Source organism: Pseudomonas sp. LS-2, assembly GCF_003605735.1.
Lineage (GTDB): Bacteria > Pseudomonadota > Gammaproteobacteria > Pseudomonadales > Pseudomonadaceae > Aquipseudomonas.
Genome location: NZ_QXTJ01000039.1, coordinates 886583 through 944253, shown reverse-complemented (window position 1 = coordinate 944253; position 57671 = coordinate 886583). Strand labels below are relative to the sequence as shown.

At 59.4% G+C, this 57671-nt stretch carries 50 protein-coding genes and 4 pseudogenes (2 of these 54 running past the window's edge); 27 read left to right on the top strand and 27 right to left on the bottom strand.

Features of this window, described 5'->3' with window-relative positions:
- The 8 genes and pseudogenes from exbB to D3M70_RS25535 form a co-directional block, all read left to right on the top strand.
- Positions 1-949, top strand: partial view of a tonB-system energizer ExbB gene (gene exbB / locus D3M70_RS25560; protein WP_120128370.1) — the 3' portion only. 44 nt of this gene lie to the left of the window's left edge; the window shows 949 of its 993 coding nt (coding positions 45-993); the start codon falls outside the window, past its left edge; it ends in the stop codon at positions 947-949.
- 3 nt (positions 950-952) lie between these two features.
- Positions 953-1245 (top strand): annotated as a pseudogene (gene exbD, locus D3M70_RS25555) (TonB system transport protein ExbD); the annotation flags it as partial.
- A 1-nt stretch (position 1246) separates the two neighbouring features.
- Positions 1247-1334 (top strand): annotated as a pseudogene (locus tag D3M70_RS33700) (TonB system transport protein ExbD); the annotation flags it as partial.
- Positions 1331-1493, top strand: a pseudogene (locus D3M70_RS33695) (energy transducer TonB); the annotation flags it as partial. The pseudogenes D3M70_RS33700 and D3M70_RS33695, both read left to right, overlap by 4 nt.
- A gap of 1 nt (position 1494) precedes the next feature.
- Positions 1495-2037 (top strand): energy transducer TonB (locus D3M70_RS25550; RefSeq protein WP_256659971.1); only part of this gene is annotated, 543 nt, incomplete at its 5' end.
- A 91-nt stretch (positions 2038-2128) separates the two neighbouring features.
- On the top strand, positions 2129-3058 hold the full coding sequence (locus tag D3M70_RS25545) for a hydrogen peroxide-inducible genes activator (RefSeq protein WP_120128369.1): 930 nt from the start codon (positions 2129-2131) through the stop codon (positions 3056-3058).
- A gap of 8 nt (positions 3059-3066) precedes the next feature.
- Positions 3067-5142, top strand: coding sequence for an ATP-dependent DNA helicase RecG (recG, locus tag D3M70_RS25540; RefSeq protein ID WP_120128368.1), 2076 nt, complete (start codon positions 3067-3069; stop codon positions 5140-5142).
- A gap of 85 nt (positions 5143-5227) precedes the next feature.
- Complete coding sequence (locus D3M70_RS25535) at positions 5228-6622, top strand: aminoacyl-tRNA deacylase and HDOD domain-containing protein (protein WP_120128367.1); 1395 nt, start codon at positions 5228-5230, stop codon at positions 6620-6622.
- Positions 6623-6748: 126 nt separating this feature from the next.
- On the opposite strand, the gene D3M70_RS25530 is transcribed toward D3M70_RS25535, so the two are convergent.
- The 4 genes from D3M70_RS25530 to D3M70_RS25515 form a co-directional block, all read right to left on the bottom strand.
- Complete coding sequence (locus D3M70_RS25530; RefSeq protein ID WP_120128366.1) at positions 6749-7126, bottom strand: SCP2 sterol-binding domain-containing protein; 378 nt, start codon at positions 7124-7126, stop codon at positions 6749-6751.
- Between the two features lie 212 nt (positions 7127-7338).
- Positions 7339-7614 (bottom strand): HU family DNA-binding protein, encoded by a 276-nt coding sequence (locus tag D3M70_RS25525; protein WP_037017594.1) that lies wholly within the window; start codon positions 7612-7614, stop codon positions 7339-7341.
- 189 nt (positions 7615-7803) lie between these two features.
- Positions 7804-8952: an NAD(P)/FAD-dependent oxidoreductase gene (locus D3M70_RS25520; RefSeq protein ID WP_120128365.1), complete on the bottom strand. Its 1149-nt coding sequence runs from the start codon at positions 8950-8952 to the stop codon at positions 7804-7806.
- A 33-nt stretch (positions 8953-8985) separates the two neighbouring features.
- Entirely contained in the window at positions 8986-9153 is a 168-nt protein-coding gene (locus tag D3M70_RS25515) for a rubredoxin (RefSeq protein WP_081564703.1), read from the bottom strand.
- 202 nt (positions 9154-9355) lie between these two features.
- On the opposite strand from D3M70_RS25515, the gene D3M70_RS25510 reads away from it, so the two are divergent.
- The gene (locus D3M70_RS25510; RefSeq protein ID WP_120128364.1) at positions 9356-9919 is read left to right on the top strand and encodes a chorismate lyase; all 564 of its coding nucleotides are present in this window, start codon (positions 9356-9358) and stop codon (positions 9917-9919) included.
- Positions 9920-9931: 12 nt separating this feature from the next.
- Positions 9932-10822, top strand: coding sequence for a 4-hydroxybenzoate octaprenyltransferase (ubiA, locus tag D3M70_RS25505; RefSeq protein WP_120128363.1), 891 nt, complete (start codon positions 9932-9934; stop codon positions 10820-10822).
- Between the two features lie 33 nt (positions 10823-10855).
- On the opposite strand, the gene D3M70_RS25500 is transcribed toward ubiA, so the two are convergent.
- Complete coding sequence (locus D3M70_RS25500) at positions 10856-11236, bottom strand: hypothetical protein (RefSeq protein ID WP_120128362.1); 381 nt, start codon at positions 11234-11236, stop codon at positions 10856-10858.
- A 171-nt stretch (positions 11237-11407) separates the two neighbouring features.
- Here D3M70_RS25500 and phoB point away from each other — a divergent pair, with 171 nt between their 5' ends.
- The 3 genes from phoB to D3M70_RS25485 all read left to right on the top strand — a co-directional run bounded on the left by phoB (position 11408) and on the right by D3M70_RS25485 (position 14886).
- On the top strand, positions 11408-12097 hold the full coding sequence (gene phoB / locus D3M70_RS25495) for a phosphate regulon transcriptional regulator PhoB (protein ID WP_062379821.1): 690 nt from the start codon (positions 11408-11410) through the stop codon (positions 12095-12097).
- Positions 12098-12145: 48 nt separating this feature from the next.
- On the top strand, positions 12146-13447 hold the full coding sequence (gene phoR / locus D3M70_RS25490) for a phosphate regulon sensor histidine kinase PhoR (protein ID WP_120128361.1): 1302 nt from the start codon (positions 12146-12148) through the stop codon (positions 13445-13447).
- Positions 13448-13545: 98 nt separating this feature from the next.
- Positions 13546-14886 (top strand): hemolysin family protein, encoded by a 1341-nt coding sequence (locus D3M70_RS25485; RefSeq protein WP_120128360.1) that lies wholly within the window; start codon positions 13546-13548, stop codon positions 14884-14886.
- A gap of 140 nt (positions 14887-15026) precedes the next feature.
- On the opposite strand, the gene D3M70_RS25480 is transcribed toward D3M70_RS25485, so the two are convergent.
- The 9 genes and pseudogenes from D3M70_RS25480 to D3M70_RS25445 all read right to left on the bottom strand — a co-directional run bounded on the left by D3M70_RS25480 (position 15027) and on the right by D3M70_RS25445 (position 25555).
- Positions 15027-15935, bottom strand: a complete 909-nt coding sequence (locus D3M70_RS25480; RefSeq protein WP_120128359.1) for a peptidoglycan DD-metalloendopeptidase family protein — start codon at positions 15933-15935, stop codon at positions 15027-15029.
- A 290-nt stretch (positions 15936-16225) separates the two neighbouring features.
- Complete coding sequence (locus tag D3M70_RS25475; protein WP_120128358.1) at positions 16226-17116, bottom strand: response regulator; 891 nt, start codon at positions 17114-17116, stop codon at positions 16226-16228.
- Positions 17117-17298: 182 nt separating this feature from the next.
- Positions 17299-18057, bottom strand: coding sequence for a phosphate signaling complex protein PhoU (gene phoU / locus D3M70_RS25470; RefSeq protein ID WP_120128357.1), 759 nt, complete (start codon positions 18055-18057; stop codon positions 17299-17301).
- 54 nt (positions 18058-18111) lie between these two features.
- Positions 18112-18945 (bottom strand): phosphate ABC transporter ATP-binding protein PstB, encoded by an 834-nt coding sequence (gene pstB / locus D3M70_RS25465; protein WP_120128356.1) that lies wholly within the window; start codon positions 18943-18945, stop codon positions 18112-18114.
- A gap of 71 nt (positions 18946-19016) precedes the next feature.
- A complete protein-coding gene (gene pstA / locus D3M70_RS25460; protein WP_120128355.1) occupies positions 19017-20687 on the bottom strand; it encodes a phosphate ABC transporter permease PstA in 1671 nt (556 codons plus the stop codon).
- A gap of 15 nt (positions 20688-20702) precedes the next feature.
- Positions 20703-21040: pseudogene (locus D3M70_RS33690) on the bottom strand (ABC transporter permease subunit); the annotation flags it as partial.
- 1 nt (position 21041) lies between these two features.
- A partial coding sequence (locus tag D3M70_RS34335) for a phosphate ABC transporter permease (RefSeq protein WP_375233026.1) occupies positions 21042-22938 on the bottom strand: 1897 nt, incomplete at its 3' end.
- A gap of 198 nt (positions 22939-23136) precedes the next feature.
- On the bottom strand, positions 23137-24108 hold the full coding sequence (locus D3M70_RS25450; protein ID WP_120128354.1) for a phosphate ABC transporter substrate-binding protein PstS family protein: 972 nt from the start codon (positions 24106-24108) through the stop codon (positions 23137-23139).
- 154 nt (positions 24109-24262) lie between these two features.
- Positions 24263-25555 (bottom strand): MFS transporter, encoded by a 1293-nt coding sequence (locus D3M70_RS25445; protein WP_120128353.1) that lies wholly within the window; start codon positions 25553-25555, stop codon positions 24263-24265.
- Positions 25556-25934: 379 nt separating this feature from the next.
- On the opposite strand from D3M70_RS25445, the gene D3M70_RS25440 reads away from it, so the two are divergent.
- Positions 25935-26336 (top strand): acyl-CoA thioesterase, encoded by a 402-nt coding sequence (locus tag D3M70_RS25440; protein WP_037016781.1) that lies wholly within the window; start codon positions 25935-25937, stop codon positions 26334-26336.
- A gap of 98 nt (positions 26337-26434) precedes the next feature.
- Positions 26435-27346 carry a D-hexose-6-phosphate mutarotase gene (locus D3M70_RS25435; protein WP_120128352.1) on the top strand — a complete coding sequence of 304 codons (912 nt, stop codon included), beginning with the start codon at positions 26435-26437 and terminating at the stop codon, positions 27344-27346.
- 104 nt (positions 27347-27450) lie between these two features.
- Here the strand turns inward: D3M70_RS25435 and D3M70_RS25430 are convergent, their stop codons facing one another.
- The 5 genes from D3M70_RS25430 to D3M70_RS25410 all read right to left on the bottom strand — a co-directional run bounded on the left by D3M70_RS25430 (position 27451) and on the right by D3M70_RS25410 (position 31231).
- Positions 27451-27987, bottom strand: a complete 537-nt coding sequence (locus D3M70_RS25430) for a DUF3299 domain-containing protein (RefSeq protein WP_165869876.1) — start codon at positions 27985-27987, stop codon at positions 27451-27453.
- Positions 27988-28067: 80 nt separating this feature from the next.
- Entirely contained in the window at positions 28068-28313 is a 246-nt protein-coding gene (locus tag D3M70_RS25425) for a GlsB/YeaQ/YmgE family stress response membrane protein (protein WP_120128350.1), read from the bottom strand.
- Positions 28314-28526: 213 nt separating this feature from the next.
- Complete coding sequence (locus D3M70_RS25420; protein ID WP_120128349.1) at positions 28527-29609, bottom strand: 5-(carboxyamino)imidazole ribonucleotide synthase; 1083 nt, start codon at positions 29607-29609, stop codon at positions 28527-28529.
- 7 nt (positions 29610-29616) lie between these two features.
- Positions 29617-30108, bottom strand: a complete 492-nt coding sequence (gene purE, locus D3M70_RS25415; RefSeq protein WP_074754780.1) for a 5-(carboxyamino)imidazole ribonucleotide mutase — start codon at positions 30106-30108, stop codon at positions 29617-29619.
- Between the two features lie 211 nt (positions 30109-30319).
- Positions 30320-31231, bottom strand: a complete 912-nt coding sequence (locus tag D3M70_RS25410) for a LysR substrate-binding domain-containing protein (protein WP_120128348.1) — start codon at positions 31229-31231, stop codon at positions 30320-30322.
- A 303-nt stretch (positions 31232-31534) separates the two neighbouring features.
- On the opposite strand from D3M70_RS25410, the gene D3M70_RS25405 reads away from it, so the two are divergent.
- From D3M70_RS25405 to D3M70_RS25380, 6 genes are all read left to right on the top strand, one after another.
- Positions 31535-32959, top strand: coding sequence for an aspartate ammonia-lyase (locus tag D3M70_RS25405; RefSeq protein ID WP_120128347.1), 1425 nt, complete (start codon positions 31535-31537; stop codon positions 32957-32959).
- Positions 32960-33209: 250 nt separating this feature from the next.
- Complete coding sequence (locus D3M70_RS25400) at positions 33210-34664, top strand: sodium:alanine symporter family protein (protein ID WP_120128346.1); 1455 nt, start codon at positions 33210-33212, stop codon at positions 34662-34664.
- 30 nt (positions 34665-34694) lie between these two features.
- Entirely contained in the window at positions 34695-35699 is a 1005-nt protein-coding gene (locus D3M70_RS25395; RefSeq protein ID WP_120128345.1) for an asparaginase, read from the top strand.
- Between the two features lie 185 nt (positions 35700-35884).
- A complete protein-coding gene (locus D3M70_RS25390) occupies positions 35885-36877 on the top strand; it encodes an AraC family transcriptional regulator (RefSeq protein WP_120128344.1) in 993 nt (330 codons plus the stop codon).
- A gap of 168 nt (positions 36878-37045) precedes the next feature.
- Complete coding sequence (locus D3M70_RS25385) at positions 37046-38074, top strand: histone deacetylase family protein (RefSeq protein WP_120128343.1); 1029 nt, start codon at positions 37046-37048, stop codon at positions 38072-38074.
- Between the two features lie 29 nt (positions 38075-38103).
- Positions 38104-39216 carry a polyamine ABC transporter substrate-binding protein gene (locus tag D3M70_RS25380; RefSeq protein ID WP_120128342.1) on the top strand — a complete coding sequence of 371 codons (1113 nt, stop codon included), beginning with the start codon at positions 38104-38106 and terminating at the stop codon, positions 39214-39216.
- Between the two features lie 112 nt (positions 39217-39328).
- Here D3M70_RS25380 and D3M70_RS25375 read toward each other — a convergent pair whose 3' ends face one another.
- Positions 39329-40210 (bottom strand): bestrophin family protein, encoded by an 882-nt coding sequence (locus D3M70_RS25375; protein WP_120128341.1) that lies wholly within the window; start codon positions 40208-40210, stop codon positions 39329-39331.
- A gap of 240 nt (positions 40211-40450) precedes the next feature.
- On the opposite strand from D3M70_RS25375, the gene tkt reads away from it, so the two are divergent.
- A complete protein-coding gene (tkt, locus tag D3M70_RS25370; RefSeq protein WP_120128340.1) occupies positions 40451-42544 on the top strand; it encodes a transketolase in 2094 nt (697 codons plus the stop codon).
- A 112-nt stretch (positions 42545-42656) separates the two neighbouring features.
- Here the strand turns inward: tkt and D3M70_RS25365 are convergent, their stop codons facing one another.
- Both D3M70_RS25365 and D3M70_RS25360 read right to left on the bottom strand, forming a co-directional pair.
- Complete coding sequence (locus D3M70_RS25365) at positions 42657-43868, bottom strand: YeeE/YedE family protein (protein ID WP_120128339.1); 1212 nt, start codon at positions 43866-43868, stop codon at positions 42657-42659.
- 179 nt (positions 43869-44047) lie between these two features.
- The gene (locus D3M70_RS25360; RefSeq protein WP_120128338.1) at positions 44048-45595 is read right to left on the bottom strand and encodes a PLP-dependent aminotransferase family protein; all 1548 of its coding nucleotides are present in this window, start codon (positions 45593-45595) and stop codon (positions 44048-44050) included.
- A gap of 205 nt (positions 45596-45800) precedes the next feature.
- On the opposite strand from D3M70_RS25360, the gene D3M70_RS25355 reads away from it, so the two are divergent.
- Positions 45801-46247, top strand: coding sequence for a GNAT family N-acetyltransferase (locus D3M70_RS25355; protein WP_120128337.1), 447 nt, complete (start codon positions 45801-45803; stop codon positions 46245-46247).
- Between the two features lie 15 nt (positions 46248-46262).
- Entirely contained in the window at positions 46263-46940 is a 678-nt protein-coding gene (locus D3M70_RS25350) for a GNAT family N-acetyltransferase (protein WP_120128336.1), read from the top strand.
- 148 nt (positions 46941-47088) lie between these two features.
- On the opposite strand, the gene oadA is transcribed toward D3M70_RS25350, so the two are convergent.
- The gene (gene oadA, locus D3M70_RS25345) at positions 47089-48897 is read right to left on the bottom strand and encodes a sodium-extruding oxaloacetate decarboxylase subunit alpha (RefSeq protein WP_120128335.1); all 1809 of its coding nucleotides are present in this window, start codon (positions 48895-48897) and stop codon (positions 47089-47091) included.
- A gap of 11 nt (positions 48898-48908) precedes the next feature.
- Positions 48909-50324 (bottom strand): acetyl-CoA carboxylase biotin carboxylase subunit, encoded by a 1416-nt coding sequence (locus tag D3M70_RS25340; protein WP_120128432.1) that lies wholly within the window; start codon positions 50322-50324, stop codon positions 48909-48911.
- Positions 50325-50522: 198 nt separating this feature from the next.
- Here D3M70_RS25340 and D3M70_RS25335 point away from each other — a divergent pair, with 198 nt between their 5' ends.
- Positions 50523-51473, top strand: a complete 951-nt coding sequence (locus D3M70_RS25335; RefSeq protein ID WP_120128334.1) for a LysR family transcriptional regulator — start codon at positions 50523-50525, stop codon at positions 51471-51473.
- Here D3M70_RS25335 and D3M70_RS25330 read toward each other — a convergent pair.
- The 3 genes from D3M70_RS25330 to D3M70_RS25320 form a co-directional block, all read right to left on the bottom strand.
- On the bottom strand, positions 51427-51657 hold the full coding sequence (locus tag D3M70_RS25330; protein ID WP_120128333.1) for a PA3496 family putative envelope integrity protein: 231 nt from the start codon (positions 51655-51657) through the stop codon (positions 51427-51429). The two genes, D3M70_RS25335 and D3M70_RS25330, sit on opposite strands and share 47 nt — an antisense overlap.
- 195 nt (positions 51658-51852) lie before the next feature.
- Positions 51853-52719, bottom strand: coding sequence for a transcriptional regulator HexR (gene hexR / locus D3M70_RS25325; protein WP_120128332.1), 867 nt, complete (start codon positions 52717-52719; stop codon positions 51853-51855).
- A 144-nt stretch (positions 52720-52863) separates the two neighbouring features.
- Positions 52864-54903 (bottom strand): bifunctional diguanylate cyclase/phosphodiesterase, encoded by a 2040-nt coding sequence (locus D3M70_RS25320; RefSeq protein WP_120128331.1) that lies wholly within the window; start codon positions 54901-54903, stop codon positions 52864-52866.
- Positions 54904-55183: 280 nt separating this feature from the next.
- On the opposite strand from D3M70_RS25320, the gene uvrD reads away from it, so the two are divergent.
- On the top strand, positions 55184-57367 hold the full coding sequence (gene uvrD / locus D3M70_RS25315; RefSeq protein WP_120128330.1) for a DNA helicase II: 2184 nt from the start codon (positions 55184-55186) through the stop codon (positions 57365-57367).
- Positions 57368-57652: 285 nt separating this feature from the next.
- Positions 57653-57671, top strand: the start of a protein-coding gene (locus D3M70_RS25310; RefSeq protein ID WP_120128329.1) for a Tim44 domain-containing protein. Its footprint extends 833 nt past the window's final position; 19 of the gene's 852 nt are visible here — the first part of the coding sequence; its start codon is at positions 57653-57655; its stop codon lies off the right edge, out of view.

Here is a 57671-nt window from a genome sequence, read left to right as displayed (position 1 = left end):
TTTGCCACGTGCAGGGCGTGCTATCTCCGCCGTCCTATTCAGCTTGATGCTGACCCCGATTGCGTTCGCCGATTCGAGCGCTCCCGCGCAAACCCCTCCGGTACAATCCGCAGCGCCTGCCCAAGCGCCGACTCCTGCTGCTCCTGCTGTGGACACCGCAGCAGCGCCAGCTGTTCAGGACCCTGCCGCACCCGCACCGGTTGACTCCGTCGAGGCCATCGCCGAAGACAATACGCTGGGCATGTCCCACGACCTGTCGCCGTGGGGTATGTACAAGAACGCTGACATCGTCGTCAAAGCCGTCATGATCGGCCTTGCTATCGCGTCCATCATCACCTGGACCATCTGGATCGCCAAAGGCTTCGAGCTGCTTGGCGCCAAGCGCCGCCTCAAAGGCGAAATCGCAGCCCTCAAGCGTGCACGCACGCTGGACGAAGCCAGCGCCGGTGCCAAGAAAGAAGGCACGCTGGCCAATCTGCTGGTACATGATGCACTCGAAGAAATGCATCTGTCGGTCAACAGTCGCGAACGCGAAGGCATCAAGGAACGCGTCAGCTTCCGTCTGGAGCGCCTGGTTGCCGCCTGCGGTCGCAACATGAGCATGGGTACCGGCGTTCTCGCCACCATCGGCTCCACCGCCCCCTTCGTCGGTCTGTTCGGAACCGTGTGGGGCATCATGAACAGCTTCATCGGCATCGCCAAGACTCAGACGACCAACCTGGCGGTCGTTGCACCCGGTATCGCCGAAGCGCTGCTGGCAACGGCGCTGGGTCTGGTTGCCGCGATTCCTGCTGTCGTGATCTATAACGTTTTCGCCCGCTCTATCGCCGGCTACAAAGCGCAAGTGTCCGATGCATCGGCTCAAGTTCTGTTGCTCGTCAGCCGCGACCTGGATCACCAGCCCGCCGCTGACCGCAGTCAACAGCCGCACATGGTAAAAATGGGGTAAACCATGGGCCTGCATCTTAATGAAGGTGGCGACGATCTCGCCGAGAACCACGAAATCAACGTGACACCGTTCATCGACGTCATGTTGGTGCTGCTGATCATTTTCATGGTGGCGGCGCCATTGGCGACGGTGGACATCAAGGTCGATCTGCCCGCCTCTACGGCGAAACCGGCGCCCCGACCCGAGAAGCCGATCTTCCTGAGCGTCAAGGCTGACCAAAGCCTGTACCTGGGTGACGACAAGGTTGCGCGCGAACAGATCGGTGCGGTACTGGACGCCAAGACCAAGGGCAAGAANCGACCTGATGGAAGTCATGAACGTTCTGCGTGGCGCCGGTTATCTGAAGGTCGGTCTGGTAGGTCTCGAGACGGTTGGTAAGAAATGATCAATAGGCGCCAAAAACTGACGCGCTATAGCGGTAGTCTGTTGTTGGTGCTGGCGATCCATGCCGTTGCGATCGTGGTCGCACTGCGCTGGCCCGCATCGCAGGCCATCGAGCTGCCACCGGCAGCAATGATGATCGAGCTGGCGCCACTCCCCGAGCNCAGCCCCCTGCGCTGGAAGAGCAACTGCCGATTCCGCCTATCGCCGAAGCACCAAAACCGGAAATCGCCATTCCGAAACCGGTCAAGCCAAAGCCAAAGCCACAGCCTCCCAAGCCTGTGAAGAAGGTCGAGCCGCCGAAGGAAGAGAAGCCTGCCGAGGAAAAACCGGTAGACACTCCGCCATCCAACGCCAAACCTGAGAAATCGGCCGCACCGGAACAGGCTCCGCCGACGCCACCGAGCACTGCACTGCCAAGCTGGCAGGGTGATCTGTTGCGCCATCTGAGCAAGTTCAAGCGCTACCCGGAAGACGCGCGTCGTCGTGGCATGCAGGGCATCAATCGCTTGCGCTTTGTCGTCGATGGCGAAGGTCGCGTGCTGTCCTACGAAATTGCGGGGGGGTCAGGCAGCGCGGCACTGGATCGGGCCACGCTGGAAATGATTCGTCGCGCCCAGCCATTGCCTAAACCGCCGGCCGAATTGCTCAACAATGGCACGCTGGAAGTGGTCGCACCCTTCGTTTATTCCCTGGATAAGCGTTGAAACCTTGATTTTGCGACATCGGAGGGTCTGATAACGTGCGTCTATCGATTGCACCCGCTATGCTGGGGCCGCAACTTCATGGACGCACGCTATGACCCTCACAGAATTGCGCTATATCGTTACCCTCGCTCAAGAGCAGCATTTCGGCCATGCGGCCGAGCGCTGCCATGTCAGTCAGCCGACCCTGTCGGTTGGCGTAAAGAAGCTGGAAGATGAACTCGGTGTGCTGATATTCGAGCGCAGCAAGAGTGCGGTACGTCTTACGCCGGTTGGCGAGGGCATCGTGGCTCAGGCGCAGAAGGTGCTCGAGCAGGCTCAAGGCATTCGTGAACTGGCCCAAACCGGCAAGAATCAGCTGACTGCCCCTCTTAAAGTCGGTGCCATCTATACCGTTGGTCCCTACCTGTTCCCGCACCTGATCCCACAACTGCATCGGGTCGCCCCGCAAATGCCGTTGTACATCGAAGAAAACTTCACCCACGTGCTGCGCGACAAGCTGCGCAACGGGGAGCTCGACGCGATCATCATCGCCCTGCCGTTCAACGAAGCCGACGTACTGACCATGTCCCTGTACGACGAACCGTTCTACGTACTGATGCCGGCAGATCATCCGTGGACCCAGAAAGCCACCATCGATGCCTCGGCGCTCAACGACAAGAGCCTGCTGCTGTTGGGTGAGGGTCACTGCTTCCGCGATCAGGTCCTGGAAGCCTGCCCTACCCTGGTCAAGGGCGGCGACAGCGCCAAGCACACCACGGTCGAATCCAGCTCGCTGGAAACCATCCGGCATATGGTCGCTTCGGGTCTGGGTGTTTCGATTCTTCCAATGTCTGCAGTGGACAGCCATCACTACGCCCCAGGTGTGATCGAGGTTCGCCCGCTCTCTGCCCCGGTGCCTTTCCGAACGGTCGCGATCGCCTGGCGCGCAAGCTTCCCGAGACCGAAGGCCATCGAGATTCTCGCGGACTCGGTCCGTCTGTGCTCCGTCGCGCGTCCTAAAGCTCAGGCACAAGCGAGTTAAGTGGCGGTATGACTGAGCTGTCCCACGTCTCGGTCACGGCGCTCAAGGGCGTCGGCGAGGCCATGGCTGAAAAATTGGCGAAAGTCGGCCTGGAGAATATTCAGGACGTGCTGTTCCATCTGCCGCTGCGTTATCAGGATCGCACTCGCGTCGTGCCCATTGGCGCATTGCGGCCTGGACAGGACGCGGTGATTGAGGGTGTGGTCAGCGGGGCCGACGTGGTGATGGGCAAGCGTCGAAGCCTGCTGGTGCGCCTGGGAGACGGCACAGGTGTCCTGAGCCTGCGTTTCTACCACTTCAGCAACGCACAGAAAGACGGCCTCAAACGTGGGACTCATGTGCGTTGTTATGGCGAAGCGCGGCCTGGGGCCTCAGGGCTGGAGATCTATCATCCTGAATACCGTGCGATCACTGGCGAAGACCACGTCGCGGTGGAGCAGACGCTGACCCCGATCTATCCGACCACCGAAGGCTTGACTCAGCAGCGCTTGCGCCAGTTGTGCCAGCAGAGCCTTGGCATGCTCGGTCCGCGGAGCCTGCCCGACTGGCTGCCCGACGAACTGGCGCGTGACTACCAACTGGCGCCACTGGCGGATGCCATCCACTACCTTCACAATCCGCCCGCTGATGCCGATGTCGAAGAGCTCGCTCTCGGCCATCACTGGGCGCAGCACCGATTAGCGTTCGAAGAGCTACTGACTCATCAGCTGTCTCAGCAGCGCTTGCGTGAAAGCCTGCGTTCTCAACGGGCACCCGCTTTGCCGGTGGCCAAGCGATTGCCAAAGCAGTTTCTCGCCAATCTGGGGTTTCCCCCAACCGGTGCACAGCAGCGAGTCGGCAAGGAAATCGCCTACGACCTCAGCCAACAGGAGCCGATGCTTCGGCTGATTCAGGGCGATGTTGGCGCGGGCAAGACAGTCGTCGCAGCACTTGCCGCGCTGCAAGCGCTTGAGGCGGGTTATCAGGTAGCGCTGATGGCGCCAACCGAGATTCTCGCCGAGCAGCACTTCATCAACTTCACCCGCTGGCTATCGCCGCTAGGCATCGACACCGCCTGGCTCGCAGGCAAGCTCAAAGGCAAGGCACGCGCAGCGTCACTGGAGCAAATCGCCAACGGCGCGCCGATGGTTGTCGGCACCCACGCGCTGTTTCAGGATGAAGTGCAGTTCAAGAATCTGGCACTGGTGATCATCGATGAACAGCACCGCTTTGGCGTCCAGCAGCGTCTGGCGTTGCGCAAGAAAGGCGTTGGCGGCCTGATGTGCCCACACCAGTTGATCATGACCGCAACACCGATTCCCCGAACGCTGGCAATGAGCGCCTACGCGGACCTCGATACGTCCATCCTCGACGAACTGCCTCCGGGCCGTACACCCGTCAACACCGTACTGGTGGCCGACAGCCGTCGTATCGAGGTGGTCGAACGTGTGCGCAACGCCTGTGCGGAGGGGCGTCAGGCGTATTGGGTCTGCACGCTGATCGAAGAATCCGAAGAGCTGACCTGTCAGGCGGCCGAAACCACCTTCGAAGAACTGACCAGTACCTTGGGGGAACTGAAGGTTGGCCTGATCCACGGGCGGATGAAGCCTGTGGAAAAAGCCGCGGTCATGGCTGAGTTCAAGCTGGGAAATCTTCAGTTGCTCGTGGCAACCACCGTGATTGAGGTCGGTGTTGACGTACCGAACGCGAGCCTGATGATCATCGAAAACCCCGAACGGCTCGGTCTGGCACAACTTCACCAGTTACGCGGTCGAGTGGGACGCGGCAGTGCAGCGAGTCATTGCGTGCTGTTGTACCATCCCCCGTTGTCTCAGATCGGCAAACAGCGACTCGGAATCATGCGTGAAACCAACGACGGCTTCGTGATCGCAGAGAAGGATCTTGAACTTCGCGGGCCCGGCGAGATGCTGGGAACCCGTCAAACGGGACTGCTGCAATTCAAGGTTGCCGACTTGATGCGCGACGCAGATCTGCTGCCCGCCGTCCGCGATGCAGCCCAAGCGTTACTGGAGCGCTGGCCCCAACACGTGAGCCCGCTACTGGAACGTTGGCTGCGCCACGGCCAGCAGTACGGTCAAGTGTGAAGCAGTCAGCAATCAGGACGTGTCTCACCTATATAACAACTAAGCTGGTTATACTTCAGCAATTGTAGGAATCTGGATACAGGCCATGACAGAAGTTGCCCACATCGACGCAACCCAACACGCCCCGTCTGTCATCCGGCAGTTGCTTGGCAAAGCTGCCATCAACTACCGCGAAGTCATGGACGACGAAACGCTAGTCACTGCGCAGAAGGTCCAGGCCATTCTGGTCCATGATTCCGTTGGGGCGTTACTCATCCTGTTTCCGCAAAGCCATCTGCTGGACCTTAACCGGATTACCGAGCTGACCGGACGCAAGCTGACAGCCGTGTCGCAAGAGCATCTGGATCAGATGCTCGGCAAAAACAATCTGCACACCCTCCCCGCCTTGCCAGCGCTGACCAGTTCGCCGTGCCTGTATGAAGAACGCATTCTGCAGGAGCCGACTGTACTGATCGATTCCGGCGAGCCGGGCCTGCTTCTGGAAATCAGCAGCGAGGATTTCAAGACCCTGCTGAGCAAAGCCAGCGCCGCGACCTTTGGTGAGCCGGTGACGTCTGTCCAGCCGAACCTCACACGCCCTGACGACGACCGCGATGAAATCACCAAGGCGGTCCAGAATTTCACGGCACGCCGTATTCAGCAGCGACTGGAAGCAACAGTGGAGATTCCGCCGCTGGCCGACACTGCACAGAAGATCATCAAGCTGCGCGTCGATCCCGATGCCACGATCGATGACATTACAGGCGTCGTGGAAACCGATCCTGCGCTCGCTGCGCAAGTGGTGAGCTGGGCCGCATCGCCGTATTACGGCTCAGCGGGCAAGATTCGCTCGGTCGAAGATGCCATCGTCCGCGTACTGGGCTTCGATCTGGTCATCAACCTCGCATTGGGTCTGGCGTTGGGCAAGACACTGGAACTGCCCAAGGATCACCCGCAACACGCGACGCCCTACTGGCAGCAATCGATCTACACCGCCGCCGTCATCGAAGGCCTGACCCGCGCCATGCCGCGCGCCAAGCGTCCGGAAAGCGGGCTGACCTATCTGGCGGGTCTGCTGCATAACTTCGGTTATCTGTTGCTGGCTCACGTATTCCCCCCGCACTTCTCGTTGATCTGCCGTCAGATCGAGGTCAACCCGCACCTGCACCACAGCTTCGTAGAGCAGCATCTGCTGGGCATTACTCGCGAGCAGATCGGCTCGTGGCTGATGCGCAACTGGGACATGCCTGAGGAGCTGGCCACTGCCCTGCGCTTCCAGCACGACCCTCAGTACGCTGGCGAACACTACGAATACGCCAACCTCGTGTGTCTGGCGGTGCGTTTGCTGCGCAAGGAAGGGATCGGCTCCGGCCCGATGGAAAGCATTCCAGACGAGTTGTTCGAGCGTCTTGAACTGCCACGGGAAAAGGCTCAGGACGTCGTGCAGAAGGTCCTGGAAGCCGAAGTGCTGTTGCGCGAACTGGCTTCGCAGTTTCATTGATTGGTCCTGAAAAGCAGGTGCTCGGCGCATGTCGCGCTGCACCTGTAGTCCGGCTTTCCGGCGGTGACGATCTTGGTAACGTCACCGCCGCCAAGCCGGAGGGCTACAACGATTTGCTCATGATCGTTACCCTTTCTTCTTCCGCGGCTTCAAATACTTCGTCAAACCTTGAAACCACATCACAAGCCCGGTATTGCCGGTGACTTGAATGTTCTTGTCCTGAATCCCCTGCATGAACGCCAGTTGCTTGTTCTTCGCCTGCATCGTCGCGAAGCCGTATGCGGCATCCTTGAACGAGATCGCGAACGCCGGGGAAGCCACTGCCCCGCCACGGCTGTTGATGCGCTGATCACGGACCACGAAATGCCGCGCGACCTTGCCGTCGGACGTCTGCAGCTGGAATGTCAGGTCCTTGCCGTTGAGCTGTTGCTGAAAAGCGGGATTGTTGCGACTGGCGCGGGCCATCAGAAGGCCCATCATCCAGAGAAGAAAACGAAACTTCATGTAAGACGCCTCATGCGATCAGGTGCGGATAAGCAGATGACCGCAGTGTAGCGATCTTGCAGCCACGATGAGCAAGCAGAACCCGACGGTCGCAAAGTGGCGGCGCAGACAGCCTGCACGTACAAAAGCGCGGGCGAAAAAAATGGGCATCCAACTTCTGTGGCATGCCCATTTCTGTGCTGTTCGCCTTCCGCAAGGCGTCCAGCGCTCTATTACGGATTAACGCTGTCTTTCAGGAATTTACCCGGCTTGAATGCCACAGTGTTGCTGGCCTTGATTTTCACCGGCTCGCCGGTCTGTGGGTTTTTACCCGTGCGCGCGCCGCGATGGCGTTGCAGAAAGGTCCCGAAACCGACGAGGGTCACACTGTCCTTTTTATGAAGGGCGTTAGTGATTTCGTCCAGGACGGCATTGAGGACGCGATTGGCTTGTTCTTTGGTGAGATCTGCTTTTTCAGCAATAGCGGCTGCGAGTTCTGGTTTACGCATATGAAGCCTCTTTTACGGTTTTTTGTTTTTATGTCCCGTGCTGCCCCTGAGAGGCAGCGAGCAGGTGCCGCGACGGCTCTACGTAGCGGCAGACCGGAATGAGGATGGCATGCCGCCGAGACCCGCGCCAGTACGTGAGCCACGTTTGTTTCAACAAAAATGCGCGTTATCCGACAGAACGACCGTTATTTATGCCAGCAGCGCAGGAAGCACCTTGTTCAGCGCCAGCTTCTCCATGACGGCAGCCCCTGTCAGTGCATATCCCAGCAGATTTCCATCGGCATCGTGGCAGAGCGCCTTGATGTCCGCACCCTGTCCCTCAACGCTCCAGACACCTTCCCGGCCCTTGGGCACGGGCGAGACCACCAGCGGACAGATCGGGGTTTTTACCGTCACGGGCATCGGCCCGTACTTGACGGGTGTCGGCGTCCCGGCCAAGGTTTGCGCCAGGGCCCGCGCACAGCTCATCAGCGGCATTACGTACAGCAGATTCAGGCCATCGACCTCGGCACAATCGCCCAAGGCAAAGATGTTGGCGTGAGAGGTCTTGAGGTGACGATCCACCACCACACCACGCCCGATCTCGAGACCCGCGGCAGCAGCCAGATCCACGCGAGGCCGTAGCCCGATGGCGGACACCACCAGGTCGCAATGCAGCACTTCACCATCGGACAGGTGCGCTTCGAGGCCGTCTTCGACTCGAGAGACGCGGGTCAGCACCGGGCCCAGATGAAACCGTGCACCCAGACTCTCTAGTCCGGCCTGAACCGCCGTCGCCGCCGCAGGATGCAGCAGCGTCGGCATGACCTGTTCGCACGGTGCGACCAGATCCACCTCGAAGCCGCCCAGGATGAGATCGTTGGCGAACTCGCATCCAATCAGGCCGACGCCCAGAATCAGCACGCGACGCTTGCCGGCGGCCGCCGCACGAAAGCGCGCGTAGTCTTCGAGATCGTTGATCGGGAAGACCGATTCGCTCGCGTCACCGTCCACAGGCACCCGCACGGTTTCTGCGCCCCAGGCCAGGATCAGGTCTCGGTAGTACACCGATTCCTCCCCGATCCAGAGGCGCTTGTGACCAGCGTCGATACCACTGACGCGAGTGTGGGTGCGCACTTCAGCATTCAGTTGCTCGGCCATCGTGCCGGGCTCCGCCATGCTCAGGCCGTCGGCTTCCTTGTTCTTGCCAAAGCCGGTGGAGAGCATGGGCTTGGAGTAGGAACGCCCGTCATCGGCGGTGATCAGCAACAGCGGCGTTTCGCTGTCGAGCTTGCGAAACTCACGAGCCAGGTTGTAGCCCGCAAGGCCGGTTCCAATGATCACCACGGGTGCGTTCATGCTTCTCTCCAGAGTCAGTCAGGTAGGCAGGGATCAGGCGATTTCGATCATTTCGAAGTCCATCTTGCCGACCCCGCAGTCTGGACAGAGCCAGTCTTCGGGCACATCTTCCCAGCGGGTGCCCGGAACAATGCCGTCATCCGGCCAACCATCGGCTTCGTTGTAAATCAGGCCACAGACTATGCATTGCCATTTTTTCATTGGTCGTTCTCTCGGTTCTCAGGCTAAACGTGCCCAGACGCTCCAGCTGCTGTCTCGCGTTTTTCGAATGGGTCAGGGCGTTTTACTGATCGCAAGGCGATGACGCAAGTTTCATCGTCACCGATGCCATGGCCCGATCATCGGCCAGGAACCTCAATCATGCTAAGCTCGCCGCCTCGATTGCTGCCAATATCTGCGTACTGTGACCCAGCAAACTCCTGCATTTCCAACCCCTGAATGGCTGTTGCGCGATCAACTGATCGAAGCACCCGAGGCTGCCGTCCTCGAATGGTTGTTCCATGAAGACTCGCTGACCCGCCGCCTGACTCGTCTCTCCCGCGACGGCTTCAGCGTCACGCCCTTGTCCGAAGGCTGGCAGCGCTTGCGGATCGACGAGTGTGTGGCGTTGCAACTGCCCGAAGGCAGTGAAGGCTGGGTGCGCGAGGTGTATCTGCTCGGGCGCGGCGAAAAGTGGGTCTTCGCTCGCAGCGTTGCCGGCCGAGCGGCGCTGGAGAACGACGGCCTGCACATGGACGAACTGGGTACTCGATCCTTGGGCGAGCTGTTGTTCAGCGACCGTGCATTTGCACGCGGACCCTTGCAGATCTGCCAATACCCGGCGCAATGGTTACCGGATGCCGATACGGCTCACGGACTGTGGGGACGCCGCTCGTGCTTCAGCCACGGCACCTTGAGCATCCTGGTGGCCGAAGTATTTCTGCCGACTGTCTGGCGCGCCGTCGATCAAGCCACCGACTCCCAATAAGGAGCGTCACTGATGTACCTGTCGCTGCTCAAGTCCCTCAACCGTCTGCACCCTCGCATCTGGGATTTCATTCAACTGACCCGGATCGACAAACCAATCGGCATTTATCTGCTGCTATGGCCGACGCTGTGGGCGCTGTGGATTGCGGGCAAAGGCTCGCCGTCACTGGCCAATGTGCTGATATTCGTGATCGGGGTGTTCCTGATGCGTGCCGCAGGCTGCGTGATCAATGACTTCGCTGATCGCAAGGTCGACGGCCACGTCAAGCGCACCGAGCAGCGCCCATTGGTGAGCGGCAAGGTCAGCTCCAAAGAAGCGCTGGTGCTGTTTGCAGTGTTGGTAGGGCTGAGCTTCGCGCTGGTGCTGCTGACCAACTCGACAACCGTATGGCTGTCGTTCGGCGGACTGGCGCTCGCGGCAACCTATCCGTTCATGAAGCGCTACACCTATTATCCGCAAGTGGTCTTGGGCGCCGCGTTTTCGTGGGGCATGCCGATGGCGTTCACTGCCGAGACCGGCGACCTGCCCGCTGCCGCGTGGCTGCTGTACATCGCCAACCTGCTCTGGACAGTGGGTTACGACACGTATTATGCGATGACCGACCGGGAAGACGACTTGAAGATCGGCGTGAAATCCACCGCTGTGCTATTCGGCGATGCCGATCGGGTGATCATCCTGACACTGCAGGGCCTGGCCCTGTTCTGCCTGATGCTGGCCGGATCACGCTTCGAGCTGGGACTGTATTTCTTCCTCGGCCTGCTGGTCGCGGCCGGATGCTTCGCCTGGGAGTTCTGGTCGACTCGCAACAAGGAACCGCAGGCCTGCTTCAAGGCATTTCTTCACAACCACTGGGCAGGATTGGCGATCTTCGTCGGGATCGTGCTGGATTACGCGCTGCGCTGATCCTCAGAGGGCCAGCGCGGCGGCAGGTTCAGATCATGGTTTTGCGACGTGCCAGACGTCCTTGACGCCATCGCCAGTCTTGTCGCCTGGGGCCTTGTCCTTGATGAAGGTGTACAGCGCCTTGCCTTTGTAGACCCACTGCGACACGCCGTCGTCACGCTTGATGATGGTCCAGTCGCCTTCGGCCTTGTCATCGGTGGCGGCGGTCATCGGCGGCCAGTTCTTGGCGCAGTCATCGTTGCACACCGACTTGCCGGCCGAGGTGTCCTTGTCGAAGGTGTAAAGGGTCATGCCTTTCTTATCAACCAGAATGCCGTCCTTGACGTCGGCCTGATGATGAGCGAATGCCAGCCCGGATGACACCAGCGCGGCGGCAGCCAAAAGACCGGTAAAAACAGCAGAAAATTTAGCCATAAGATGAAGCCCCTTTTTGTATTGGTTACATGGACATTCGTTGTAGGACAAGACCACAAGCTTAGCGCTAGACCGGGCAATGCGCCTCGTTCGAACTAACCTGTCACACGACTGCAATAATTCCGTTATCTAATGCGCCCCAAGACAGTTAAATGACATGAGGTTCGAGGCATGGTTGGCAGGAGCATTCTGATCGTCGACGACGAAGCGCCGATCCGCGAAATGATTGCGGTCGCACTGGAAATGGCCGGCTATGACTGCATGGAGGCAGAGAACTCTCAGCAAGCCCACGCTGTCATCGTCGACCGCAAACCCGATTTGATCCTGCTCGACTGGATGCTGCCCGGCACATCCGGCATCGAACTGGCGCGCCGTCTGAAGCGGGACGAGCTGACCGGGGACATCCCGATCATCATGCTCACCGCCAAGGGCGAAGAGGACAACAAGATCCAGGGTCTCGAAGTCGGCGCCGACGATTACATCACCAAGCCATTCTCTCCTCGTGAACTGGTCGCGCGCCTCAAAGCCGTTCTGCGCCGCGCAGGCCCGAACGACGGCGAATCACCCATCGAAGTCGGCGGCCTGTTGCTCGACCCGATCAGTCACCGGGTGACCATCGACGGCAAACCCGCCGAAATGGGCCCGACCGAATACCGCCTGCTGCAGTTCTTCATGACTCACCAGGAGCGTGCCTACACCCGCGGGCAATTGCTCGATCAGGTCTGGGGCGGCAACGTTTACGTCGAAGAGCGTACCGTCGACGTACACATCCGTCGGCTGCGCAAAGCCCTCGGCGATGCCTATGAAAATCTGGTACAAACCGTCCGCGGTACTGGTTACCGTTTTTCCACCAAAAGCTGAAAAAGCTTTTGGTAGCGACTCGGATCGCTGAAGACAAGGACGCGTTAATTGAATCAAAACTGGCATGGCACCCTGATCCGCCACCTGCTGCTATTGGTCACGGCCTCGCTGCTGGCCGGGCTGATCAGCGGGCACTATGGCTGGTGTCTGGCAATCGGGCTGGGGCTCTACCTGGCCTGGACCCTCAAGCAGCTGCTGCGCCTGCATGACTGGCTGCGTCATCACAAACCCGATGAGCCACCACCCGACGGCTATGGCCTGTGGGGCGAAGTGTTCGACAGCATTTATCACCTGCAACGCCGCGATCAGCGGGTGCGCGGGCGGCTGCAAGCGGTTATCGACCGGGTTCAGGAATCCACTGCCGCGCTCAAAGACGCGGTCATCATGCTCGACAGCGAAGGCAATCTGGAATGGTGGAACCGCGCCGCCGAAACCCTGCTAGGCCTTAAAACGCCACAGGACAGTGGCCAGCCCGTGACCAATCTGGTGCGTCATCCGCGTTTCAAGGAATACTTCGAGCAGGGCAATTACGCCGAACCCTTGGAGATTCCATCGCCAGGCAACGACCGCTTACGCATCCAGATGCTGATCACGCGTTACGGCAACAACGAGCATCTGATGCTGGTGCGCGACGTGACGCGTCTTCATCTGCTTGAACAGATGCGCAAGGATTTCGTGGCCAACGTGTCCCACGAGCTGCGTACGCCATTGACCGTAATCTGCGGTTATCTGGAAACGTTGCTCGATAACGTCGAGGAAGTGAATCCGCGCTGGGTCCGCGCACTGCAACAAATGCAGCAGCAAGGTGGGCGCATGCAGACGCTGCTCAATGACCTGCTGTTATTGGCCAAGCTCGAAGCCACCGATTACCCGTCCGACAACCAGCCCGTTGCAGTACCCGCCTTGCTGCAAAGCATAAAGAACGACGCGCAGGCGCTGTCTGGCGCCAAGAATCAGGAGATCACCCTGGACCTGGAAAGCGACTGGAGCCTGAAGGGCAGCGAAGCAGAATTGCGCAGCGCGTTCTCCAACCTGATCTTCAACGCCGTGAAATACACCCCGGCCGAGGGCAAGATCCGCATCCGCTGGTGGGCCGACGGTCGCGGCGCGCACTTGAGCGTGCAGGATTCCGGAATTGGTATCGACACCAAACACATCCCGCGTCTGACCGAGCGCTTCTACCGGGTGGACTCCAGTCGCGCGTCCAACACGGGGGGCACCGGGCTGGGCCTGGCGATCGTCAAGCATGTGCTGTTGCGCCATCGCGGTACGATGGAGATCAACAGCGTGTTGGGCAAAGGCAGCGTATTCATCTGCAACTTCGCTCCAATCCAGATGACCAAGGCCTAGCCATAGCGGCAGATAGCCGCTAAATTGCATCGCTTATGCCCTCCAATTGTGAGGGCTTATTTCATCCTTCTTCAAAACGGAACCTGCAAAACCCCATCATGGACCCTTCCCCTGGTATCAGCCTGGCTTCAATTTTCGCCGACTTCGGCATGATTCTCTTTGCAATGATTCTGGTACTGCTCAACGGTTTTTTCGTTGCGGCAGAGTTCGCCATGGTCAAGCTGCGCTCCACTCGGGTGGAGGCCATCGCCGAGAAAAACGGCTGGCGCGGCCGCATCCTGCGCACGGTGCATAGCCAGCTCGATGCCTATCTCTCGGCGTGCCAGCTGGGCATCACCCTCGCCTCGCTGGGCCTTGGCTGGGTCGGCGAACCCGCCTTCGCGCATCTATTGGCGCCACTGCTCGAGGCGATGGGAGTAGGCTCACCTGAAGTGATCAAGGGGGTTTCGTTCTTCTCCGCCTTCTTCATGATTTCCTATCTGCACATTGTGGTCGGCGAGTTGGCCCCCAAATCCTGGGCCATTCGCAAACCCGAGCTGCTGTCGCTGTGGACGGCCGTTCCGCTGTACCTGTTCTACTGGGTCATGTACCCGGCGATCTATCTGCTCAACGCCAGCGCCAACGGCATTCTGCGCATCGCCGGCCAAGGCGAGCCCGGCCCGCATCATGAGCACCATTACAGCCGTGAAGAACTCAAACTGATCCTGCACTCCAGCCGTGGCCAGGACCCGAGCGACCAAGGCATGCGCGTGCTGGCCTCGGCAGTGGAAATGGGCGAACTGGAAGTGGTCGACTGGGCCAACTCCCGGGAAGACATGGTGACGCTGGACTGCAACGCGCCGCTCAAGGAAATCCTCGCGCTGTTTCGTCGCCACAAATTCAGCCGATATCCGGTCTATGACGCCCAACGCAACGAGTTCGTCGGCCTGTTGCACATCAAGGATCTGTTGCTGGAACTCGCAGCGCTGGATCACATTCCCGAGTCGTTCAACCTGGACGAGTTGACCCGCCCATTGGAGCGCGTCTCCAAGCACATGCCTCTGTCACGCCTGCTGGAGCAGTTCCGTCAGGGCGGCGCGCATTTCGCGGTGGTCGAGGAAGCCGACGGCAAGGTCATCGGTTACCTGACCATGGAAGACGTGCTGGAAGTGCTGGTAGGTGACATTCAGGACGAACACCGCAAGGCCGAGCGCGGCATCCTCGCTTACCAACCGGGCAAGCTGCTGGTGCGCGGCGATACGCCGTTGTTCAAGGTCGAGCGTCTGCTGGGCATCGATCTGGACCACGTTGAAGCCGAGACCCTGGCTGGCCTGATCTACGACAGCCTCAAGCGTGTGCCTGAGGAAGAAGAAGTGATGGAGATCGAAGGCCTGCGCATCATCATCAAGAAGATGAAAGGCCCGAAGATCGTGCTGGCCAAGGTTCTGAAGCTGGATTGATGTCCTTCTGAACGCACACAAACTCGTGTAGGAGCGCGCTTGCCGCGAAAGGTTGTGTCAGGCAATGAATATGTCTGAAATCGACCGTTATCGCGGGCAAGCGCGCTCCTACATTGGCCCGCATCAACCGACAGAAATGATCAATTCCCGCCAATCGCAAAGTTCGGCAGGTTCTGTACCGGCTGAGCGAACTCATACGGGATCGATTCCAGCGCCAGCCCCACGTTGCGCTGCACCACGAAGTGCAGGTGGGGGCCAGTGCTGTTGCCGGTGTTACCCGAACGCCCCAGCGGCGTGCCTACCGTCACTCGCTCGCCGTCTTTCACACTGACCGATCCCTGCTTGAGGTGCAGATAGACGCCCATGGTGCCGTCATCATGCAAGATGCGCACAAAATTGCCCGACGGGTTAGCGCCACGGCCCGACTGCCCGTTCTCGGTCTTGATGACGGTACCGCCACGGGCCGCAATGATTTGCGTGCCTTCAGGCATGGCGATGTCGATGGCATAGCGGCTCTTGGCGCCAACATGACTATAGGAGCCGTTAGGCCCTTGGCTGATTCGAAAAGGCCCACCCACCCAGGGCAACGGATAGCGATAGGCGAAACCGCCCGCCGAGACGCTGCGCTGCGGATCGCCGACAATCGAGCGCAGGCTTGGCTTATAGGCCATGGCTTTGCCGGGGACTTGGGGGCTGAGTGCGAGCAATCGTTCGTTACTGCGCGCAGGAATCGTGCGACGGATCACCTGATCGGCAACGCCCACCACGTTTTTCACGCCCGACAAACGCAGTTCGATTTCCACTGGCGCGTAAAGATCGTTACGCACATAAAGGCTATCAGTGCCCTTGGCTTTCTTGACGTTGAGTCGCACCTGACTGTCGATGCGCTCGACCATGCGCTCTCGCAGTTTCATGACCTGCGCGCCGGGGACTGGTTGATCGGTAAACGAAACCACTCCGTTGGCATCGGTAAATCGGTAGATGGTGGCGGCTGCGGCCGATTGCGCAGCCAACGCCAAAACACACATCACCAGAAAGCGCTCTAACATCTGGATAGGCCTGGCTTAGGGGACGATGGGGGCCAGCCTAACAGCGAAACCGATCAAAAAGGACTCATCCGTATCAATCGGCAATAGACGAAGCGTCAAGGAAATCGCGTCAGGTCCAGGCGCGAAGGGATTTGCAATTTCTATGCTTCAGGGAGTGCGGTTCGTCAGCCAAACAAGAACCTGAGTGTAGGAGCGCGCTTGCCCGCGATTGCAGTGTGTCAGCGGATGAATATGCCTCAGATACACCGCCATCGCGGGCAAGCGCGCTCCTACAGAAGATTACCGCTACCTTACGCACCCGGCACGAAGTGCTTCTGCGCTGTACCACGGGCAATCAGGCGCGACAGGTAGTCGAGCTTCTGGGTGTCCTGGTCGACAAAGCGGAAGGTCAGTTGCAGCCAGTCACTGTCTGGTTTCTGCTCGAAAGCAGCAATAGCGTGCAAATAGCCATTGAGCCGCGCGACTTCAGCGTTCTCCCCCTGCTCGAGGTCTAGCACCGCGCTGTCGAGGATCTGAGGCAGTGCTTCGCTGCGACGCACCACCAGCAAAGCTTCCTTGAGCGTCAACGCTTTGATGACACACTGCTGAATACCGCTGGAAAGACGCAACTGCCCTTGACCACGGCCGGTCGGCTCGGCAGGCGCTACCGGCTTGGCCATCGGCTTGATCAGGGGTTGTGCAGGTGCTGTTGGCGAAGCACTGACCACTTCCGGGCGATTGCCGGTCAATGCGCCCAGCGAGTCGTTGGCGAAGGCCGCATTTGCCCGTGCCGGGGCGCCGGTCATCAGGGCCTCCAGTTTGCCGACCTTGTGCAGCGCTTTCTTGACCTTGGTCAGCAGTTGCTCGTTGGTGAACGGTTTGCCGATGAAATCGGAAACACCGGCGTGAATCGCCTGAATGACGTTTTCCTTGTCTCCACGGCTGGTCACCATGATGAACGGCATGTTTTTCAGGCTTTCTTGCTGACGGCACCAGGTCAGCAGCTCAAGGCCGGACATCTCGGGCATTTCCCAATCGCACAGCACAAGGTCGAAGACCTCTTTGGTCAGCAGCACCTGGGCTTTGCGACCGTTGACCGCATCTTCGAGGGTGACACCGGGGAAGGCGTTGCGCAGCCCCTTCTTGACCAGGTCGCGGATGAACGGCGCGTCATCCACCACCAAAACACTGACTTTACTCATCGACGCTCCTGATGGCGTGTTCACCGCAAATGGCGAGCATATCGCTGGCTGGTGGCCAACTGCCAAATTGTTTGACGACACCGGGACATTTATTCGCGGGTGACTGAAAAATAGGCGGCTTGAAACAAATGATTGCCCAAAAAAAAGCCCGGCGTTCGCCAGGCGTTTTTTCTCAGGCAATCTTACTTATCGTCAGGCGCGTCCGGAACATTAGGTATTTCGGCGGCACGGCCCTTAACTTCTTCCTGCATGCGCTTGAGACCCAGGTGGCGCACATCGGTGCCGCGCACAAGGTAAATCACCAGCTCAGAGATGTTGCGAGCGTGGTCGCCGATGCGCTCCAGCGAGCGGAGCACCCAAATCACATTGAGCACGCGGGAGATCGAACGCGGGTCTTCCATCATGTACGTGACCAGTTCACGCAGCGCGGTCTTGTATTCGCGGTCGATGGTCTTGTCGTACTGGGCAACCGACAGCGCCAGATCGGCGTCGAAACGGGCGAATGAGTCCAGGGCGTCACGCACCATGCTGCGCACCTGATCGCCAATATGGCGCACTTCAACGTAGCCGCGCGGCGACTCGCCTTCCTCGCACAACTGGATGGCGCGACGGGCGATCTTGGTGGACTCATCACCGATGCGCTCCAGGTCGATCACCGACTTGGAGATGCTGATGATCAGACGCAGGTCAGAAGCAGCAGGCTGACGACGAGCCAGAATGCGCAGGCATTCTTCGTCGATATTGCGCTCCATCTGGTTGATGCGGTCGTCGACTTCACGAACGCGCTGGGCCAGGCCCGAGTCGGCTTCGATCAGCGAAGTGACCGCGTCGTTGACCTGCTTCTCGACCAGACCACCCATTTCCAGCAGGTGGCTGCGAACTTCTTCCAGTTCAGCGTTGAACTGCTGGGAGATGTGATGTGTATGGCTGTCTTTGATCATGCTGAGTGTCCGTCCGATTGATTGCGCGGTGGTTCAGGGCTGACGAAACACGTGCTAGCCGTAACGACCGGTTATGTAGTCTTCAGTCTGTTTTTTGGTCGGATTGGTGAACAACGTATCGGTGTCCCCGAACTCGACCACCTTGCCCATGTACAGAAACGCGGTGTAATCCGATACGCGCGCAGCCTGCTGCATGTTGTGGGTAACGATCACAATGGTGTATTTGGATTTCAGTTCGTAGATCAGCTCTTCGACTTTTAACGTCGAAATCGGGTCGAGCGCGGAGCACGGCTCATCGAGCAGCAGTACTTCCGGTTCGACGGCGATAGTGCGGGCGATCACCAGACGTTGCTGTTGACCACCGGAAAGTCCGAGCGCGGACTCGTGCAGGCGGTCTTTGACCTCATCCCACAGTGCCGCGCCTCGCAATGCCCACTCGACGGCCTCGTCCAGTGTGCGTTTTTTGTTGATGCCCTGAATCCGCAGGCCGTAGACCACATTCTCGTAGATGGTCTTGGGGAAAGGATTGGGCTTCTGGAACACCATGCCCACCCGACGACGCAGCTCGGCGACGTCCTCACCCTTGGTGTAGATGTCATGCCCGTAAAGCTTGATCTCACCCTGTACGCGGCAGCCGTCCACCAGATCGTTCATCCGGTTGAAGGTGCGCAGCAAGGTCGACTTGCCACAGCCCGAGGGGCCGATGAACGAGGTCACGCGCTGCTTTGGGATATTCATCTGAATGTCGTACAGCGCCTGTTTCTCGCCGTAAAACAGGTTCAGGCCCGGCACCTCCAGCGCAACGGCTTCGGTGTCGAGATCCAGTACCTGGCGCTTGCGACCCAGTTTCGACATGTTGATGCCGTGGGTGTGGGGTTCTTGCTGCATGGGTAACTCCCTGCGCTTTCAATTCATTTCGTCGCGTCGTCGACCAGAAACAGGAACGACGCCGTTCTCAATCAGCTGTCCAGCGCTTTGTACTTCTCGCGCAGGCGGTTTCGGATAGTCACCGCGGACAGGTTCAACAGGGCGATCACCAGCACCAGCAACAGTGCCGTGGCGTACACCAGCGGACGCGCGGCTTCGACGTTGGGGCTCTGGAAGCCGACGTCGTAGATATGGAAGCCCAGGTGCATGATCTTCTGATCAAGGTGCAGATAGGGATAATTGCCATCCACCGGCAGCGACGGCGCCAGCTTGACCACACCCACGAGCATCAACGGCGCTACTTCGCCGGCTGCGCGGGCGACCGCCAGAATAAGCCCGGTCATCATCGCCGGGCTCGCCATGGGCAAAACGATCTTCCACAGGGTTTCGGCCTTGGTCGCGCCGAGGGCCAGAGAGCCTTCGCGCAACGTCAGCGGGATACGCGCCAGGCCCTCCTCGGTTGCCACGATCACCACCGGCACCGCCAGCAGCGCAAGGGTCAGCGAAGCCCACATCAAGCCGGGGGTGCCGAAAGTCGGCGTGGGCAACGACTCGGGGAAGAACAGCCGGTCGATTGAGCCACCCAGTACATAAACGAAGAAACCCAGGCCAAACACGCCGTAGACGATGGCCGGAACGCCCGCGAGGTTGTTCACGGCTATTCGGATCAGACGCGTCACCGGCCCCTGACGGGCGTACTCACGCAGGTAGACGGCTGCCAGGACCCCAAAGGGAGTCACGATCACCGCCATGATCAGGGTCATCATCACCGTGCCGAAAATGGCCGGGAAAATGCCGCCTTCGGTGTTGGCTTCACGCGGGTCATCGCTGAGAAATTCCCAGAGCTTCTTGAAGTAGAAACCCAGCTTGGTCCCTACGCCCATGGCGTTTGGCTGATACGCGTGAACCACCTTGCCCAGACTGATCTCGACCTCTTTGCCATTCGCATCACGAGCGGTCAGGCTGTCGCGATTGAAATCAGCGTGCAGCGCGTCCAGGCGCGATTCGATTTCTGTGTAGCGCGCATCGTACTCAGCGCGTTCGGCGGCCATGTCCGCTTGCGCCTCGGCGTCAAGCTTGCCATTGAGCTCAAGCTTGCGCGCCTGCAGGCGCAGACGTTCGATACCGTGGTTGATCGCGCCGATCTCGGTTTTCTCAAGCCCGTCGAGTTCGTCAGAGATCTTCTGCACGCGCTCGATACGCTGTTGCAGCTGCGGCCAGGCCGCTTCGCCCTCGGCGACGATCTTGCCGTTCTCTTTGACGTTGACCAGGTATCCGTAGAAATTGCCCCACTCACGGCGTTCGATCGTCATCAACTCGGCAGGCTTGCTCTGCTCGGTCAACCATTCGCCCACGATCCAGCTGAAGTCGCTGGGGTTGATGTCGCGATTGCCGATCTTGAACAGGTCGCGGGTCATGAATTCAGTGCCTTGATCCGGCACAGGCAGGCCGGCACCCTTGAGGCGGGCGCGGGGGACCTGTTCGGACTGCACCAGCTCGCCGACCAGCACATGCTTTACCTGACCTGGAACATCGTACTGAGCGGAAATCACATCGGCTGGCCAGAAATGGCCGAGGCCGCGCACGGCAATGACCGCCAACAACCCGATGGTCATGATGACGGCAATGGATACCGCACCGGCACTCATCCAGACGCCGGGGGCGCCGCTTTTGACCCAGCTCTTGAGGGAGGTCTTTTTCATCTGTTTCTACCTGCCCTAGAGAGATGAATACTTCTTGCGCAGGCGCTGACGAATCAGCTCCGCCAAGGTGTTCATGACAAACGTGAAAATCAACAACACCAGCGCGGCCAGGAACAACACCCTGTAATGACTGCCGCCGACTTCGGACTCAGGCATTTCCACGGCAACGTTGGCCGCCAGGGTGCGCATGCCCTCGAACAGGTTCATGTCCATGATCGGCGTGTTCCCGGTGGCCATCAGCACGATCATGGTTTCGCCAACGGCACGGCCCATGCCGATCATCAGCGCTGAAAAGATGCCGGGGCTGGCCGTCAGGATCACCACGCGGGTCAAGGTCTGCCACGGCGTAGCGCNCTTCTGCAATCGAATAGATGTTGGGGATGACCGCAAACCCCATCGCCAGACCGACCACCAGAGCGTTGCGCTGATCGTAGGTGATGCCCATGTCATTGGTGATCCAGGAGCGCATGTCGCCATCGAAGAACCAATTCTCCATGTGCGAACTCATGCCCAGCGAAACCCAGCCCACCAGCAGAATGACCGGAATCAGGATGGCGCTTTCCCAGCCGTCCGGCACGCGAAGGCGAATCGAATCAGGCAAACGCGTCCACATAAACCCCGCCAGCAGAATCCCTATAGGGGTGAAAATCAGCAGACTGAAGATGCCCGGCAGGTGTCCTTCCAGATACGGCGCCAGGAACAGACCGGCGAAGAAGCCGAGAATCACCGTTGGCATCGCTTCCATCAATTCAATCACCGGCTTGACCTTGCGGCGCATGCCCGGCGCCATGAAGTAAGCGGTATAGATGGCTGCGGCCACGGCCAGCGGTGCGGCGAGCAACATTGCGTAGAACGCGGCCTTGAGGGTGCCGTAGGTCAACGGGGCCAGGCTCAGCTTGGGCTCGAAATCACTGTTCGATGCCGTGGACTGCCAGATGTACTTGGGCTCGTCGTAGTTTTCGTACCAGACCTTGTCCCATAACGCGCTCCAGGAGACTTCCGGATGCGGGTTACTCAGACTCAAGGCCAGCAACTTGCCGCGGTCTTCGACAATGATCCGATCAGCGCGAGGCGACATCCCCATCACGGCAGGGCCGCTGGCGACCGGGTCGATCAGCAGCGTGCGATGGGCAGTGCTGTGGAACACCCCCAGCCTGCCGGCGGTGTCCATGGCGATGAAGCCCTTGCGACGCTGTTCGGCGGTGATTTGGGAGATCGGCGCACCGCCCATCTTGAAGTCGCGGATGTGCTGCAAACGCATCTCGCCATCGACGTCACGGGCCATGAACCACTGTGCAATGTTGCCTTTCGAGCTGCCAATCATCAGCGAGATACCGCCCACCAACTGAGTGCTGGCAGTGGTTTCGGCGTTGGCGTCTTCGAGCAGCTTGTAGCGGCCGTTGAGCGTACGGTCGCGCAGGTTGAATACGTCGGCCTGAGCACGACCATTAATGACGTAAAGCCATTGCTGCCGCGGGTCGACATAGATCGCCTTTACCGTCTCCGACAGCTGCGGCAAATCGATACGGCTTTCTTCGTTGGTGGCCTCGCCGGTCATCATGTTTTCTGCCTGGGTAAGCGACAGAACATGCAATTGGGTGCCGGTCGCACCCGCGAGGATTAGCGTGGAGTCGCTGGCATTGAGGTTGACGTGCTCCAGCGGCCGCCCTTCTTCATCAAGCTCTAGAGGCGTTTCGCCGTAGGGGTAAGTGATGGTCGGAGTAATGGTCTTCTTGTTGCCCGGGTAGCTGATTGGATAAGCGTGCTTGAACACCAATACCTGACCGTTGGACAGTCCCATGGCAACAAGCGGCTTGCCCGGCTGATCCTGGCCCACCGACGTGACATGAGCGCCTGCTGGCACCGGCAGGACCACGCGGGACAACTCGCTGCCGTCGCTGATATGGAAGAACAATGCCTCGCCCTTGTCGGAAACGCGCATGCCGATCTGATTCTGCTCCTCGATGACGAGCACCATCGGCTTGCCAGCGTCTTGCATCCAGGCGGGCGCTTGCGCGGTTTGGGCGGTCAGCTTTGCGCCCTGAAACAGCGGCAGGACGACGTAAGCGAGATAAAAGAAGATCAACGTGATTGCAGCCAGCACGGCAAGACCGCCCACCAACACGTACCAGCGCGTCAGACGATCCTTGAGCGCACGAATACGACGCTTGCGTTGCAACTCGGGCGTATTGAAATCAATGCGCTCGGGAGGGGATTTTTCGGTCATTGATGAATTGGCCAAATCATTCATGCGCACACCCTAGTCGCTCTGTATGACAGATACATGACAGCGTAGTGACGCAAAAAAGCCCGTCGCCCCGGCATCGTGGCAACGGACTACTCATTGTTTCGCGAGCCTCGGTCCATAAGGCCTTTTTGTCTGCCGGCGGGGCGACTCTTCACCCCGCGTCCGGGTAATTCCTGGCAGCGCTTATGCTCGCTACCGTTTTTATAGCCCCAGATCAGCCAAAGCCTTGCTGACGACCTTGGCTGGTAGAGGAATGTACCCGTCTTTCATGACAACTTCCTGACCTTGTTTGGACAGAATCAGTTTGACGAATTCGGCTTCCAGGGGGTTCAGCGGTTTGTTAGGCGCTTTGTTGACGTACACATAAAGGAACCGGGCCAGCGGGTAAGTGCCGTTAAGCGCGTTAGCCTCGTTGTCTTCGACGAACTCACCACCTTCCTTTTTCGCCAGTGGCACCGTGCGTACGCTGGACGTTTTATAACCAATGCCCGAATACCCAATGCCGTTCAGCGAACTGCTGATGGAGCTGACGACCGAGGCAGACCCCGGCTGCTCGTTGACGTTAGGTTTGAAGTCACCCTTGCACAGCGCTTCTTCCTTGAAATAGCCATAGGTGCCGGAAACCGAATTGCGCCCGAACAACTGAACAGACTTGCCGGCCAGATCGCCCGTCACACCGACGTCGCCCCAGGTTCTGGCATCGGCCTTGGCGCCGCACAGACGGGTCGCCGAGAAAATCGCGTCCACTTGCTGCAAGGTCAGGCCCTTGATCGGATTATCCTTGTGCACGAACACCGCCAGCGCATCGACCGCCACCGGAATCGCCGTCGGCTTGTAGCCGTACTTCTGCTCGAAAGCCGACAACTCGCCATCCTTCATCTTGCGGCTCATCGGGCCAAGCGTTGCTGTGCCTTCGGTCAATGCCGGTGGCGCAGTCGAGGAACCGGCAGCCTGAATCTGGATGTTCACGGTTGGGTATTCTTTTTTGTAGGCCTCGGCCCACATGGTCATCAGGTTGGCCAAGGTATCCGAACCGACACTGGACAGGTTGCCCGAAACCCCAGAGGTTTTGACGTAGGGCTTGATCGCGGGATCAACCGCAGCAACGACATTGGCAGTGGCAACGCCGGCGGCGACAAAGGTGAGTGCAGTCATCAAACGCTTGAGTGTCATGCCTTGCTCCTGGCGAGGTCGAGAGAGGTGGCCGGGGTCGATGATGGCCATGTGACTACTCTATGACTGAAACATGACAAATAAATGAAAGGCCGCCACCCTTTTGGGGGTGGCGGCCTCTTTTTTTTGCCGATTGTCTGCTACAGGTGCTTGATCAGGCCACTTTCTTATTCAGCAGATACACGCCAATCACCATCCCCAGCGCACACAAGATCGCCACGTACCAGGCCGGCCCCATCGGGTTCGCCTTGAGCATCAGCGTGACGACCATTGGCGTCAGGCCGCCGAAGATCGCGTAGGCTAGGTTGTAGGAGAACGACAGCCCCGAGAACCGCACCACGGGCGGGAAGGCCTTGACCATTACGAAGGGGACGGCGCCGATGGTGCCGACAAACAGACCAGTTATGGCATACAGCGGATAGAGCAGATCCGGGTGATCGCCGACGGTGTGATAGAAAGTCCATGAGCTGATCAACAAGCCCAGCGACCCCACCAGGAAGACCAGCCCTGCGCCGAATCGATCCGCCAGCGCGCCAGCGCCGATGCAGCCGAGGCTCAGAAGGATGATCGCCAGGCTGTTCGCTTTCAGCGTAACGGCAGGCGCGAAACCGTAGGTGGTCTGCAGCAGGGTCGGGGTCATCAAAATGACCACGACAACGCCCGCCGACAACAACCAGGTCAGGGCCATCGACAACACGACTGCCCCGCGATGGTCACGCAATACAGCCTTGAGTGGCACCTCTTCGGCGAGTTCCTTGCGAAGCTGCAGTTCGGCGAAGACCGGCGTCTCGTGAAGCCAGCGGCGCAGGTAGACCGACATCAGGCCAAACACACCGCCCAGCAGGAAAGGAATCCGCCAGGCGTAGTCCGAAACCTCGGCCGGGGTGTAAAGGCTGTTGATCCAGGTGGCGACCAGCGAACCCAGCAAGATACCCGCGGTCAGACCCGACGTGAGGGTACCGCAGGCGTAACCGACGTTACGTGCGGGAACGTGTTCGGAAACGAATACCCACGCCCCCGGCACTTCCCCACCAATTGCGGCGCCCTGAATGACCCGCATCAGCAGCAACAAAAGCGGCGCCCAGATGCCGATCTGCGCATAGGTTGGCAGCAGGCCCATGATGAGCGTCGGCACCGCCATCAGGAAAATGCTCAGCGTGAACATTTTCTTGCGCCCCAGCAGATCGCCGAAATGCGCCATGACGATGCCGCCCAGTGGGCGCGCCAGATATCCGGCAGCAAAAATGCCAAACGTTTGCATCAAGCGCAGCCATTCGGGCATATCCACCGGGAAAAACAGCTTGCCGACGACCGCGGCAAAGAACACGAAGATGATGAAATCGTAGAATTCCAGCGCACCGCCCAATGCGGACAGCGACAGGGTTTTGTAATCGTTACGGGTCAGTGGGCGCGAAGGATGCGCCGCACTTGAAGACACAGAGGACATGACAATGGCTTCTCTTTTGAGGCTCTCTCGGGACGAAAAATCAATAACGGGACAGCCGGGGGTAACGGCTGTGCACGCGATTTATCGACTCGAAGAGGTAATCGGGCATCAAAATTGCGTGCCAATGACGGCGTAGTGCGCCAGATCGGTCCGGCAAGATAACAAATTGCAGGCCGATGCACATGGATTGCAACGAGAACCGGGCAAAGTGCAAACCCGGCGGTCGTCTGGTGACGCGCTGCTCTATATACTTGCGGGCCGCGACTCAACCGGTCTTTCAGGGAAATTGTGCGAAGCCATTTACCCAAGTCGTCTTCGCAGAGTTTCCCTTTCAAACGTAATGAAGACTATGAGAGTCATGGGTCAGAGGGACCCCGGCATGATTGAGCTCGAACAAGAAGATCCGATTCCACAAGGTGATCTGGCATTGCAGATCACCGCATTACCCCGCGAAACCAATGGCTTTGGCGATATTTTCGGCGGCTGGCTGGTTTCCCAGATGGACCTGGCCGGCACCGCCATGGCCAGCAAGGTGGCGGGCGGGCGCGTGGCGACCGTTGCGATCGATCGCATGGCGTTCCTGGTCCCGGTCGCCGTCGGCGCGCAATTGTCCTTTTATACCCAGACCCTGGAAATCGGCCGCAGCTCGATCCAGATGATGGTTGAGGTATGGAGCGACGATCCACTGTCCAGCGAATGGCGCAAAGTCACCGAAGCCGTGTTCGTCTTCGTCGCCATCGACGGCAGCGGTCGCACCCGCTCGGTCCCTGCCAGACGCTGACGCTACAGCGCCCGCTTCATTGCACTTGGCACCGGGCAGTAAACTCATCAAGCTTGGCACAGTCTGATTCAGTCACTGTCCTTTGAGTGAGTACCCCTATGCCTACGCCACAAGTCGATTCCATCCAGCTCGGTGAGCTCAATTGCTGGCGTATTCGCCACGGCCAGGCCGAGCTGGTGGTCGCCCAGCAGGGCGCGCACATCATCAGCTATCAGATCGACGGCGATCAGCCGCTGATCTGGTCCAATCCCGGTGCTGTATTCAAGCAGGGCAAAGCGATTCGCGGCGGCATGCCGATCTGCTGGCCATGGTTTGGCAACTTCCAGCGAAATCCGCAAGCCGTGCAGGACATGCGCCAAAGCAGCGAGCCTGCCAACGCTCACGGCGAAGTCCGCGCCATTGACTGGGAGTTGATGGGCATGGGCGAGGATGGCGATGCTTTGATCGTCGAGTTCATTCAACCAAAAGCCGAAGGCCATCTGCCGGGTTGGCCGCACACCGTTGGACTCAAACTGCAGATTCGTATGGATGCGGCGCTGAACGTCAGTCTGGTCAGCTTCAATGCGGGCCCAGAAGACGTGACGTTGAGCCAGGCGCTGCACAGCTACTTCGCTGTCAGCGACATCAAGCAAGTCAGTATCGAGGGCCTGGACGGTGTGACCTACCTCAACACACTGGAAAGCTGGGAACAGCAAAACGTTCAGGTGGGTGACATTACGTTCACTGGCGAGACAGATCGTATCTATCAAGGCACGCCTGATCTGACTTCGATCATTGACCCCGAGTGGAAACGCCGGATTCAGATTCAGACCATCGGCTCGAATTCATCGGTGGTATGGAACCCGTGGATCGAGAAGACCAAGACGTTAGGTGACATGGAGGCCGATGGCTGGCAGAACATGGTGTGTGTTGAGACGGCCAATGTCATGGGCGACATCGTGACGCTCAAGCCGGGTGACATGCACATGATGAGCGTGAGTATCTGGGCTGAGCCGCTGGGCGAGGAGTGATGTAAACCCTGTGGCAGTCCGGCGTGCCGACGGTGGCGTCTTTGAAATCGCTATCACCGGCAAGCCGTGCTGCTACAGAGTCGTATGCAGCGGATACGTCCAGCTTACAAATCCGCCTCAACCACTACCCGCACTTTCGATGCATCCAGCGCATAGGCGGCATCGGCCAGGTCATTGCTGACCTTTTCGACTTTCAACGTTCCGATTACCCACAACGGCGTGTAGATATCGTCGATCTTCAAGCCTTTCGGATAACGAACGAGCACCAATTGATTCGGTGGCGGTGGCGGTACATGAATGCAGGCGCCGGGATAGGGGACGAGGAAGAATAGTGTGCTGTGTCCCTTGGCGTCGGTTTCCAGTGGCACCGGATAACCACCCAAGCGAATGTTCTTGCCGTCCATGGCCGCAACGGTCTTGGTGGAATACATCACTGCAGGCAAACCCTTGCTCTGCTTCAAACCACCCTTGCTGTCGAACGTGCCCTGAGCTTCCGGGGAGTTGTGATCGATCTCGGGCATGGCTTCGAGGGCTTTCTGATCCGACTTGGGCATCAGTTCGAGCCAGTCGGTTTCAGGGATATCAGCGGCGCGTGCGAGTCCGCAGACCAGCAGCAGGGAAACGAGAAGAAGACGACGCATTAAGGTGCTCGGCAGGAGGATTCAAGTGCCGGGCATTCTAGCCCTCCGCGCGGCAATAGCGCAGAGGGCCAGACTCAGTTTCATTTCTTTTTGATCATGCCGTAGATCACCAGCAGGATGATCGCGCCGACCAGGGCGCCCAGGAAACCAGCCCCCTCGCCTGCCTGATAGATACCCAGTGCCTGACCGCCATAAGTCGCGGCCAGCGAACCACAGATACCGAGCAGAATGGTCATGATCCAGCCCATGCTGTCGTCGCCTGGCTTCAGGAAGCGGGCCAGCAGGCCGACGATCAAGCCGATAAAGATGGTTCCGATGATTCCCATGCCATGTCCCTCTGTTTGAATGGATATGCCAAAGCCTAGTCGGCTATTGGCAACACGCTATCTGAGGGGCGCGGAGATGAATGGTTCAACGCAAAAGGCGCCGACTTTGTAGTAGCGCGCGCTTGCCCGCGATAGCTTTCTGTCAGGCAACGATTCATTGCAGACAACACGCTATCGCGACCAAGCTCACGCCTACAGGGACAGCCGACTTGATCAGTTCTTGATCAACGCCTCAACGAGCTTCACCTGACGATCCAGGGTCGCGCGGTCCTTGCTGCGGACGGTGGCGTGACCCACTTTGCGACCGACCTTGAACGCTTTGCCGTAATGATGCAGATGGCAATCGTCGATGGCGACAACCTTGTCCACAGCGGGCACTTCACCGATGAAGTTGAGCATTGCGCTCTCCCCCACTTTCGCTGTAGAGCCCAACGGCAGGCCGGCAACGGCGCGCAGATGGTTCTCGAACTGGCTGCATTCGGCACCTTCGGTGGTCCAATGGCCGGAGTTATGAACGCGCGGAGCGATTTCGTTAGCCTTCAAGCCACCGTCGACTTCGAAGAACTCGAACGCCAGCACGCCAACGTAATCCAGTTGCGTCAGAACCCGGCCAGCGTAATCCTCCGCCAGCGCCTGCAATGGGTGATCGGTGCTGGCGATGGACAGCCGCAGGATGCCACTGTCATGGGTGTTGTGGACCAGCGGATAGAAGCGGGTTTCGCCATCGCGAGCCCGAACGGCGATCAGAGAGACCTCGCCGCTGAACGGCACGAAACCTTCCAGCAGGCACGGCACGCTGCCGAGTTCGGCGAAGGTATCGACCACGTCTTCAGGTTTGCGCAGAACCTTCTGACCCTTGCCGTCGTAACCCAGGGTGCGGGTTTTCAAGACGGCAGGCAGCCCGATGCTGGCAACGGCTGCGTCCAGATCCGCCTGAGACTGGATGTCGGCGAACGCAGGGGTTGGAATACCCAAGTCCTTGAACATGCTCTTCTCGAACCAACGGTCGCGAGCGATGCGCAAGGCTTCGGCGCTCGGATAGACCGGCACGAATTGCGAAAGGAAGGCCACGGTTTCAGCCGGTACGCTTTCGAACTCGAAGGTCACCAGATCGACTTCGTCGGCCAGTTGGCGCAGGTGATCCTGGTCGCCGTAATCGGCACGCAAGTGCTCGCCGAGCGCGGCGGCACAGGCGTCCGGCGCAGGATCGAGAAAAGCGAAATTCATTCCCAGCGGTGTGCCCGCCAGAGCCAACATGCGACCCAGCTGGCCGCCACCGATTACGCCGATCTTCATGAAAACCTCAGGCCTCGCGCGGGTCTGGATTGTCCAGAACGCTGTCTGTCTGCTCAGTGCGGAATTTCTTCAGCACTGCGTGGAATTGTGGGTGTTTGGCGCCCAGAATGCTGGCCGAGAGCAGCGCTGCGTTGATTGCGCCCGCCTTGCCGATGGCCAGAGTCGCGACCGGAATGCCCGCAGGCATCTGCACGATGGACAGCAGCGAGTCGACGCCCGACAGCATTGAGGACTGTACCGGAACGCCCAGCACTGGAAGATGAGTCTTGGCAGCGCACATGCCTGGCAGGTGAGCGGCACCACCGGCACCGGCGATGATCACCTCGATGCCACGGCCTTCGGCCTCTTCAGCGTACTGGAACAGCAGATCGGGCGTACGGTGCGCCGAAACCACTTTGACTTCGTACGGAATGCCGAGCTTTTCCAGCATGTCGGCGGTGTGGCTAAGGGTGGACCAATCGGACTTGGAGCCCATGATCACGCCAACCAGTGCGCTCATCGTCGTGCCTCTCATCGGGCGCCCGCAGGCGCGTCTAAAAACAACAAGCCACGCGGGAAGACCGGCGTGGCTTGTCGTACGAATAATGGCCAGTCGAACCGGCCAAAGGCCGCGCAGTATACCGCAAAGAGTTTCGTTTAACAGAACGCTGACGACCTCCTGTCAGCCAATCGCTTCTCGCTGCAAAGCCCCGTATTTACTGACTCCCAGGTCAGGCAGGCGCCTGCGCGACGCCACCCTCCAGCTTGCGCCACAACAGCCGAACATTGGCCTTGCGTACCAGGGCGCAGCGGTACAGCCGAATCTCCAGCGGCACATGCCATTGCGCACCTCCACAAATCACCAGCTCGCCACGTTCCAGCTCTGCCGCAATACTCAGGCGCGGCACCCAGGCGATGCCCAGCCCCTGGAGTGCCATGCCCTTGAGACTGTCCGCCATTGCCGTTTCGTAAACCGTGGTGAAACGCAGACTGCGCTGGCGCAGCAGCAGGTTGACCGAGCGCCCGAGGAATGCGCCTGCGCTATAGGCCAGCAGTGGAACGCTGAGTTCTCCCTCCAGGTCGAACAACGGCTGTCCGTCCGCATCTGCCGAGCATACCGGGAGCATTTCCGTCATGCCCAGGTGCAGGGAAGGGAAAATTTCTGCGTCCATCTGCAACGCGGCATCCGGGTCGTAGAACGCGAGCATCAGATCGCAGCCCCCTTCACGCAGGGCATGCACCGCGTCGCCCACATTGGTGGCGACCAGCCGCGTGGCGATGTTCAGCCCCTCATTGCGCAGCTGGGCGATCCAGCGAGGGAAGAAACTCAGTGCCAGCGAGTGAGCCGCTGCAATCTGCATGACCTCACCTTGCCCGCTTTCCAGATGATGCAAATGACGCAGCACCTCGCCAAGCTGATCGACCACGGTACGCGCCGTCACCAGAAACAACTGCCCCGCCGCCGTCAGCTCGATAGGGGTTCGGGATCGATTGACCAACGTCAGGCCCAGAGCGGACTCCAGACTGCGAATTCGCCGACTGAACGCCGGTTGCGTCACGAATCGACGCTCCGCCGCCTGCGAGAAACTGCGGGTCGCGGCCAGTGCGCTGAAGTCTTCCAGCCATTTGCTTTCCAGGTTCATGGCGTCCTCCCCGGGACGTGGTTACCGCAGTAACTGTAGGAGCGCGCTTGCCCGCGATTGCGTCGTGTCTGCGGACCACGATGCCACTGACAACCCGCAATCGCTGGCAAGCGCGCTCCTAGAGTGATGGACCGAACTGGCAACTGAAGCTGTTCACACGCTCGTCATAATCCGAACGTCACATCCACATTATGCCGTTTGCGCATAGGCTAGCGCTTAACAGCATTGGTTCGCAATCAGCCACAGGCCTAGTATTAAAGGCGTTCCGGCTTAGTCCGTGCCTTTCTTGAGACTTTCTCTATCATGTCCTCCGCTGCATCATTTCGCATCGAAAAAGACTTGCTTGGCGTTCTCGAAGTACCCGCTGAAGCGTATTACGGCATCCAGACCCTGCGCGCCGTACAGAACTTCCGGCTCTCCGGCGTTCCAATCGCTCACTACCCCAAACTGGTCGTTGGCCTGGCCATGGTCAAACAGGCAGCAGCAGATGCGAACCATCAGCTCGGTCACCTGAGCAGCGAGAAGCACGCAGCGATCAGTGAAGCGTGCGCACGTCTGATTCGCGGCGACTTCCACGAGCAGTTCGTGGTCGACATGATTCAGGGCGGCGCCGGTACGTCCACCAACATGAACGCCAACGAAGTCATCGCCAACATCGCACTCGAAGCGATGGGTCATGGGAAAGGCGAGTACAAGTACCTGCACCCGAACAACGACGTGAACATGGCGCAGTCGACCAACGACGCATACCCGACGGCCATTCGCCTCGGTCTGCTGCTGGGTCACGACGCCCTGCTCGCCAGCCTCGACAGCCTGATTCAGGCGTTCGCCGCCAAGGGCCAGGAATTCAACCACGTTCTGAAAATGGGCCGCACCCAGTTGCAGGACGCTGTGCCGATGACCCTCGGCCAGGAATTCCGCGCCTTTGCCACTACCCTGACCGAAGACCTCAATCGCCTGCGTAGCCTGGCGCCTGAGCTGTTGACCGAAGTGAACCTCGGCGGCACCGCCATCGGTACCGGCATCAACGCAGACCCCGGCTATCAGCATCTGGCAGTAGAGCGTCTGGCGATCATCAGCGGCCAGCCGCTGGTTCCCGCTGCGGACCTGATCGAAGCCACCTCCGACATGGGTGCATTCGTACTGTTCTCCGGCATGCTCAAGCGCACGGCAGTCAAGCTGTCGAAGATCTGCAACGACCTGCGCCTGCTCTCCAGCGGCCCTCGCACCGGTATCAACGAGATCAACCTGCCAGCGCGTCAGCCAGGCAGTTCGATCATGCCCGGCAAAGTGAACCCGGTGATTCCGGAGGCCGTGAACATGTGCGCCTTCGAAATCATGGGCAACGACCTGGCGCTGACCGTTGCGGCGGAAGGCGGCCAACTGCAGTTGAACGTGATGGAGCCGCTGATCGCTTACAAGATCTTCGACTCGATCCGTCTGCTGCAGCGCGCCATGGACATGCTCCGCGAGCACTGCATCGTCGGCATCACCGCCAACGAACAACGCTGCCGCGAACTGGTCGAGCATTCGATCGGCCTGGTGACTGCACTGAACCCGTACATCGGTTACGAGAACGCCACCCGTATCGCCCGTATTGCCCTGGAAACAGGCCGTGGCGTACTGGAACTGGTGCGCGAAGAGGGTCTGCTCGACGACGTGATGCTTGCCGACATTCTGCGCCCGGAAAACATGATCGCTCCACGATTGGTGCCCCTCAAAGCCTGATCGACCGCTCCCGCTTTACCTGCAACACGATCACCAGGCTGAGGGCCTAGACACCCCTCACCCTTTTGAGGGCCGGAAGTAGACGCTTCCAGGCCCTTTTTTTTGCCCGGAATCATTTGATTCCGATCCCGGTCACACACCCATCGGCACACGCCCGCAGAGCGGTAAGCCACCCAAAGCAACAACCGAATAAAGACTCCAATAACGCGCACCGGTATAGTGCGCCCCCTCTAAAAAGCGAGGATCACACATGCTTGAAGTCATCAACGACTTCCTCTCCGGAAAACTGCTGATCGTGCTCATCGTCGGGCTCGGTGGATATTTCACGATTCGCTCGCGTTTCGTTCAGTTACGCCATTTCTTTCACATGTTCGCGGTCTTTCGCGAAAGCCTGCGCAGCAGCTCGGGTCAGTTGAGTTCGTTTCAGGCCTTGATGCTCAGCCTTGCGGGGCGAGTGGGCGCCGGTAACATCGCCGGTGTCGGTATCGCGGTGACGCTGGGCGGACCGGGTGCGGTGTTCTGGATGTGGGTGACCGCTCTGGTCGGCATGGCGAGCAGTTTCTTTGAGTGCTCTCTGGGCCAGCTGTACAAGCGTTGCGATGCCGAAGGGCAATACCGCGGCGGCCCGTCCTATTACATTCAGCATGGCCTGGGCAAACGCTGGCTGGGCATGGTCATGGCGGTGTTGCTGCTGGTGACCTTCGGTTTCGCCTTCAACGGCTTGCAATCCCACGCCGTGACCCATTCTCTGAACAGCGCCTTCGGTGTTTCACCGGGTTATGCCGGTGTAGGTTTGGCCGTGTTGCTTGGCCTGGTGTTCGTGGGAGGCATCAAGCGCATCGCGGCAGTGGCCGACCTGCTGGTGCCGATCAAGACGCTGGTCTACATCGCGGTGACGCTGTACGTGATTGCCGTGCAGTTCGAACATGTTCCACTGATGTTGATGACCATCGTCAAAAGCGCATTTGGTATGGATGAGGTGTTCGGTGGCCTGATTGGCAGCGCGATTGTCATGGGCGTGAAGCGCGGCGTATTCGCCAACGAAGCCGGTCTGGGCAGCGCGCCCAACGTGGCGGCGGTGGCTGAAGTTCAGCACCCGATCGCTCAAGGGGTGGTCCAGGCATTCAGCGTCTTCCTCGACACCTTCGTCATCTGCACCTGCACCGCACTGCTGATTCTACTCTCCGGTTTCTACACTCCCGGCTTCGAAGGCGATGGTATCGCCCTGACCCAGAACTCGCTGGCTGCGGTCGTCGGTGACTGGGGCAAGCTATTCATCAGCGTGGCGTTGGCGTTGTTCGTGTTCACCTCGATTCTCTACAACTACTATCTGGGCGAAAACAGCCTGCGCTTCCTGATCGGCGAAAGCCGCAAGGCGCTGATCGGCTATCGTGCGCTGGTACTGGCGCTGATCCTCTGGGGCGCCGTCGAAGACCTGGGCACCGTGTTTGCTTTCGCCGACATCACCATGACCCTGTTGGCGTTCGTCAATCTGATCGCGCTGGCCATGCTGTTCAAAATTGGACTGCGCATCCTCAATGACTACGATGCACAGCGTAAGGCAGGTATCCAGACGCCGGTGTTTGCCTCCAGTCAGTTCCCCGATCTGGATCTGGACCTCAAGGCCTGGCCGAAACCGGGCCACGAACAGCCTGCCGTGACGTCTGCCACGGCGAACGGAAAAACAGTCGTCGACGCTTCTTAATCATCCGAAAGTCAGTCCAGGGAGACAGGCATGAATCGCGAAAACCACGCACCGGCCCAGCAAGTGATGGTGCTTTATACCGGTGGAACCATCGGTATGCAGGCCAGTGAAAACGGTCTGGCACCGGCTTCCGGATTCGAAGCACGGATGGCCGAGCAACTCGCTGGTCAGCCCGCGCTGGTAGTGCCGCAATGGCAGTTTCGCGAAATGTCTCCTTTGATTGACAGCGCCAACATGACACCCGACTACTGGCAGCGCCTGCGCGAAGCCGTGGTCGACGCCGTCGAAGTGAAGGGCTGCGATGCCGTGCTGATCCTGCACGGCACCGATACTCTGGCTTACAGCGCAGCGGCCATGAGTTTCCAGTTGCTGGGATTGAATGCGCCGGTAGTCTTTACCGGCTCCATGCTGCCTGCGGGCGTCCCGGACAGCGATGCCTGGGAGAACGTCAACGGTGCATTGCAATCACTCGGCAAAGGCCTGCCAGCGGGTGTGCACCTGTACTTCCACGGTGAGCTGCTGCAGCCAACACGTTGCGCCAAGATTCGCAGCTTCGGGCGTAATCCGTTCGCTGCGCTGAATCGTGCGCGTGGGGAGCAGGCGGTGTCCCATTTGCCAGCGGCGCTGGATTATCGCCAACCCAAGCAGTTGGTCAGCGTCGCGGTGTTGCCGTTGTTTCCCGGCATAGGCGCCGCGCAACTGGATGGCCTGATCGACAGCGGCATTCAAGGCCTGATCCTCGAATGCTTCGGCAGCGGCACCGGCCCCAGCGACAATCCGGCCTTTCTCAACAGCCTGCAGCGTGCCCGCGAACAAGGCATCTGTGTGGTCGCGATCACTCAATGCCATGAAGGCGGCGTGGAGCTTGATGTCTACGAAGCCGGCAGCCGCTTGCGCGCAGTTGGCGTCCTGTCCGGCGGCGGCATGACCCGCGAAGCGGCGTTCGGCAAGCTGCACGCGCTGCTGGGGGCGGGGCTGGCGCAGGACGACGTGCGGCGTCTGGTGGAACTGGATGTGTGTGGGGAGTTGCGCTGATCAGCATTGACATACCCTCCGTGTAGGAGCGCGCTTGCCCGCGATGGCGAAGGCCCAGACAACATTGCAATGTCTGGACAAATGTATCGCGGGCAAGCGCGCTCCTACACCACTTCGCGAACATCCACGATCTACGGCACACCTCTTGCTCCCCTTCTCCGATAAAAAACATTCGGAACGGCCTCATGCTTCATTCTCACCTCACCACCCTCAACGCCGTTTCGCTGGTGCTCGAGACGTTTTCGGCCGAAGGCTGGGGCAGCGAAGCGTTGCTGGCCGGGAGTGGGATCACTGAAGCGGATCTGAGTCGGCCGGGTATCCGCATTACCACTTTTCAGGAAATGCAGGTCTGCGCCAATGCGGTAGCGCTGCGCAGGGAGATCGGTTTGCCACTCGGCCGGCGCATGCACGTGTCGTCCTACGGGATTCTCGGTTACGCCCTGCTGACCAGTGCCACTTTCGGTGACGCCTTGCGCCTGGCGCTGGAATACCCGGCGTTGCTCGGCACGTTGTTCGAACTGCAGTTGATCGAGGACGGCGAGCGTATCTGGTTCAGCGCCAGCGACTATCGCGACGACGAGGGCCTGCGGGTCTTCAACGCCGAGTTGTGCATGGCATCGCTGAAGGTGATATGCGACGACTTGCTGGGCAAACCCTTGCCACTGCTTGGCGCCCGCTTCGCCCATGACGCCCCTGATTACCAGGCCAGCTATCGCGAAAGCTTCGCCTGCACCTTGCACTTCAATGCCGAAGACAACGCGTTCGCTTTCGACAAACGCTGGATCGATCAGCCGCTTAACCTCGCCGATCCTGTGACGCACCGCGACATGCGTGAGCGTTGCCGTCGGCAGAACATCGAGTTCACCGGGCGCCAGGCGTGGCTGGGACGAATTCGTTATCTGCTATCAGACCAACTCGATCAGACCCCAAGCCTCAGCGTGCTGGCGCAAAAGATGAACTGCTCGGAGCGCACCCTGCGCCGTCATTTGCAGGCGACCGGCAGCAGCTATCAACAACTGCTCGACGAGATACGCTTCGAGCGAGCCAAGCAATTACTGCAGGACGATCAACTGCCCATTCATCGCATCGCCGAAGAGCTTGGCTTCAGCGAAACCGCCAGCTTTCGTCATGCCTTCATTCGCTGGAGCGGTGTGGCGCCGAGCCAGTTTCGGGTTTGACTACTTGCCTCGGCACTTGCCTCGAAACAGGGCGATCCGCCACATTTAGGGGCGATTTACGGACAGAGTTTATGGCCGAATTAATCCCCTTTTGGCCGTTTCCGTCGTTCTCTGAAAAGCCTTGCGCCACAAGAATGGCAGTCAACTTAGCCCCGGGAGAACAAAAAAATGCTGACGATCTATTCGGACGATCACCATCTTCATCATGGCCGCTGCGAGTTGATCGACGGCAAGCTGATGCCCTGTTTCGAGATGCCATCGCGCGCCGACCATGTGCTGCAACGGGTTACAGACCGTGAGATAGGCGCTGTAGAGAGCCCGCAGGACTTCGGCATTGCACCGATCGAACGCATTCACACCAAGGCGTTTCTGGAATTCTTCAAAGGTGCCTGGGCACGTTGGGCCGAGACCAATCCGGAAGGTGATCTACTTCCCTACACCTGGCCTGCTCGAACCTTGCGCTCGGTCATTCCCACCAGCCTGCACGGGCAACTGGGTTATTACACGTTCGACGCTGGCGCTCCCATCACTGCCGGCACCTGGCAAGCCGCTTACAGCGCAGCCCAGGTTGCACTCACCGCTCAGTCAGCGATCCAGAATGGCGCTCGCAGCGCGTTCGCCCTGTGCCGTCCACCGGGACATCACGCGGCCAGCGATGTCATGGGCGGCTATTGCTACCTGAACAATGCGGCCATCGCGGCCCAGGCCTTTCTCGACCAAGGGCACAAAACGGTCGCGATCCTCGACGTCGATTACCACCACGGCAACGGCACTCAGTCGATTTTCTACGAGCGCAGCGACGTGCTGTTCACCTCAATCCACGGGCACCCTGAAGCGGAGTTCCCGTTCTTCCTCGGCTACGAAGACGAGCTCGGCGAAGGCGCCGGGGAAGGCTTCAACTTCAACTATCCACTGGCAGCCGGAAGCGACTGGACGCAATGGAGCGCGGCGCTGGAAAAGGCTTGCGCAGAGATCGAACGCTTTGGCGCCGACGTCGTGGTGGTGTCGCTTGGCGTCGACACCTACAAGGACGACCCGATCTCGCAATTCAAGCTCGACAGCCCGGATTACCTGCTCATGGGCGAACGCATCGCACGCATGGGCAAGCCCACTCTGTTCGTGATGGAAGGCGGCTACGCCGTCGAGGAAATCGGCATCAATGCCGTGAACGTGCTGGAAGGTTTCGAACGCGTCTGACCCTCTCAATTCGAAGAAGAGCAACCACGATGAACAGACTCAAACGCTTTATCGCGTCAGCCCTCCTCTGCACTTCCGGTGCGGCCATGCTCGGCGGCCTGGTGCACGCCGACGAGCAAAAGACCCTGCGCGTCTATAACTGGTTCGACTACATCACGCCGCAGACCCTGGAAAACTTCAAGAAGGACACCAAGGTCCCGCTGATCTACGACATTTTCGACACCAACGAAGCACTGGAAGCCAAACTGCTGACGGGCAACTCGGGCTACGACGTCGTCGTGCCGTCCAACGTGTTTCTCGCCAAGCAGATCCAGGCCGGCGTGTTTCAGCCGCTGGATAAGTCGAAGCTGACCAACTATTCGCACCTGGACCCCAAGCTGATGAAGCTGCTGGAGGCCAACGATCCGGGCAACAAGTTCGCCGTGCCTTACATGTACGGCACCATCCTGATTGGCTTCAACCCGGACAAGGTCAAGGCGGTGCTTGGCGACAACGCACCTGTGGACAGCTGGGATCTGATTTTCAAGGAGGAAAACATCAGCAAACTGAAACAGTGCGGCGTGACGCTGCTGGATTCGCCTTCCGAGATCCTGCCGCTCGCCCTGAAGTATCTGGGGCTTGATCCAAACAGCAAGAATCCGAAGGATTACGACAAGGCAGAAGCCTTGCTGATGAAGATTCGTCCGTACATCACCTACTTCCACTCCTCCAAGTACATGGCTGACATTGCCAACGGCGATATCTGCGTAGCAGTGGGCTATTCGGGCAGCTTCTCGCAAGCCGCGAACCGCGCCAAGGAGGCCAAGAACGGTGTTGTCGTGGACATGCGCCTGCCGAAGGAAGGTGCGCCGATCTGGTTCGACATGCTGGCGATTCCGAAGGGCGCCAAGGACGTGGAGGATGCCCACACGTTCATCAACTACCTCCTGCAACCGAAGGTGATCGCGCCGATCAGCGACTTCGTCGGGTATCCGAACCCGAACAAGGACGCGACCGAAATGGTCGATCCGGCAATCCGCACTAACCCGAATCTGTACCCGACCGACGAAGCGATGAAGACGCTCTACACGCTGACACCGCTGCCCCGTGATGCCGAGCGGGCGCGGACGCGTGTGTGGACCAAGATCAAGTCGGGCACCTAAAAGCAGCGACAAAGCTGATCGTGCCCACGCTCCGCGTCCATTGTGTGACGCCGAGCGTCACGGACGCCATTACCACGCGGAGCGTGGGAACGATCAGAACGCCGCTTGGGGCTTACCGCTGCTTTTCGGTGGCATCGCGCAGCATCGAATTCAAATTCCCCGAGATGTTTTCGCACAGCGCTTTCATCTGAATCTCATGCTCGGATGCCTTGAACGGGCTTTGCAGGTCGGTGCCGATCTTCTCGATCGCCAGCAACATGAAACCCACGACCGTGGAAGCCAGTGGCGTAAACCAGCCGAGGGTTTCGACAAGCCCGATGGGCACGATGATGCAGAACAGCGTGATGAACAAACGCGGGAACGTCACGTACGGATAAGGCAGCGGCGTATTGGCGATTCGCTCCATGCCACCCTGGCAATTGGAAATCTCCACCAATGTCGCTTCCAGCCGTTCAAGACGAATGCTGTCCAGGCGGCCAGCCTTGTATTCGCCCGCGATGATCGCGGCGGATTCATTGAGGATGTCGTTGGGGAAGTTATTGGTGCGTTTGCGGCGCTCATACTCTTCACGCGGAATCATCGCGGTCACGTCCTCGCCGCAATCCCCGCCCTTCAAATGCGCTGACAAACATTCCACATATGCCACGTGCCGACGCAGCAGTACGGCTTTGACCGGGTTCAGCTCATCCTCGTCGTCGATCAGCGTCAGAACCTGTCGCGCAAAGCTTCGGGAGTTATTGACCAGTGCCCCCCACAACGTGCGCGCCTCCCACCAGCGGTTGTAGGCACTTGAGTTACGGAAACTGGTCAGCACCACCAGCGCCGAACCGAGCAACGTCAGCGGCATCGACGGCAAGGTGATCTTGCGCTCCAGATAGAGCATGAAATCGACCGTGACGATGACGTCCCAGATCAATAGCCAGAACAGCGACCAACCGATGTAGGTGAAGGTTCTGATCATGGCGCGATATTTCTTGATGATCGTTTCCTGCAAAGGCCACCCCCGTTCAAAAGTCAGTGATCGGGTACGGCAACATGCACAAACCCCAAGGGTTCGAATGCAAATGGACCAGATGGTTCGCCAGAACTCCTCCGGATCGACGAGTTGCTGAATCGGTTAATGCTTTGAGACGGCACGCCAGTCAGCTAACAGATTATTCATGGAACGAACCCGCCCTCCCCGTGCTCAACACCTATCTGGAAGCTTCAGCCACACGTTACGAGGAGAAAGTTAATGAGCTCGTCTGCTACCTCTCACTCCACCGAACGACCAGCGCCACAGCACAGCGACCGCGATCAACTGACCATCAACACCATCCGCACCCTGGCGATGGATGCCGTGCAGAAGGCCAACTCTGGCCACCCCGGCACGCCCATGGCGCTTGCGCCGGTCGGCTATACACTGTGGAAAAATTTCCTGCGCTATCACCCTGAACATCCCGACTGGCCAAACCGCGACCGTTTCGTGCTCTCGGTAGGTCATGCATCGATGCTGCTGTACTCACTGCTGCATCTGGCAGGCGTGGTCGAAATCGACGAGCACGGTAAGCGCTCAGGCAAACCAGCGGTGAGCCTGGAAGACATCAAACAGTTTCGCCAACTGAACTCCAAGACCCCCGGTCACCCTGAGTACCGCATGACCACTGGCGTTGAAACCACCACCGGCCCGCTGGGTCAGGGCTGCGCCAACAGCGTGGGCATGGCAATGGCCGAGCGTTGGCTGGGTGAACATTTCAACAAACCAGGCGCGACACTGTTCGATTACAACGTCTATGTATTGTGCGGCGACGGCGACATGATGGAAGGCGTGACGGCCGAAGCGGCTTCCCTTGCCGGTCACCTTAAACTGTCCAACCTTTGCTGGATCTACGACAACAACACCATCAGCATCGAAGGCCACACGGAACTGGCCTACAGCGACGATCCACTCAAGCGCTTCGAAGGCTACGGCTGGAAAACTCTGCATGTGAAAGACGCCAACGACGCCGCGGCGCTGGCCCAGGCGATCCAGACCTTCCAGCAGACCAATGATGCGCCGACCCTGATCGTGGTCGACAGCGTGATCGGCTATGGCTCGCCGAACAAACACAACACCGCATCGGCCCACGGCGAACCGCTGGGTGAAGATGAAATCAAGCTGACCAAGAAAGCCTATAGCTGGGACGAAAACAGCAGCTTTCTGGTGCCGGAAGAAGCCCGCCATCACCTGCGCGACGCGCTGTTGGAGCGAAGCGGCAGTGATTACGACGCCTGGCAGGAGACGTTCGCGCGCTTCGAGAAAGATCAGCCGGCGCTGGCCGATGAACTTCAGAGAATGCGTGCCGGGGAGATGCCAGAGGGATGGCGCAACACGGCGGTCAGCTTCGACGCCGATGCGAAAGGCATCGCTACGCGGGCCTCGGGTGGCAAGGTTCTGAACGGCTTCGCCCAACAGATTCCCTGGCTCATCGGAGGATCAGCAGACCTTTCCCCCTCCACCAAAACCAACCTGACCTTTGAAGGGGCTGGCAGCTTCGAAGCCGACAACTACGGTGGCCGCAATCTGCACTTCGGTATCCGCGAGCACGCCATGGGCTCCATCGCCAACGGCCTGGCGCTGTCCTATATACGCCCGTACACCTCAACGTTTCTGGTGTTCAGCGATTACATGAAACCGCCAATTCGCCTGGCCTCGATCATGGAATTGCCCGTCGTGTTCGTCTTCACCCATGACTCCATCGGCGTCGGTGAAGACGGTCCGACCCACCAGCCTATCGAGCACCTCACGCAGCTTCGTGCCACGCCCGGCTTGCTGACGTTGCGTCCAGGGGACGCCAACGAAACCGCCGAAGCCTGGAAGGTCGCGCTGGCGCAGACTCATCGCCCAAGCTGCCTTGTACTGTCCCGCCAGCCGATGCCAACGCTGGACCGCTCGAAATATGCCAGCGCCGAAAACGTTGCCAAGGGTGCCTATGTGCTGGCCGACGCCATGAAAGACAAAGTGGACGTGATCCTGATCGCTACCGGCAGCGAGGTCGGGATGACCGTCGAAGCGTTCGAGAAACTCAAGGCCGACGGCATTGCTGCACGCGTGGTGTCGATGCCGAGTTGGGAATTGTTCGAGGACCAGGACAAGGCCTATCGCGACAGCGTATTGCCACCGAGCGTGACTGCGCGCCTGGTGGTGGAACAGGCGGGACCTGTCGGCTGGGATCGGTATGTCGGTCAGAGCGGCGCGAAGATCGTGATGAACACGTTCGGCGCCTCGGCACCGATCGACAAGTTGCAGGCAAAGTTCGGATTTACCACTGACAACATCGTCAAGGTGGCGAAGGAACAGCTGAAGTAATACCGCTAAGTTGGACCATCCCTAGTAGCAGTCCGGTTTGCCGGCGGTAGCGATACTGCAAGCGCCACCGCCGGCAAGCCGGACTGCAACAAACCATTTGTTCAGCTTCTGATCAGCAACCGGTCAAGACAACCGGACGGCGCTCGCCTTCGAAGAAGAACGGACGAATACGCACACCCACCGCATTGCCGGCGAATGCCGCGATCAGCCAAAGCCAGCCATGCAGGCTGCCTGAAGCGATGCCGCTGAAATATGCACCGATATTGCAGCCGTAGGCCAGGCGCGAACCGTAACCCAGTAAAAGACCGCCAATCACCGCCGCGACTAGGGAACGCGTCGGGATCTTCAGACTTGGCGAGAAACGTCCGGCAAGCCCCGCCGCCACTGCCGCACCCAGCATGATGCCAATGTCCATTACGGTGGTGATGTCTTCCCACACCGGAGCGGCCAGCGCCTTGGCGTTCGCCGGACTCTGCCAGAACACCCAACTGCCGACATCAACGCCCAGACCGCTCGCCACTTTCGCGCCCCACAAGGCGAACGCCGAGGTGATGCCCCAAGGGCGGCCAGCCAGTGCCAAGGTCGCATAGTTGAGCAAAGCCAGCGCGATGGCGCCCCACACCAGCGGCCACGGGCCGCGCAGGAAACGCCGCAGACCGACATGCTCGCTGCCAACGGCCGCTTCCAGCTCGCCATGGCGACGCTTTTCCAGCTTGATCGTGACCAGAGCGATGATGGCGAACAGTGCCAGGCTCATGATCAGCGCGGGCATCACGCCAAAGACCTTGACGATGGAGGTAGCCGGAAACGACGGCAGCGAGAACCACCAATCGGCGTGATGGGTGGCCACCACCGAACCGATGATGAAGAACAGCAACGTCACGACCATCCGCGCATTACCACCACCAACCGTGAACAGCGTTCCTGATGCGCAACCGCCGCCCATCTGCATGCCGATACCGAAGATAAACGCGCCGAACACGACCGATACACCCGCTGGCGCGACCAGGCCCGTCACCGGATTGCCGAACAAAGTGCCTGCGCCAAGCGCCGGGAAGAACAGGACCACAGCGATCGCCAGCATCACCATCTGCGCACGCAGACCGGCACCACGACGCTCGTTGATGAATACGCGCCACGCTGAGGTGAAGCCGAACGCCGCGTGGTAAAGCGTCAGACCCAGCGCCGCACCGACGATCAGCAGCAGTACTTGTTTGCCGCCCACAGCGGACTGGAGAAAGAGTGCGCCGATGACCAACAGAATGAAGGCAATCAGCGGCGTGCCGAACTTGCGTTCCGGCGTCGCAGAAAGAGGAAGGCTCATGAAGGTATCTCAGGGAATGGTTGCAATGGGCGCGAGTATACCCACGTAAATGCTGAGCATTAAGCGCTGCCGGACAGTGAATCACGTGTAGCAGCAAGGCTCGCCAGCGGTGGCGATCTCACAGCCCCACCGCCGGCAAGCCGGACTGCAACATAGCTCCGGTCGAGAGACCGTTTTGATCAATCTCGCCACACCCGGCGCAACCTCTCCAGGGCCGACGCAATATCCGCCTCCGGCACCGCCGCAAATCCCAGCACCAAGCCGGCCCGGTTCTCCACAGGGGTGCCCGATTCGGGCAGCCAGTACCCGCTCAACGGCGCGACCTCGACCCCCACGCTTTCCGCCTTTGCCACCAGTTCCCGCTCTCGCTCTATGCTGTCAACTTCCACCGACACATGCAGCCCCGCCAGCGGTCTGGGCATCGGACTGCAGCCGCGCAGATCTTCTGGCCACCCGGCGAGTAGCGCATCGCGTCGACTCAATGCCGCGCGACGCATGCGCCGGATATGCCGCTGAAAGTGCCCCGCCGCGATGAACTCGGCCATGACCGCCTGAGTGCCAATCTCCGAGTGACGCATGTCCACGGCCCGTCGCTGACTGAAAGGCTTGACCAGATTGCGCGGCAACACCAGATACCCAAGACGCAACGCCGGAAACGCCACCTTGGCGAACGTCCCGACATACAGAACGCGCCCATGCCGGTCCAGCGCAGCCAACGGCGACAAAGGCGCTCCGCTGTAGCGGTACTCGCCATCGTAATCATCCTCCACGATCCAGCCTTGATTACGCTCGGCCCAGGCCAGCAGATCGAGGCGCCTGGCCAGGCTCATGGTCACGCCCAAGGGGTATTGGTGAGAGGGCGTGACGTAGGCCAGTTTACAACTGCTGTCGCTCGAATCCGGGCAACGCATCCCCTCCGCGTCCACCGGCATTCCATGCAGTTTCGCCCCCGCGACGGCGAACGCGTGGCCGGCCGCACGGTATCCGGGATTTTCAACCGCCACCCCGTCGCCAGCGTTCAACAGCAACTGTGCACAAAGGGTAATTGCCTGTTGAGCGCCACTGGTGATCACAATTTGCTCAGGCACACAGTGCATGTCACGGGAGGTTCTCAAATATGCAGCAATGAGTTCACGGAGCCGCCATTCCCCTGCCGGGTCCCCGTAGCCCAACTGATGCAAACCCGGTTTGCGCCAGAAAGCTGCGTGGAGCTTGCCCCAAACGTCAAAAGGAAAGAGATCGAATGCTGGAATACCGACGCGGAACGCTTTCGGCATACCCGTTTTATGAGCACTCAAATGATGGCGCTCAAGCAGCTCCAACGAAGCACTGTGGATAACTTCACTGGATAAATCATCAGGTTGAATGAGCGATTTTGTGGATAAACCTGTTGATAAGCTTGGTGATAACCCTGTGGACAGTTTTGTGGATACTTTTTTCAGCGCTTTTGGTTTATCCGGAAGTTGGGCAACGTAAGTGCCGTCCCCGATCCGTCCTTCAGTGAAGCCTTCGGCATACAGCTGATCGTAGGCGCGCATTACGCTGTTGCGGGAGATCGACAGGGAAATCGCCAGATCCCGGCTGGCTGGCAAACGCGTGCCACTGAGCAGACGCCCGTCGAGGATTCGCTGGCGCAACGCCTGATAGAGCTGACGACTCAGCCCATGGCGTCGGTCCAGCGCGATTCCGGCGAAGTCGAAGGTCAAGGCAGGCGCGGAAGCAGGCATTCGATTGGCCCTACGAAATTGATCGTTATTGGTTCTTACAACAGACCATTAGGCTGCCTAGGATTGATTCAGTCGCCAAGGAAAATCTCATTCCTGGCTCCGCTTTCTATGGGATGCAGACATCGTCGGCTCGAATCGTTGGATGCCATGCAATCCGGGGCGCTACGATCCGTAATCGTTCGCTCCATGAACCAAGGAGAAACCCGTGTCAAATGTACAGATTCGCCCTGTCACCGCCGAAGATCACGACGCGTGGCTCCCGCTGTGGAAGGCTTACCTGACCTTCTACAAGACCGAATTATCCGATGCAGTGACCGCGAGCACCTGGCAGCGTTTTCTCGACAGCAACGAACCCACCAACGCCGCCCTCGCCTGGGAGGACGGCAAGGCAGTCGGGATGGTGCATTTCATCTTTCATCGCTCGAACTGGAGCATCGATTACGCCTGCTATTTGCAGGATTTGCTGGTCGTCCCTGAGCAACGCGGCACTGGCGTCGGTCGCAAGCTGATCGAGTACGTGTACGTCGCGGCTAAAAACGGTGGCGCCGACAAGGTCCACTGGCTGACTCACGAAACCAATGCCACGGCCATTCAGTTGTATGAGCGCATCGCCGAACGACCGGGCTTCATCCAATTCCGCAAACCGTTGTAAGACTGGAATCCGAACATGTCGAATCTTGAACATTGGCAATCGGCAGCGCTGCCGGACACCCGAACCCTGAACGGACGCTTCATCCGTCTGGAGAAACTCAATGCTGCCCGTCACGCGGACGGTCTTTGGGCAGCGCTTGAGGGCCCCGGCGCCGACCCGAAACTCTGGGATTACCTGGCCGTCGGCCCCTTCACCGAACGCAGCGCCTTCGATGACTACCTGGCGGGCCTGGAAGCCTCGACCGACCCATGGTTCTACACCGTGGTGGATCAAGAGACCGGCGTGCTGGATGGCTTTCTCAGCCTGATGTCCATCGTTCCGAGTCAGGGGCGCGTCGAGATCGGCCACGTGACCTTTGGCGCCTCAATGCAGCGCACACCCAAGAGCACCGAGGCGGTTTACCTGCTCGCACAGGAATCCTTCGCGCTGGGCAACCGTCGCCTGGAATGGAAGTGCAATGCGGACAATGCCCGCTCCATGCGCGCCGCCGAACGCTTCGGTTTCAGCTTCGAGGGCACCTTCCGCCAGCACATGGTGGTCAAGGGCAAGAACCGCAACACAGCCTGGTTCTCGATCCTGGACAGCGAATGGCCTGAGCGACAGAGGGCTTTCGCCGCCTGGCTGGCTGTGGACAACTTCGCTGATGGGAAACAGCTCAAGACGCTGGAGCAAATCCGGATCGCGACAGTTTGATGGCCGAGGCCGGTCTGGATCTGGGCATCTCTGCGCATCACTGAATCGCAGACAAAAAAAGAGGAGCCACGAGAGCTCCCCCAGAGGTTAACCGTCAGCCATCCCCGCGTCTGTGCGCGGGAGGCTGTTTATCTTTGAGGCGTCGCGATCAGCCTTCGATCTCTACCAGAATTTCGCCGGGGTTCACGCGGTCACCCTTGGCGACGTGGATCGCCACCACCTTACCGGCGACAGCTGCCTGAACCTCGGTTTCCATCTTCATCGCCTCGGTGATCAGCACTGCCTGACCGGCCTTGACCATATCGCCTTCCTTGACCAGCACATCGACGATATTGCCTGGCATGGTGGTGCTGACGTGGCCTGGTTTGCTGGCCTGAGCGCGCTTGCCGATGCCGCCGCCGACAAACTCGTTGAGCGGCTCGAACACCACTTCCTCCGGCATGCCGTCGATGGACAGGTAGAAGTGGCGCTTGCCCTCGGCCTTCACCCCGACACCGGTGATATCCACGCGGTAGCTTTCGCCGTGAACGTCGATCACGAATTCAGTCGGAACGCCCTCGCCGCCCGCCTTCGCCACAGTGCCGGGCTCGGGAATTGGCAACAGCGGTTCCGGCGACAGCGTGCCGGCTTCTCGTTCTTCGAGAAACTTGCGACCAATGTCCGGGAACATGGCGTACGTCAGCACGTCTTCTTCGGATTTTGCCAATGCGCCGATTTCACCGCGCAGCTTGGTCATTTCCGGCTTCAACAGGTCGGCTGGACGAACGTCGATCAGTTCTTCGTTGCCGATAGCCTGACGGCGCAGCTTCTCGTCGACCTGTCCCGGCGCCTTGCCGTAACCGCCCGTGAGGTAGAGCTTCACTTCGTTGGTGATGGTCTTGTAGCGCTCGCCGGCCAGTACGTTGAAGAACGCCTGGGTGCCCACGATCTGCGAAGTCGGGGTCACCAGCGGCGGGTAGCCCAGATCCTTGCGTACGCGAGGGATCTCGGCCAGCACTTCGCCCATGCGGTTCAACGCGCCTTGCTCTTTGAGCTGGTTGGCGAGGTTGGAAATCATCCCGCCCGGCACCTGATTGACCTGTACGCGAGTGTCGACCGCAGTAAATTCGCTCTCGAACTGGTGATACTTCTTACGCACGGCGTAGAAGTACAGACCGATTTCTTGCAGCAGTTCCAGATCCAGACCGGTATCGAACTCACTGCCCTTGAGCCCCGCAACCATCGACTCGGTGCCCGGATGGCTGGTGCCCCAGGCAAAGCTGGAGATGGCAGTGTCAATGTGATCGGCGCCGTTCTCGATCGCCTTCATCTGGCACATCGCAGCCAGACCGGCAGTGTCGTGGGAGTGGATGAAAACCGGCAGCGACTGCTCGGATTTCAGTGCCTTGACCAATTCGCCAGTGGCGTACGGCGTCAGCAGACCGGCCATGTCCTTGATCGCAACCGAGTCGCAACCCATGGCTTCCATCTGTTTGGCCTGGGCGACAAACGCCTCGATGGTGTGCACCGGGCTTGTGGTGTATGCGATGGTGCCTTGGGCGTGTTTGCCCGAAGCTTTAACGGCTTCAATGGCCACGCGCAAGTTACGCACGTCGTTCATGGCATCGAAGATACGGAACACGTCGATGCCGTTGACCGCCGCCTTGGCGACGAACGCCTTGACCACGTCGTCACTGTAATGGCGGTAGCCCAGCAGGTTCTGACCGCGCAGCAGCATTTGCAGGCGCGTGTTAGGCAGGGCAGCGCGCAGTTGACGCAGGCGCTCCCACGGGTCTTCTTTCAAAAACCGGACGCACGCGTCGAAGGTTGCGCCGCCCCAACATTCCAGCGACCAGTAGCCGACCTTGTCGAGCTTTTCGCAGATCGGCAGCATGTCCTCGGTGCGCATGCGGGTCGCCAGCAGCGATTGGTGAGCGTCGCGCAGGATGGTGTCAGTTACAAAAATCTTCTTGGACATTGTTGTGTTCCTCACAGGCCTGCGTGGGCGGCAATGGCGGCGGCGATGGCCAGTGCCAGCTCTTCGGGTTTGCGCTTGATCGAGTAGTTGGTCAGTTCCGGATGGCTTTCTACGAAGCTGGTATTGAACTGGCCGCTGCGGAATTCCGGGTTGCGCAGGATTTCCTGGTAGTAAGCGGCGGTGGTCTTCACACCTTGCAGGCGCATGTCATCCAGCGCGCGCAGGCCACGATCCATCGCCTCTTCCCAGGTCAATGCCCAGACAATCAGCTTCAGGCACATCGAGTCGTAGTACGGCGGAATGGTGTAGCCGGTGTAGATCGCGGTGTCGGTACGCACACCCGGCCCGCCGGGCGCGTAATAACGGGTGATCTTGCCGAAACTGGGGAGGAAGTTGTTTTTCGGGTCTTCGGCGTTGATCCGGAACTGCAACGCGAAACCACGGTGAATGATGTCTTCCTGCTTGACCGAAAGCGGCAGGCCGGACGCGATGCGGATCTGCTCGCGGACGATATCGATGCCGGTGATCTCTTCGGTGATGGTGTGCTCGACCTGAACGCGGGTGTTCATCTCCATGAAATACACCTCACCCTCGGCTAGCAGGAATTCCACGGTCCCAGCGTTCTCGTAGCCCACGGCTTTCGCGGCACGCACCGACAGATCGCCGATGTACGCGCGCTGTTCCGGGGTCAGCTGAGGACTTGGGGCGATTTCGATGAGCTTTTGGTTGCGGCGCTGAATCGAGCAGTCACGCTCGAACAGATGCACGACGTTGCCGAAGCTGTCACCGAGGATCTGCGCCTCGATGTGCTTGGGATTGACGATGCATTTTTCGAGGAAGACTTCGGCCTTGCCGAACGCCTTGGTGGCTTCGGATATGACGCGGGGGAAGGCCTGTTCCAGTTCTTCACGGCTGTTGCAGCGACGAATGCCACGACCGCCACCGCCGGAAGTGGCCTTGAGCATCACCGGGTAGCCGATGCGATCGCCTTCGGTGAGCGCCTCGGCGATATCCGCAACGTTGCCTTCGGTGCCAGGCGTGACCGGCACACCGGCCTTGATCATGCTGCGTCGGGCTTCGGTCTTGTCGCCCATGCGACGAATCACTTCAGCGGACGGCCCGATGAATTTGATCCCACGCTCGGCGCAAATCTCAGCCAGATCAGCGTTTTCCGAGAGGAAGCCATAACCGGGATGCAACGCATCGCAACCGGTTTCCACGGCCAGGTTCACCAGTTTGCGCGGGTTCAAGTACCCCTCAAGCGGTTCGGAACCAATGCCGTAGGCTTCATCCGCACGCTTCACGTGGAGCGCATGGCGATCCGCGTCGGAATAGATCGCAACCGAGCGGATGCCCATTTCGGCGCAGGCGCGCACGATACGGACAGCGATTTCTCCACGGTTGGCGATCAGGATTTTTGTTATCACTGGCATTTCCCTCGACCGATGAGCAGACGGACCGGATTCCCGGTCTGTACGTAGCGACACTCCGTTACTGCATGGTGCGGCGCGGCGATGGAGTCACCCTATGACGAATCAGGAATTAACAAAAATGAGTAAAAATTGGGTTAAACATAAGTAAAACCTTATAGTCAGCACTCCAGCCATTTTCGGAGCGACCCATAAGTGCGTAAGTCATTGATGCGTATGACATTGCGTCAACTGCGGATTTTCAATGAGGTCTGCGATCTGCGTTCCTACAGCCGTGCAGCCGAGGAAATGTCGCTCACCCAACCGGCCGTCAGCCTGCAAATTCGCCAGTTGGAAGAACTCATTGGGCAGCCACTTTTCGAATATGTAGGTAAGAAGCTTTACCTCACGGAAGCCGCCGAGGCGCTACAGCTTGCCAGCCGCGACATCTTCGGCCGTCTGGAAAACCTCGATATGCAGCTCTCCGACATGCAGGGCTCGCTGCAGGGCCAGCTGAAACTGGCCATCGAGTCGAGCGCGAAATACTTCGTGCCGCATCTGTTCGCCGCGTTCAAGCGACGCTACCCCGAAGTGATGCTCAATCTGACTGTAGTCAACCGAGCGCAGGTCATTCGCCGACTGTCGGATAACCGCGACGATCTGGTGGTGATGTCGATGGTCCCGCAAGACATGGGACTGGAATTCCTACCGTTCCTGAACAATCCCATCGTGGCGGTGGCGAGACCGGATCATCCGCTGTGTCTGCTGCCTAACCCCGCGCTCAAGGACCTGGAAAACCAGACGCTGGTCATTCGCGAACCGGGGTCTGGAACGCGCAAGGCTTGTGAGGAGTATTTCAAAGAGAAGCGCATCCACTTCGAGCACACGCTGGAGGTCTCCTCAGCGGAGGCTCAAAGAGAGTGCGTGGTGGCAGGCTTGGGCGTTGCCCTGCTGACGCGACATGCACTGAGTCTGGAACTGGCCACCGGCACGCTCAAGGAGCTACCGGTGGCCGAGCTGCCGCTGTATCGGAGTTGGTGCGTCGTACAGGCTAGAGAGAAGCGTCTGTCGCCGGTGGCTCACGCGTTCCTTGCGTTCATTCGTACCGAACGGGCGCAGATCAGCGAGCTGGTCGCGCGCTTTGACGGGCACCTTCCGAAACGCTAGCGCTCTGCCAGAAGTTGGCCGAGGCAGCATCGAGGTAGTCAGACAGCTCCTGATTCAGGCGGCGTTCTTCAGAGTAGGTTTCGATTGCACGCCGGAACGCCATGCGGCGCTGGTCTTCCTGCTGACGACGTGTCTTGACGCTGGAGGGGCTGTGCTGCTGCGAGTCATCGTAGTGCCGAGGCATATCCTGTCTCCCATTGCGTGTGCGGGAGTACAGAGTGGCCTTGAGGCGTGACGATCAGGTGGCGCGGGGGTTACAAATTGGTGAAGTTGTCACATGCACTATAGGAGCGTGCTTGCCGCGAACGCATGACGTCGGCAATAGACGCATGACTGGCCCGCCGTATTGGCGGGCAAGCGCGCTCCTACAATGATCGGTTCAGTCCTCTGTCGACTTAATCGACTTCGGCGACAGACGCAGGCTGCGCAAGCTGCGTTTCACGCTCTTGAGATGGTTGACCAGGCTTGGACCACGCGCCATCGCCACGCCCATGGCCAGCACGTCGATGACCACCAGATGGGCGATGCGTGAGGTCAGCGGAGTGTAAATCTCGGTGTCCTCATGGACGTCGATCGCCAGATTGACCGTGGACAACTCCGCAAGCGGAGTCTGACTCGGGCACAGAGTGATCAGATTTGCGCCGCTCTCACGCACCAGGTTGGCAGTGATCAGCAAGTCCTTGGAGCGCCCGGACTGCGAGATGCACACTGCAACATCGGTCGGCTTCAGCGTCACCGCTGACATCGCCTGCATGTGTGGATCAGAGTACGAAGCTGCGGTCAGTAATAGTCGAAAGAACTTGTGCTGCGCATCCGCCGCTACCGCCCCCGACGCACCAAAACCGTAGAACTCGACGCGATGTGCCGCGGCCATGACCGTGACTGCCGCCTGCAGCGCGTGGGGGTCGAGCTTCTCCCGCACTTCCATCAGCGTGTGCAGCGTGGTGTCGAAAATTTTCAGGCTGTAGTCGGCGACCGAGTCATCTTCATGTATTGCGAACTGACCAAAGCTCGCGCCAGCCGCCAGGCTCTGCGCGAGTTTGAGTTTCAGGTCCTGAAAACCCGTACAGCCGATGGCACGGCAGAAACGCACGATGGTGGGCTCGCTGATGCCGACGCTGTGGGCCAGATCGGCCATGGAACTGTGCATCACGGCCGCCGGATCGAGCAGCACATGGTCTGCTACCTTGAGCTCCGACTTACGCAAGAGATGGCGGGACTGGGCGATGTGCTGCAACAGATTCAATGGACAGGACTCAATTGAAGGATGGGCCGGGCTGTAGCTTTCTTGTAGTTATACTACATGACCTGCAAACCGCACAGCGAAACGATCTTGCTCTTGGCAATCGAGGCGCTTTACCTGCGCGGTTGTCATCGAGTGTAGGACTTTTCACGCATGACTCCAGGCGACGGCTTTACCAACGCGCAGGATGTCTCCCATCGCACTGGCCTCGACAGGCCGGCTGATCAGGTAGCCCTGCACCTCGTCACAATAATGCGCCTTCAGGAAAGCCAGTTGTTCGGCGTTCTCGACCCCCTCTGCAACTACTTTCAGTTCCAGGCTGTGAGCCATCGCGATGATCGCCCGCGTGATCGCCGCGTCTTCGGTGCCTTCGTTCAGGCCGCGAATGAAGGCTTGATCGATCTTCACGTAATCGACCGGAAAGCGCTTGAGGTAACTCAACGACGAATAGCCTGTACCGAAATCGTCGATGGCGAGCTTCACTCCCAGCTCACGCAGTTGCTTGAAGGTGCTGATGATGTGCTCGACGCTGTCCAGTAACTGGCTTTCGGTCAGCTCAAGCTCAAGGTACTCGGGCATCAGTCCAGCTTCGTCGAGAACCTGACGAACCAGGCTCACCAACTTGCCTTGGCGCAACTGATGCACCGACAGATTCACCGAGACGCGGATCGGCCGCAGCCCTTGGCGTTGCCATTCGCGGGATTGCCGGCAGGCCTGGCGCAGCACGAACTCGCCGATGTCGGCAATCAGCCCCGTTTCTTCCGCCAGTCCGATGAACTCGCCGGGAGGAACCATACCGCGCGTTGGATGGCGCCAGCGCACCAATGCTTCTGCCGAGCTAAGACGCCCGCTCGCCAGTTCGAGTTTTGGCTGATAGAACACTTCCAGCTGTCCCTCTTCTATCGCACGGCGCAACTGGATTTCCAGCTGCAGACGCTCCAGGGTCCGGGCCTGCAGGCTCTCTGTGTAGAACTGGAAATTATTGCCCCCCAAGTGCTTGGCGTGTTGCATTGCCATATTGGCCTGAGTGACCAGCGCGGCAATGTCCCTCGCCGAATCCGGCAAGAGGGCGATGCCGACGCAAGCGCTTATCACCAGTTCATGGCCCGAGATGGACAACGGCGAACGCAGTTTGGCCAGCAATCGGGTGGCCACTCGGGCCATCGTTGTCAGGTTGCCATAGGTGTTGAACAGCACGGCGAACTCGTCAGCCGACAGCCGTGCGACGGTATCGGCTTCGGTCAGCTCGGCACTGAGTCGACGCCCGACCTGGCGTAAAAGTTGGTCGGCGACTTCATGGCCGAGGCTGTCGTTAAGCAATTTGAAACGATCCAGATTGATGTGCAGCAGCGCCAGGTTTCGCCCGCCCCGGCGCACATGCTGGTGGGCTTCTCGCAGGCGTTCGTTGAACAATGTCCGATTGGCCAGGCCGGTCAGTTCATCGTAATGCGACAAAAAACGCGTGCGTTCCTCGTACTGCCGGGCCAGCTCTTTATTCAGTTCCTCGCTTTTGGCCTGCGCCTGTTGCAAGTGCTCAATCAGGGCCAGATTCTGGAAGCGGCGAGTCAGGCCGCGCTGGATCAGCCGGTTAACCTGCGCGGCCACCACGATCAGCGCCAGCAACAGGATCAGGCCGAGCCAGCCCCAGCCACGCAATGGAACACTGCCGCCCCAGAACAGGTAAAGAATTGGCGGCAGCAGGCAAGGCACGGTGAACGTCAAAAAGGCGGGAATGCTCGCTGCATAGGCCACGCTGGCCGACAAGGATGCAGCGCCGATGAGCCCGAACACCCAAGCCTGTTGAACGAAGCTTTCGACCGGCACCAGCACCAGGGCTGCGCTGGACAGCGTGAATCCGCTGACGCAGGCGCCGGCAAGAAACATGCGTTTCCAGATCGGTTGCGCCTGTCGCTCAGGCGACGCGGCACGAAACGCCGCCACCTGGAGAACACGCAGGCACACGAGCACCGACAGCCAGCCCACCCAGACGCCGACCAGTACATAGCGTTCCGGGCTCCAGAGCAGCCAGGCACAGAGCAAACCATTGATGAACATGAACAGGGTCGGCAGCAACGACCCCTGATAGAGAAGGCGTGTGCGCTCGACGGCAAGCTGGGTGGCGAACTGCTTGCGGATGACACGGCGTGCCGCCACTGAGTCGGCCGAGGCTTCAGAGCTGGTGGTCATGGCGGTTCTTATAATTAGTGAGCCTTGAACATCAGCGGAGCATACACAAGCCACCGGACAGACCAAACAGTCAGAAAAATAAATTGCATGGACGGTCAGGCCGCCTCCGAACCTGTAGGAGCGCGCTTGCCCATGATCGCGGTGAGTCAGCGACCAGTGATCTCGCCCAGAGGCAACAATCGCGGGCAAACGCGCTCCTACGGACAGCGGAAAGGCATAACTTTACGACCGACCGGCGTTAGAGTTTGCCCGCGCAACCCCGGCACCCTAGAATGCGCCGATGCGCGATGATCTCTCCCTTCTGCTTAATTCCCTCAACGATGCCCAACGTCAGGCCGTAGCCGCCTCTGTAGGTCGTCAGTTGGTCCTGGCCGGCGCTGGTTCCGGCAAAACCCGTGTGCTTGTGCATCGTATCGCCTGGCTTATGCAGGTCGAGAATGCCTCGCCGCACTCGATCCTGTCGGTGACGTTCACCAATAAGGCCGCCGCAGAGATGCGTCATCGCATCGAGCAGTTGATGGGCATCAGCCCGGCGGGCATGTGGGTCGGTACGTTCCACGGCCTGGCGCACCGCTTGCTGCGGGCGCACTGGCAGGAAGCCGGGCTGAGTCAGACATTCCAGATTCTCGACAGCGATGACCAGCAACGCCTGGTCAAGCGAGTGATCCGCGAAATGGGACTGGACGAGCAACGTTGGCCAGCGCGTCAGGCGCAATGGTTCATCAACGGACAGAAGGATGAAGGGCTGCGTCCCAAGCACATCCAGGCGTCCGGCGATTTGTTCCTGAGCACCATGAAGTCCATCTACGAGAACTACGAAGCGGCCTGCCAACGGGCGAGCGTCATCGACTTCTCGGAATTGCTGCTGCGGGCACTGGACCTCTGGCGCGACAACAAAGGCTTGCTCGAGCACTATCAGCGCCGCTTCCGGCACATTCTGGTGGACGAATTCCAGGACACCAACGCTGTGCAGTACGCATGGCTGCAGTTGCTCGCTCGAGGTGGTGACAGCCTAATGGTGGTCGGCGACGACGATCAGTCGATTTACGGCTGGCGCGGCGCGAAGATCGAGAACATCCATCAGTATTCCGATGACTTCCCGGACACCGAAGTTATCCGCCTGGAGCAGAACTACCGCTCCACGGCCAGTATCCTGAAAGCCGCCAACGGTCTGATCGTCAACAACAGTGGCCGTCTGGGCAAAGAACTCTGGACCGACGTCGGTGATGGCGAGCTGATCAGTCTGTACGCAGCGTTCAACGAACACGATGAAGCACGCTACGTGGTGGAAACCATTGAAAGCGCGATCAAGACCGGCATGTCGCGCAGCGATATCGCCATCCTCTACCGCTCCAACGCCCAGTCGCGGGTGCTCGAAGAAGCCTTGCTGCGCGAGCGCATTCCGTACCGCATCTACGGCGGTCAGCGATTCTTCGAGCGCGCCGAGATCAAGAACGCCATGGCGTATCTGCGGCTGCTGGAAGGGCGCGGCAACGACTCGGCGCTGGAACGCGTGATCAACGTGCCGCCGCGGGGTATCGGCGAGAAAACCGTCGAGGCTATTCGCGAGCATGCGCGTCACGCCGACGTGTCGATGTGGGAGGCCATGCGCCTGCTGGTCGCCAACAAGGGCCTGACCGGTCGCGCTGCCGGGGCGCTGGGTGCCTTTATAGAGCTGATCGAAAACCTCTCGGCCAAGGTCATGGAGATGCCCCTGCATCTGATGACCCAGACCGTCATCGAGCAGTCCGGGCTGATCACCTACCACCAGGAAGAAAAAGGCGAGAAAGGCCAGGCCCGGGTAGAAAACCTTGAGGAGCTGGTGAGTGCCGCACGTGCTTTCGAAGCCAGCGAAGATGAAGCGGACCTGACGCCGCTGGCCGCATTCCTCGGTCACGCATCCCTGGAAGCAGGCGATACTCAGGCTGACGAGCACGAGGACAGCATTCAGCTGATGACGCTGCACAGCGCCAAGGGTCTGGAATTCCCGTATGTGTTCCTGGTGGGCATGGAAGAAGGTCTGTTCCCGCACAAGATGAGTCTGGAAGAGCCCGGCCGACTTGAAGAAGAGCGCCGTCTGGCGTACGTCGGTATTACCCGCGCAATGCAGCATCTGGTCCTGACCTATGCAGAAACGCGACGCCTGTACGGCAGCGAGACCTACAACAAGGTTTCGCGCTTCGTGCGCGAGGTTCCGCCGAATCTGATTCAGGAAGTACGCCTGTCCAACAGCGTCACACGCCCTTTCGGCGGTTCCAAGACCATGGCGCCAAGCCGCCTGTTCGATGGCGAAGGCATCCCGCAGAGTCAGTTCTCGCTGGGCCAGCGCGTTCAGCATGCAGTGTTCGGCGAGGGCGTGATCCTCAACTTCGAAGGCGCTGGCGCGCAAGCCCGGGTTCAGGTGAACTTCGCCGAAGGGAGCAAATGGTTAATGCTGGGGTATGCGAAGCTGGAGCCGGTATGATCTCCCCTGACCTGTAGGAGTGGGCTTGCTCGCGATCGCAATGGCATCTGACACACTGTCATCGCGAGCAAGCCCACTGATACAAGGAAACGCGGGCCCGCCACTCTTGCATTCCCACATCTAGCACCCCATCTTTCCTACAGAACTTTCTTCACCTGCCTACAACCCAAGAAGTACGGGCATTGTAAAGATCCACGCAAAAGCCGGAAACATATGGTCGCTGGTCAGACACATTTGTCCTGTGCAACATGGCGCGCGTGCAATCCACAAACGGGAATTCCCATTATGCAACGTTTTCTAAGCA

Bases quoted from the DNA above. Each gene is read 5' to 3' on its own strand.
- D3M70_RS25545 (WP_120128369.1), top strand. From the start codon at position 2,129: ATGACCCTCACAGAATTGCGCTATATCGTTACCCTCGCTCAAGAGCAG.
- recG (WP_120128368.1), top strand. From the start codon at position 3,067: ATGACTGAGCTGTCCCACGTCTCGGTCACGGCGCTCAAGGGCGTCGGC.
- D3M70_RS25535 (WP_120128367.1), top strand. From the start codon at position 5,228: ATGACAGAAGTTGCCCACATCGACGCAACCCAACACGCCCCGTCTGTC.
- D3M70_RS25530 (WP_120128366.1), bottom strand. From the start codon at position 7,126: ATGAAGTTTCGTTTTCTTCTCTGGATGATGGGCCTTCTGATGGCCCGC.
- D3M70_RS25525 (WP_037017594.1), bottom strand. From the start codon at position 7,614: ATGCGTAAACCAGAACTCGCAGCCGCTATTGCTGAAAAAGCAGATCTC.
- D3M70_RS25520 (WP_120128365.1), bottom strand. From the start codon at position 8,952: ATGAACGCACCCGTGGTGATCATTGGAACCGGCCTTGCGGGCTACAAC.
- D3M70_RS25515 (WP_081564703.1), bottom strand. From the start codon at position 9,153: ATGAAAAAATGGCAATGCATAGTCTGTGGCCTGATTTACAACGAAGCC.
- ubiA (WP_120128363.1), top strand. From the start codon at position 9,932: ATGTACCTGTCGCTGCTCAAGTCCCTCAACCGTCTGCACCCTCGCATC.
- D3M70_RS25500 (WP_120128362.1), bottom strand. From the start codon at position 11,236: ATGGCTAAATTTTCTGCTGTTTTTACCGGTCTTTTGGCTGCCGCCGCG.
- phoB (WP_062379821.1), top strand. From the start codon at position 11,408: ATGGTTGGCAGGAGCATTCTGATCGTCGACGACGAAGCGCCGATCCGC.
- D3M70_RS25485 (WP_120128360.1), top strand. From the start codon at position 13,546: ATGGACCCTTCCCCTGGTATCAGCCTGGCTTCAATTTTCGCCGACTTC.
- D3M70_RS25480 (WP_120128359.1), bottom strand. From the start codon at position 15,935: ATGTTAGAGCGCTTTCTGGTGATGTGTGTTTTGGCGTTGGCTGCGCAA.
- D3M70_RS25475 (WP_120128358.1), bottom strand. From the start codon at position 17,116: ATGAGTAAAGTCAGTGTTTTGGTGGTGGATGACGCGCCGTTCATCCGC.
- phoU (WP_120128357.1), bottom strand. From the start codon at position 18,057: ATGATCAAAGACAGCCATACACATCACATCTCCCAGCAGTTCAACGCT.
- pstB (WP_120128356.1), bottom strand. From the start codon at position 18,945: ATGCAGCAAGAACCCCACACCCACGGCATCAACATGTCGAAACTGGGT.
- pstA (WP_120128355.1), bottom strand. From the start codon at position 20,687: ATGAAAAAGACCTCCCTCAAGAGCTGGGTCAAAAGCGGCGCCCCCGGC.
- D3M70_RS25450 (WP_120128354.1), bottom strand. From the start codon at position 24,108: ATGACACTCAAGCGTTTGATGACTGCACTCACCTTTGTCGCCGCCGGC.
- D3M70_RS25445 (WP_120128353.1), bottom strand. From the start codon at position 25,555: ATGTCCTCTGTGTCTTCAAGTGCGGCGCATCCTTCGCGCCCACTGACC.
- D3M70_RS25440 (WP_037016781.1), top strand. From the start codon at position 25,935: ATGATTGAGCTCGAACAAGAAGATCCGATTCCACAAGGTGATCTGGCA.
- D3M70_RS25435 (WP_120128352.1), top strand. From the start codon at position 26,435: ATGCCTACGCCACAAGTCGATTCCATCCAGCTCGGTGAGCTCAATTGC.
- D3M70_RS25430 (WP_165869876.1), bottom strand. From the start codon at position 27,987: ATGCGTCGTCTTCTTCTCGTTTCCCTGCTGCTGGTCTGCGGACTCGCA.
- D3M70_RS25425 (WP_120128350.1), bottom strand. From the start codon at position 28,313: ATGGGAATCATCGGAACCATCTTTATCGGCTTGATCGTCGGCCTGCTG.
- D3M70_RS25420 (WP_120128349.1), bottom strand. From the start codon at position 29,609: ATGAAGATCGGCGTAATCGGTGGCGGCCAGCTGGGTCGCATGTTGGCT.
- purE (WP_074754780.1), bottom strand. From the start codon at position 30,108: ATGAGCGCACTGGTTGGCGTGATCATGGGCTCCAAGTCCGATTGGTCC.
- D3M70_RS25410 (WP_120128348.1), bottom strand. From the start codon at position 31,231: ATGAACCTGGAAAGCAAATGGCTGGAAGACTTCAGCGCACTGGCCGCG.
- D3M70_RS25405 (WP_120128347.1), top strand. From the start codon at position 31,535: ATGTCCTCCGCTGCATCATTTCGCATCGAAAAAGACTTGCTTGGCGTT.
- D3M70_RS25400 (WP_120128346.1), top strand. From the start codon at position 33,210: ATGCTTGAAGTCATCAACGACTTCCTCTCCGGAAAACTGCTGATCGTG.
- D3M70_RS25395 (WP_120128345.1), top strand. From the start codon at position 34,695: ATGAATCGCGAAAACCACGCACCGGCCCAGCAAGTGATGGTGCTTTAT.
- D3M70_RS25390 (WP_120128344.1), top strand. From the start codon at position 35,885: ATGCTTCATTCTCACCTCACCACCCTCAACGCCGTTTCGCTGGTGCTC.
- D3M70_RS25385 (WP_120128343.1), top strand. From the start codon at position 37,046: ATGCTGACGATCTATTCGGACGATCACCATCTTCATCATGGCCGCTGC.
- D3M70_RS25380 (WP_120128342.1), top strand. From the start codon at position 38,104: ATGAACAGACTCAAACGCTTTATCGCGTCAGCCCTCCTCTGCACTTCC.
- tkt (WP_120128340.1), top strand. From the start codon at position 40,451: ATGAGCTCGTCTGCTACCTCTCACTCCACCGAACGACCAGCGCCACAG.
- D3M70_RS25365 (WP_120128339.1), bottom strand. From the start codon at position 43,868: ATGAGCCTTCCTCTTTCTGCGACGCCGGAACGCAAGTTCGGCACGCCG.
- D3M70_RS25360 (WP_120128338.1), bottom strand. From the start codon at position 45,595: ATGCCTGCTTCCGCGCCTGCCTTGACCTTCGACTTCGCCGGAATCGCG.
- D3M70_RS25350 (WP_120128336.1), top strand. From the start codon at position 46,263: ATGTCGAATCTTGAACATTGGCAATCGGCAGCGCTGCCGGACACCCGA.
- oadA (WP_120128335.1), bottom strand. From the start codon at position 48,897: ATGTCCAAGAAGATTTTTGTAACTGACACCATCCTGCGCGACGCTCAC.
- D3M70_RS25330 (WP_120128333.1), bottom strand. From the start codon at position 51,657: ATGCCTCGGCACTACGATGACTCGCAGCAGCACAGCCCCTCCAGCGTC.
- D3M70_RS25320 (WP_120128331.1), bottom strand. From the start codon at position 54,903: ATGACCACCAGCTCTGAAGCCTCGGCCGACTCAGTGGCGGCACGCCGT.
- uvrD (WP_120128330.1), top strand. From the start codon at position 55,184: ATGCGCGATGATCTCTCCCTTCTGCTTAATTCCCTCAACGATGCCCAA.